Below are 54,184 nucleotides of genomic sequence, written 5' to 3'. Positions count from 1 at the left end.
AACTGGCTCACCAGCCTCGACGCCGACAACAAGCCGACCACCTTCCCCGAGCGCCTGCAACTGGCCTTCGACAAGGCCGACACCATGCGCTACGGCGAGAACCCTCACCAGCAGGCGGCGTTCTACAAGGAACCGAACCCGGTGGCCGGCAGCATCGCCAGCTACGAGCAACTGCAGGGCAAGGAACTGTCCTACAACAACATCGGCGACGCCGATGCGGCGTGGGAGTCGGTCAAGGCCTTCGACGCCACGACCTGCGTCATCGTCAAGCACGCCAACCCCTGCGGCGTGGCCGTCGGCGCGACGGCCGAGGAAGCCTACCGCCGCGCCTTCTCGACCGACCCGACCTCGGCCTTCGGCGGCATCATCGCCTTCAACTGCGCCATCGACAAGGCGACGGCCGAGGCCGTCTCGGGCCAGTTCGCGGAAGTCATCATCGCCCCCGAGATCACCCCCGACGCCCGCGCCGTGTTCGCCGCCAAGCAGAACCTGCGCGTGCTCGTCGTGCCCATGGGCACCACCTCCGGCGTCTTCGACTTCAAACGCGTCGGCGGCGGCCTGCTGGTGCAGACGGCCGACGAGGCGCGCATCGTCCAGAGCGACCTCAAGATCGTCACCAAGCGCGTGCCGAGCGAGCAGGAAATGCGGGATCTCCTGTTCGCCTGGAAGGTCGCCAAGTACGTCAAGTCCAACGCCATCGTCTACTGCAAAGACGAGATGACCGTCGGCGTCGGCGCCGGCCAGATGAGCCGCGTCGATTCCGCGCGCATCGCCGCCATCAAGGCCGAGAACAACAAGATGACCGTCAAGGGTTCGGTGGTGGCGTCGGATGCCTTCTTCCCATTCCGCGACGGCCTCGACGTGCTGGCCCAGGCCGGCGCCACGGCGGTGATCCAACCCGGCGGCTCGGTGCGCGACGCCGAGGTGATCGCGGCGGCCGACGAGCAGAATATCGCGATGGTGTTCACCGGCTTCCGGCACTTCCGACACTGAAACCTGACGCGGAGACGCAGAGGCGCGGAGAAATACAAAGTGCACTTTTCGATTTCTTCCTGGTTTGCCTCTGCGTCTCTGCGCCTCTGCGTCAAGGAATTTTCCTCATGAAATTGCTCGTCATCGGTTCCGGCGGCCGCGAACATGCCTTGGCCTGGCGGCTGGCGCAGTCGCCGCGGGTGCAGAAGGTCTATGTCGCGCCCGGCAACGCCGGCACGGCGCACGAGGACGGCCTCGAGAACCTGCCCATCACGGGTATCCGCGAACTTGTCGCCTTCGCCCGCGACAACGCCATCCACGCCACCGTCGTCGGCCCCGAGGCGCCGCTCGCCGCCGGCATCGTCGATGCCTTCCGTGAAGCCGAGCTGCGCATCTTCGGGCCGGCGCGCGAGGCCGCGCAGCTCGAAAGCTCCAAGGATTTCGCCAAGCAGTTCATGCAGCGCCACGGCATCCCTACGGCAAAGTTCCGCACCTTCAGCGATACCGCCGCCGCCCACGCCTACATCGATGCCGAGGGTGCGCCCATCGTCATCAAGGCCGACGGCCTGGCCGCCGGCAAGGGCGTGGTCGTCGCCACGCTGGCGGGCGAAGCGCATGCCGCGATCGACGACATGCTCTCCGGCAACAAGCTCGGCGAAGCCGGCAGCCGCGTCGTGATCGAGGAATTCCTCGATGGCGAGGAAGCCAGCTTCATCGTCATGGCCGACGGCCATCACGCGCTGGCGCTGGCCACCAGCCAGGACCACAAGCGCCTCAAGGACGACGACCGGGGCCCCAACACCGGCGGCATGGGCGCCTACTCGCCGGCGCCGGTGGTCACCCCCGAGATCCACGCCCGCGTCATGCGCGAAGTGATCATGCCGACGCTCGCCGGCATGGAGAAGGACGGCATCCTCTACACCGGCTTCCTCTACGCCGGCCTGATGATCAAGCCCGACGGCTCGCTCAAGGTGCTCGAGTTCAACTGCCGCATGGGCGACCCCGAGACGCAGCCGATCATGCTGCGCCTCAAGAGCGACCTCGTCGAACTGGTCGATGCCGCGATCAACGGCCACCTCGACAAGGCCGAGGCCTTGTGGGACCGCCGCGTCGCGCTCGGCGTGGTGCTGGCCGCGCATGACTATCCCGACAACCCGCGCAAGGGCGACGTGATCCACGGCCTGCCCAAGGCATCCGCCGATGCCCATGTCTTCCATGCCGGCACCGCGGAGAAGGATGGACACGTCGTCACCGCCGGCGGCCGCGTGCTCTGCGTCACCGCGCTCGGCGACAACGTCCGCGCGGCGCAGAATCGCGCCTACGAGATCACCGACGACATCCGCTTCGACGGCATGCAGTTCCGCCGCGACATCGGCCACCGCGCCATCAAGCGCTGATGGACACCGCGCCGATCCACGAGTATTTCGCGGGCCTGCAGGAACGCATCGTCGCGGAGCTCGAGGCTTTCGACGGCAAGCCCTTCCGCCGCGACGCCTGGGGCCGCGGCACTTCGATCCTGCTCGAGGACGGCGACTTCTTCGAGCGCGGCGGCGTCAATTTCTCCCACGTCACCGGCGATTCCATGCCGGCCTCGGCCACCGCCCATCGCCCCGAACTGGCAGGCCGCCGCTTCGAGGCCATGGGCGTCTCGCTGGTCATGCACCCGCGCAATCCCTGGTGCCCCACCACGCACATGAACGTGCGCTGCTTCGTCGCGACCAGGGACGGCGAGGCGCCGGTCTGGTGGTTCGGCGGCGGCATGGACCTCACGCCCTACTACGGCGTCGCCGAAGACGCGCAGCATTTCCACCGTACCTGCAAGGAAGCGCTGACCCCCTTCGGCGACGACGTCCATGCGCGCTACAAGAAATGGTGCGACGAGTACTTCTACCTCAAGCACCGCAAGGAGCCGCGCGGCATCGGCGGCATCTTCTTCGACGATTTGAACGAAGGCGGCTTCGACAGGTGCTTCGCCCTGACGCAGAGCGTCGGCGACCATTTCACCGCCGCCTACCTGCCGCTGTGCGAGCGCCGCCGCGACACGCCCTACACCGAGCGCGAGCGCGATTTCCAGGCCTATCGCCGCGGCCGCTACGTCGAATTCAATCTGGTGTGGGACCGCGGCACGCTGTTCGGCCTGCAGTCGGGCGGCCGCACCGAGTCGATCCTGATGTCGCTGCCGCCGATCGTGAAATGGCGCTACGACTGGCACCCGGAGCCCGGCAGCGCCGAAGAGAAACTCTATACGGAGTTTCTTCCGCCGCAGGACTGGATCTAGAGCACCGCCGCGGCGCGGTAGTGGCGTTCCGCCAGCGCCGACTTTTCCAGGCTGTCCAGCAGTTGCGCCAGTTCGACATGGGCGGCGCGCGTCGCCTCGACGGCGATCGATGCTTCGAGGTAGCTCTGCGCCTTGCCCCAGAGTTGCCGCTCGCGGCACAGCCGCCCGAGCGCGAGCAGCAGCTGCGCGTCGCGCGGCCGCTCGTGCAGCCACTTCTCGCAATGGGCGATGCGGCCGAGCACGTCGCCGCCGGGGCACAGCGCATAGGCGGCGATCAGCGACGAATCCCAGTGCTCGTCGAGCACGTCCTCGACCAGTTGCGCGGCGCCGGGACAGTCGCCAGCGCGCACCAGCGCGCGCGAGGCCTCGAGGGCGAGGCGCGGCTCGAGCCGGTCGTCGGCGGCGATCTCGCGCCAGTAGGCATGGATGGCCTTGGCATCGTCGGCGATGGCCTTGAACACTTCGACGTGGGCGCGGCGGCGCAGCGGCGCGGCCTGCTCGGGACTCAGCGCCTTGTGCTTTTCCAGTTGCCGCGTCAGGCGGGCGACCTCGCGCCAGTCGCCGCGGCCCTGGTGGGCGCGCAGCGCCAGGCGCAGCGCGCCGATATGGCGGCCGCCCACGGTGGCCAGGCGATCGAGCGCGGCCAGCGCCACATCGAAATCGCGCGCATCGAGCGCCAGTTCGGCCTCGGTCATCAGCACCGCGGCACGGCTGCCGTCTTCATGATCGACGGTGCGCTGCCGCCATTCGCTTTCACGCGGCGCGTCGCGCAGGGCATGCGCCGCGCGCCACGCGACGAGCGCGGCCAGGTCGCGGGCGTGGCCGGAATCGTAGACCTTCTCGGCGTTCTTCAAGGCATGCGAAAAACGTCCCTCGGCGAAATTGCGCAGTGCCTCGTGCAGGGTGTTCTCGGCGCTGCCGCGGGCACGCCGCGCACGGAACTCGCTGACCCGCCGCGGCAGGCGCAGCAGCGCGCCGAGCGAGCGAAATATCCAGTAGCCCGTGACGAAGCCCGTGGCGACGAGCAGCAGCAGAAAGTTGAGCGACAGCTCGACGCGCCACGGCGGCAGCACGAACAGCGCATAGCCGTCGTTGTAGCGCGCCGCCAGCGAGAGGCCGACAGCAAGTACGGCGAGCAGCAGCAGCCAGAGCAGCGTGCGCATCAGACCGCCCCGCCGCCGGGCCGCCCCCAAGGCGGGGCCCAAACCCGAGCGCGTGGAACGCGCGACCCCTTCGCAGCAGACAACAAGGCTCCCCGTGACATTCGAGCGGCTTTGCACTTCCTGCGGTCGCAACGAGCTTGCAGGCTCCCCCCGCGAGGGGGGCTGGAGGGGGTGGGTCATTTCTTCACGGACCTGAAGTTGCGCAGCGCGGCCAGCGTCTCGTTGAGCGTCGGCGGCTCGATCGCGACATTGGTGGTGCCGAGCGTGCGCACCACTTCGAGGGCTCCCTGCACCGGCTTGGCACGGACGTCGAAGTAGCGCTCGAGCCAGGCCTGCGCCTGCCGCATGTCATCGCGGAAACTCTTGGCGTCGCGGGCGAGCAGGGCGAGGCGGGCGTTGACCAGGCGCAGCTTGAGGTTCTCGCGCAGGAAGAAGCTCTGCTGCGGCGACAGCAGGCCGGGATCGGCATGATCTATCCGCTCGATGCGCACCATCTGGCGGAACTCAGCCCAGGCGTCGGCGAGGAAACGCTGCCACCAGGCGGGCTCCGGCGCGGCGGACTTCTTCGCCGCGTCGGCGCCCCTGGCGGCCACCGTGTTTGACATCGGCCGCTGCTCGAAGGCCAGCGGCATGGAATCGACGCTGGCGATGACGCTTTCGAGCTTCATCGCCATGCCCGGCACGTCGGCGGTCGGCAGCGCGCGCAAGCGTTCGATGTCGCGCGCGATCAACTTGCGCACGCCGAGGAATTGCGGGCTGGCGGCGCGGGCCAGCCGCGCATCGGCGCCGGTCAGCGCGATCAGCGCCGCTTCGACGTTGCCGGCGAGCTGCAGCTGCTGCGCGGCGATGGACACGGCCTGCTCGACCTCGGCGATGACGCGATCGTCGCGACCCTTCGACAGTTCCTGGTACATCGACTCGAGCGCAAGCTGCTGGCCCTGCGACTCGGCCAGCTGCGCCTCCAGCGCGCCGACCTTGGCGGCGAGCGCCTGCAGCGCTTCCTGGTTCTGGCGCGCGATGGCCCGCGCCTCCTTGCTCTGCCCGTCGCTTTCGGCCAAGCGCCTGGCCAGCTCCTCCTGCACCGCCGACAGGCGGAACCGCGTCTCCAGCCATTGCGCACCGAACAGCAGGGCGACGGCAACGACGGCGAACATCAGCTTGCGGCTGCCGGGCACGGCCCGCAGGCGGCCGGGGGCCGGCACGGATGGCGGCGCAGTCGGCGTGGACGTCGCGGTTTCGGGCGGGGCGGGATCAGGCGTCATGGCGGGAAAAATAGCTCAGAAGACCGGCGACGAGGCCGTCGTCGGCGGGGCCGGTGAGTTCGATGCGCGAAAGCCCCAGCGCGCGCGCCTGCTCGGCGATGCGCACATGCGGCACGAACACGGGCGTCTGCTTGAGCCAGCTCCGGCCGAGCCTGGGCAGCATCTCCCACAGGTTGCGCAGCCCTTCGCTGCTGGTCAGCGTCACGGCATCGAGATGGCCGTCATCCCAGAGCTTGAGCAGGGGCGACGGGTCGGTCTTCGGCTTCGAGCGGCGATAGGCGGTGACGTATTCCACTGTCGCGCCGCGCGCCTGCAGGGTGTCGAAGACGACATCGCGGCCGCCGTCGCCGCGGAAGATCAGCACCTTCCTGCCCTGCATCTCCTGCAACTCGGGCAGGGCCAGCAGGGCCTCGGAGTCGAAGCGGTCCTGCGGCGCGATCACCTCGCGGATGCCGAAGCGCTCCAGTTCGCGCTCGCTGCTCTTGCCGATGGCGGCGACGCGCACCTGCGCCGGCCACGACCGTCGCGACAGGATCACTTCGAGCGACTTGGCGATGGCATTGGGGCTGACGAAGACGGCGAGATCGATGCCGTCGAGGCGGATCGCGGCGTCCAGCAGCGGCGAGACATCGTCGAGGGCACTGATCGCCAGCACCGGGAACAGCACGGGATGGGCGCCCTGCTCGACCAGCGCCGCCGCCAGATGCTCGCACTGTTCGGCCGGCCGCGTGACGACGATGTGGCGTCCTGACAGTGCCGTCCGAGTGGATACGGCTTCGCTCAATTTCTTCAACGGCGCGTCCACGCGGTCCGGCTAGCCCAGTGCCGCGAGAATCTCGTCGGCGCCTTGCGCGCGCAATGCCTCTGCCAGCTTCAGTCCCAAAGCCTCTGCCTCGGCCGGCGCGCCGGTGAGCTCGGCGCGGGCGATGCGCGAGCCGTCGGGCAGGGCGACGAAGCCGCGCAGGAAGATCCGTCCGCCGCGCATCTCGGCGTAGGCGCCGAGCGGCACCTCGCAGCTGCCGGCCAGCGCGCGCGAGACGGCGCGCTCGGCGCGGACGCAGGCGGCCGTGGCGGCATCGTCGAGCGGGGCCAGCCATTGGGCCATCTCGGGCCGCGACGACAAGACTTCGATGCCCAGCGCACCCTGGCCCGCGGCGGGCAGCGAAGCCTCGGCCGGCAACACGGCGCGGATGCGCTCGCCGAGGCCGAGGCGGGTCAGGCCGGCGGCGGCGAGGATGATGGCGTCGTACTGGCCCTCGTCGAGCTTGCGCAGGCGCGTGTCGAGGTTGCCGCGCAGCGAGGTGACGGCCAGGTAGGGATAGTTGGCGTGGAGCTGCGACTCGCGGCGCAGGCTCGAGGTGCCGACCACCGCGCCCGGCGGCATGTCGTCGAGGCTGGCGTAGCGGCTGGAGACGAAGGCATCGAGCGGCACCTCGCGCGGGCCGGTGGCGACCAGGGCGAACTCCGGTGCCAGCTGCATCGGCACGTCCTTCATGGAATGAACCGCGAGGTCGGCGCGTCTATCCAGCAGCGCGGTCTCGAGTTCCTTGACGAACAGCCCCTTGCCGCCGACCTTGGCCAGCGGCCGGTCGAGGATCTGGTCGCCGCGCGTGGTCATGCCGAGAAGCTCGACGCTGCAGGCTGGGTATAATTGTTGCAACAAGCCGCGCACGTGTTCCGCCTGCCACAGGGCAAGGCGCGATTCGCGCGTGGCGATAACAATGCGCTCGGGGCTGGTGGCGTTCACGAACGGCGGTCCTGGGTAATCGATCAAGGAGACAGTCTGATGGCGATGGCCATGAGGCTTCGCACGCGTGCTGCCATGCGATGGCTGCGCCCGGGCCTGAGCCTAGCAGCGGCGGCGATTCTAGCATGGCCGCCCCTCGCCTTTGCCCTGCCGCCGGCACAGGATCTGGCCGCCGACGCTCGCCAGATGCGCGAACAGAAGCTGCCCATGCTGGTGCTTTACAGCCGCGAGGGCTGCGGCTGGTGCGAGCGGGCGCGCGTCCACCATCTCGATCCGATGGCGGCCGATCCGGCGACCGCCTCCCGCGTGCTGATCCGCCAGATCGACGTCGACCGCCGTACCGCCCTCGCCGACTTTTCCGGCAAGGCCGGCAATCACAAGGATTTCGCCCGCGGCCGCAAGATTCGCCTGACGCCGACGATCGAAGTGCTCGGCCCCGACGGCGAGCTGCTGGCCGAGCCCATCGTCGGCGTGCGCCTGCCCGACTTCTATGGAACCTACATCGATCGTGCGGTCGACACCGCCCGCGATCGCCTGCGCGAGAAGACCCCATGAAACATTCGACCCAATCGCCCCCCGGCGAAACCGCCCCCGACAAGGACCACCCGCTGCGCGAGGACATCCGCCTGCTCGGCCGCGTCCTCGGCGAAACGCTGCGGCAGCAGGAGGGCGACGACGCCTTCGACACGGTCGAGCGCATCCGCCAGCTGGCGATCCGCCTGCACCGCGAGGAGAGCGCCGAAGCGCGCCTCGAACTCGCCGCCATCCTCGACGGCCTCGACCGCGAGCGCGCCAACCAGGTCGTGCGCGCCTTCAGCTACTTCTCGCACCTCGCCAACATCGCCGAGGACCTGCATCACATCCGCCGCTCGCGCGCCCACCTCATCGCCGGTTCGGCGCCGCGCGAAGGCAGCCTCCAGCTCGCCCTGCAGCGCGCCCGCGACGGTGGCCACGACGAGGCCGCGCTGCGCGAGTTCTTCGACGGCGCGCTGGTATCGCCGGTACTCACCGCGCATCCGACCGAGGTCCAGCGCAAGAGCATCTTCAACGCCCAGATGAAGGTCGCCGCGCTGCTCGACGAGCGCAGCCGCATGCAGCTCACGCCCGAGGAACTCGACGACAGCGACGCCGGGCTGCGCCGCGCCGTGCTGACGCTGTGGCAGACGCGCATGCTGCGCCTGAAGCGCCTGTCGGTCGCCGACGAGGTCGCCAACGGCCTCTCCTTCTACGACTACACCTTCCTCAAGGCGCTGCCGCGGCTCTATGGCCGGCTCGAGGACGACCTCGCCACCGCCGATCCGTTCTGGGCCAAGCAGGAACTGCCCTGCTTCCTCCGCATGGGCAGCTGGATCGGCGGCGACCGCGACGGCAACCCCTTCGTCACCGCCGACGTGCTGCGCTCCGCCCTGCGCATGCAGAGCACGCGCGTCATCGACCACTACCTCGAGGAAGTGCATCGCATCGGCGCCGAAATGTCGCTCGCCTCGGGCCTGGTCGGCACCAGCGAAGATCTGATCCGCCTGGTGCAGCGCTCGCCCGACCGCTCGCCGCATCGCGAGGACGAGCCCTACCGCCGCGCGCTGGCCGGCGTCTACGCGCGACTGGCCGCCACCGCCCGCGCCCTCGACAACCACGAGGCGCTGCGCCATGCCCTGGGCGAGATGCCGCCCTACGACAGCGCCGCCGACTTCCTCGCCGAACTCGACATCGTGCGCGATTCGCTCGACGCCAACGGTTCGCACCTGATCGCGAACGGCCGCCTGCGCCGCCTGCGCCGCGCCGTCAAGGTCTTCGGCTTCCACCTGGCCGCGCTCGACCTGCGGCAGAACTCCGACGTGCATGTGCGCACCGTGCACGAACTGTTCGAGGCCGCCCGCCCCGGCGTCGACTACGCCGGCCGCGCCGAGGAGGGCCGCATCGCCCTGCTGCTCGGCGAACTGGCCACGCCGCGCCTGCTCTCCTCGCCCTTCGTCGACTACAGCGACGAGACCGGCGGCGAACTGGAGATCTTCCGCGCCGCGCGCGAGGCCCACGAGCGCTACGGCAGGGCCGCCATCGAGAACGTCATCATCTCCAAGGCCGACGGCGTCTCCGACGTGCTCGAGGTCGCGCTGCTGGCCAAGGAAGCGGGCCTGCTGCGGCCGCGCGAGGGCGAACTCGACATCAACATCGTGCCGCTGTTCGAGACCATCGACGACCTGCGCCGCGCCAGCGCCACCATGGATGCGCTGTTCGCGCTGCCGGCCTACCGCCGCCTGCTCGAATCGCGCGGCATGCGGCAGGAGGTCATGCTCGGCTACTCCGACAGCAACAAGGACGGCGGCTTCCTCACCTCGGGCTGGGAACTGTACAAGGCACAGAACGCGCTGGTCGAAGTCGCCAAGCGCCACGGCGTGCGGCTGCGGCTGTTCCACGGCCGCGGCGGCACCGTCGGCCGCGGCGGCGGCCCCAGCTACGACGCCATCCTGGCCCAGCCGCCCGGCGCCGTGCAGGGCGCCATCCGCATCACCGAGCAGGGCGAAGTCATCGCCTCCAAGTATTCCAATCCGGAAGTCGGCCGCCGCAACCTCGAAATCCTCGCCGCGGCGACGCTCGAAGCGACCCTGCTGCCGCACGCCAGCGGCATGACCCGTCCCGAATGCCTCGAGGCGATGGAGCAACTCTCGGCCCACGCCTTCAAGGCCTATCGTGATCTGGTCTACGAGACGCCGGGCTTCGTCCAGTATTTCTGGGAATCGACGGTGATCAACGAGATCGCCGAACTCAACATCGGCAGCCGCCCCTCCTCGCGCAAGAAGACGCAGGCCATCGAAGACCTGCGCGCGATTCCCTGGGTCTTCTCCTGGTCGCAGTGCCGCCTGATGCTGCCCGGCTGGTACGGCTTCGGCAGCGCGGTGCAGGCCTTCCTCGCCGAGCGCGGCGAGGCCGCCATCGAGCTGCTGCGACAGATGCACCGCGACTGGCCCTTCTTCCGCACCCTGCTCGCCAACATGGACATGGTGCTGTCAAAGAGCGACATCGGCATCGCCGCCCGCTACGCCGACCTGGTCGCCGACCCCAAACTGCGCGACGCCATCTTCCCGCGGCTCAAGGCCGAGTGGCAGGCCAGCATCGATGCCCTGCTCACCATCACCGGCCAGCGCGAACTGCTCGACGCCAACCCGCTGCTCAAGCGCTCGATCCGCAACCGCTTCCCCTATCTCGACCCGCTCAACCACATCCAGATCGAGCTGCTCAAGCGCCATCGCGCCGGAGAAACGGACGAACGGGTCAAGCGCGGCATCCACCTCACCATCAACGGCGTCGCCGCGGGCCTCAGGAACAGCGGCTGACCCGGCGGCAGAATCGTGGCAAGCTAGTCGTTTCCTCACCCCGCCGAGGTCGCAATGGAACGCACCACCGTCACCCTCAACGGCAAGCCCGTGCAGGTCGAATGGACTGCGCCCGCGGCGCGCGAGCTGGCCGCGCGCCAGGCGCCGCTGTTCGTCGAACTGGAACTCTACTTCTCCTGCCTGGTGAAGAAGTTCGTGCATTTCCGGGAGGATGCGCGCGGCTACGAGACAGCGGCCGCGCACGACAAGCTGCACCTCTACTTCCGCCCGGTGACCTCGACGTCCTGCACTTGGGAAGTCGCCGAGCAACTCGGCCGCCAGCCGGAGAAGCCGATCGACAGCGTGGCGCTGCGACACGTCGCGCCCCGCCATGTGCACATCGACCATGTCGACGGCAAGTGGGTCGGCAGCTACGACTTCCTTCCCGCCTGATCCTGCTGCGCGATGATCTCGCGCAGGCAGGCCGGGCAGTAGCAGCCGCTGCCGGCGCCGGGTATGGGCAGCGCCGGCGGCAGCTCGGCGCACCAGCAGCTCTGCGCGCCGGCCTCGTTGCCGCAGACGAAGACGGCGCCGCAGCGCGGGCAGGCGCGTTCGCCGGGCCGCCGTCCCGCCACTACCGACTTTTCACGATCCGTCATCCGATCGTCCGCCGCCTGACGAACGCATCCATCGACAACCGTCCCGGCCCTGAGAGCATCAGCGGCAGCAGCATCGCCATGAAGATCAGCGGCAGCTTGAAGTTGCCGTGGCCCTGGTCGGTGATGGCGTAGCCCTGCGCGAGGTCGGCCAGCGTCACCCATGTCGCCGGCCAATGCGCGGCGGCGGTGGCCACGACGGTGAGCACGAACAACGAGACCGCGAAGAAGCGCGTGCCCAGGCCCAGCACCAGCGCGATGCCGCCGACCAGCTCGAACCCGGTCGCGAGCTGCCAGCTGATGTCCGGCGGCACGGCGCTGAAGGGATAGGGGAACCTGCCCTGGATGTCGGCGAACCAGTTCTCGCCGCGGAACTTCTCCAGGCCTGATTCGAAGAATTCCCAACCGAGCAGCAGGCGCAGACCGAGCATGGCGAACCAGAGGCCGAGCCAGTCGACGCCGGCGAAGGCCTTGCCGAGCAGCTTCTTCATTTCTTCGCTCCGATGATGGCGCCGGCCAAGCGCAGTTCTTCCAGCAGCGCCGCACCGTGCGCGAGCACCGCTTGCGGGTCGGGATGCCCGAGCTCGACGGCGATGGCGAGGCATGTCTGCCGTCCCGTGCGACCGCCCTCCTGCAGCAAAGCGACGAGGCGCGCGCTGACCGCGTTCAGTTCGACGAAATTGACATCGTCGGCCGCGTCGCGGAACACCAGCAGCCGGGTCGCCGCCGGCTTGCGCGGGCGGAAGTCCGGGCCGATGCGCTGCACCGGCCAGGCATAGGCGAGGTTCATCAGCGCCGGCGCCGGCACGGGAATGCCGTCGAGCAGGTCGCCGGCCGGGTCGTGCGCCGGAACGTCCGCTTCCATGACGTCGACCGCCAGCTCGGCCCACTCGTAGTGCGCGAGCTCGCGCAGCCAGGGCGGCACCGCAACCGGCAGCGGATCGGTCTCGAGCAGCCAGCGCAGGAACTCGCGCGGGATCTCGCGGAAGTACGGCGTGTGGCAGCGCGCCTCGCGGAAGAAGGCGCGCATCAGCCGCGGCCAGCGCCGCTCGCCGAGGATGCGCCGCGTCAGTGGGAAGCAGGCGAGCAGGAAGCCCTCGAGGTTGTTGTAGAGCAGTTCGCCGTAGATCGCGGCGCGGCGCGCCGGCACGCCGGCCGGACGCGGGTGGCGGCGCGGGTCGCGCAGGTGGCGGCCGAAGGCGAACTGGAAGTCCTGGAACGCGGGGGTCATGCGGCCACCCGTGCCGGCGGGGCGCGATAGCACATCTGCACCGCGGCGATGCGTTCGACCTCGCCTGCCAACTTGGCCAGCGGCGGGATGTTGAAGTCGCGCTCGAGGCAGGTCGGCAGCGGACCGACGCGCGCATAGGCGGCGTCGAGCAGCGCCCACACCGGATCGATGACGTCGGCGCCGTGGGTATCGACCAGCACGCCGTCGGGCTCGACGTAATGACCGGCCATGTGCAGGTAGCAGGTGCGCTCCAGCGGCAGCGCGTCCATGAATTCCAACGGATCGAAGCCGAAGTTGCGGCTGTTCACGTAAATGTTGTTCACGTCGAGGTGGAGCAGGCAGTCGGCCTCCTCGACCACCGCGCGGATGAACTCTCCCTCGCTCATCTCGGCACCCGGCGGGGCGACGTAGTAGGAGGCGTTCTCGATGCCGATGCGCATTTCGAGGATGTCCTGGGCGCGGCGGATGCGGCTTGCCACCCATTTCACGGCGTCGCCGGTGCAGGGTATCGGCAGCAGGTCGTAGAGGTGGCCGTCGTCGCCGCACCACGACAGGTGTTCCGTGTAGAGGGGAATGCCGTGCTCTCGCATGAAGCCCCTGATTCGCCGCAGCAGCGCCTCGTCGAGCGGACGCGGCCCGCCGAGGTCGAGCGAGAGGCCGTGGCAGACGAAGGGATGCGCTTCGGTGAAGGCACGCAGGTCCTTCGCCGAACGGCCGCCCATGCCGGCCCAGTTCTCCGGAGCCAGCTCGAAAAATGAAACGGCGGCAGGCCATGCACCCAACTGCGCGGCCTTCAGGTCGGGGATGAGTTCCCGCCTGAAGCCGAGGCCCGCGCCGGAAATGCCGGCGGGTTTCATGCTGTCGCGCTTACTTCTTCGCGCCGCAGGAGCCGTCCTTGGCCTTGGCCGCGCCGCCGCAGGCACCGTCCTTCTTCTTCTCGGTTGCCATTTTCTCGGCTGTCTTCTTCTCGGCCCCGCAGGAACCGTCCTTGGCCTTGGCCGCATCGCCGCAGGCACCGTCCTTCTTCTTCTCGACGGCCTTCTTCTCGGCGCCGCACTTGCCTTCGCCGCACTTGCCGTCCTTCTTCTTGTCGTCGGCCTTGGCCTGGGCCAGCTGGTAGCCGCCGTCGAGCTTCTGCATGCCGAAGGGGTTGTCGGCGGCATGCACGGCCGGGCTGAGGGCGGCGCCGGCGACGAAGGCCGTACCGAGAGCTGTACTGAGGGCGAGGCTGATGGATTGTTTTTTCATTTTGAGTCTCCTTGCGGGGTTGAGGGTGGCGCTTCATGGTGTTGCCGCCACGCCGAGCTGGCATTGCGGAGAAAGCCCAGATGCTGTTCGGTGGCGCGGCAACCGCGGCAGATCAGCAGGTGCAGGCGCAGCCCGAAACGCTCGACGAGCGAAAGGCGGCGATCCATGCCCTGCGAAATCAGTTCCGTCGCGTCCTTGCATGAAAGCATCAGTGTTCTCCAAACCAGCGTCGGGACAGGCAGTCGCGCAGTCCCAGACGCGCCCGGTGCAGCAGCACCCAGCAATTAGACGAGCTGATTCCCAGTTCCTTACAAATTTCCTCGGACTCCATGCCGAGCAGCTCGCGCATGCCGAAAACGCGGGCCGGGCGCTCGGGCAGCGAGGAGATGCAGATCTCGAACACCTCCCAGAAGCGCTTCTGCTCCAGCGAGGCCGCCGGATCGGACCAGGCCGGGGGCGGGTCGCGCCAGTGGCCGCGCGCATCGAACTGCTCCTCGAACAGGCTCTCCAGCGCCGCCTCGCCCTCATTCCCTGCCAGGGCGACCGGGTCGCGGCCGCGGCGGCGGAATTCGTCGACCAGCTTGTTGCGAAGGATGGCGAAGACCCAGGTCGCCGCGGCCGAGGCGCCCTCGAAGCGCTCGGCATTCTCGGCGGCCGCCAACAGGGCATCCTGCACCGCGTCCTCGGCCGCCGCATCGTCGCGCAACTGCAGGCGGGCGAAACGAACGAGTCGCGGGCGAAGATCGGCAAGCTGCAGGGACAGTTCGTCAGCGGTCATGAGCTATGCAGGAAAAAGTCGGCGCTGGCGGGACGGCGGCTATCGACCCGTTGCCGCCTTTCAGACGCTGGGAAAGCAAAAGCTCAACCTCCTAGGTCGCATCGCCTTGCAATCGGTTAATTGGTGGCATCTTTATCCCAATGTGTTCAGCGCATGTCGGCTATCGCCACCTGCGAACATCTGGTCAGTTAATTGGAGTAATGAGCGGATTTTTACCCCACTGCACCTGCCACGAATTCCCCGAGACCTGGTCGAGGAGAATGAACGTATAGACGTTTTGCGTCGGATAAAGCGTAAACCGTCCTGGTTTGCCATCAGCCACGAGCGGCTTGAGATTGAGCGGTTCAGTGAATCGCTTTTCGGTCTCTATGTTCCACTGAACTTGCGTAATCTGCCCGGTTCGCGTATCGAGCAAAAGAAACATGAACATGTTTTGAGTTCGGAAAAGCCTATACAGTGCAGAAGGGTCTTGCGTCGGTTCAGGAACCGACACTTGCGCTTGCGCGACCCCTCCAAGTGCAAAAAACACCACTGAAATAATCACACACGCTTTGAGCATTTTATTAATCATGATTTCCAAACTCCATTCTGTACACAACGTCTGCTTTTCGGTGCCTCAGCCCACTTCCGCTTCTGGCCGAACTGCGACATCCCCCTCGTGCCTGTTGCTCGGCCGTACCGATACGCCAAAGCACGAAGCCAGCCCTGCGCTCAGCAGTGGGATCTGCAGAACTCTTCCATGGCGGAAGCCTCGGCCAGCAGCCAGCGGCGGAAGGCTTCGACCGCCGGTCGGGCGGAGATCGCTTCCGGGGTCACCAGGTAGTAGGCGTAGTTGTGCTGGACAGATATCTTGAAGGGGGACACGAGTCGTCCCGCCGCGACCTCGGTGGCCGCCAGCGGCCTCGACGCGAGCGCGATGCCCATGCCATCGATGGCAGCTACCAGGGCCAGGCCGGAGTCGCGGAAGTGGGGACCGGCGCTGGCGTCGACGCCAGTCACACCGGCCAGGCGCAGCCACTCTTCCCAGCTCGGGCGGGCCCGCTCGTTGGCGATGGTGTCGTCATGGATCAGGGCGTGGAAGCGGATGTCCGCGGGTTCCCGAAGGGGATGCGGACCTTCCATGAGCCTGGGGCTGCAGACGGCGAAGTAGCCGGAGGACAGGATCCGGTCGACGTGAAGGCCGGCGTAGTCCCCGGTGCCGAAGCAGATGGCGACCTGCGACTCTTCCTCGCGCAAGTCGATGCTGTCGAATATTCGTGCCGCACCTGGCTGCTCGCCGTCGATGGCATTCAGGGAACTGACCAGGTGCAGTTCCACTCCCGGCGCCGCCTGGGAGAACCCCTTCAGGCGCGGCACCAGCCAGCGCGTGGCGAAGGACGGTGGGGCGACGACGATCAGCCTTTCCTGCGCCACCTGCACGCGCGCGCTTTCCACGGCGGCCGCGAAGCATTCGAGCCCCTCGCGCACCTTCGGCAGCATGGCCTCGCCTTCCGGCGTCAGTTCCAGCGATCGCGTCAGCCGGCGAAACAGCGCCAGACCGAGGAAGTCCTCGAGCATCCTGATCTGATGGCTGATCGCGGTCGGCGTGACGGAGAGTTCCTGCGCCGCGTTCTTGAAGCTGAGATGGCGCGCGGCGACCTCGAAGGCGCGCAGGGCATTCAGCGGCGGCAGGCGATAGGTCATGGGTGAGATTTTCTTGTGCGTCGGGTGAAAATTGATCGCTTGTTGCGTCGCACCATTCTGCTTATGGTAGCACCGAGGCCTCAGTAGAGGCGCAGCTTTCCAAATGGAGCGAAGGGGAATGTCATGAAAACCGCTTTCTTCTCGATCAACCTCGTTTTCGCGGTGCTCGGATTGGTGCTCGGCATCGCCACCCTGCTGAGCGTGAGCGGCCTGGGCGCGGCCCATGGCATCGCGGCGCTGGCCGTCGGCCTGGGGGCCCTGCTGCTGGGCGGCATCTGCCTGTGCATGTGCGGCGGCTGCCTGTCCCACCGTCGGCAGCGTCAGGCCTAGATTCGCCGAAAAGTCGGCACCCCAAGGGTACATTCCCGCAAGGGGATTTGCTTCGCGGCACCTGCGGGGCGCGCTGGCGGGACGGCGCGGCGCTTCAGATGCCGAGGAGCGCCTTGACCTGGGCCCACTGGCGGCGGCTGACCACCAGGTGTTCGGGTACGCCCTCGAGCGCCAGTGTCCAATGCAGTTCGGGCGGCTCGCCCTCCGCCCCGGCAACCGGTTCGCGGGCACAGCCGATGACCGCATCGCGCGCGACCAGGCAGTTGCGGTGGATGCGGACGAGGCGCGCGGCGAATTCCTGTTCCAGTTGGGTCAGCGATTCCTCGAGCAGGTATTCGCGTTCGGCGGTGCGCGCCGTCACGTACTTCTGCTCGGCCTTGAAGTAGAGCACATCGGCCACCGGCACCAGCAGCACGCGGCCGCGCTCGGGGCAGCGCAGGTGGCGGCGTCCCTCCGGCGCCAGCTGGCGCAGGGCCGCGTACGGCAGCGACGCCGGGCCGGCTTTCTTCAGCGCGGCGGCGAGTCGCTCGGCGCGCACCGGCTTCAGCAGATAGTCGATGGCATTGAGCTCGAAGGCCTTGACGGCGTACTGGTCGTAGGCCGTGGCGAAGATCACTGCCGGCGGCTGCGGCAGGCGGGCCAGGTGCTGCGCCAGTTCGATGCCATCCATGCGCGGCATGCGGATGTCGATCAGCGCGATGTCGATGGCGCCGGGCGCAAGCGCCTCGATGCGCTCGAGCGCCGCGATGCCGTCACCGGCCTCGGCCACCACCTCGGTCGGCAGCTCGGCGGCGATGTCGCCGAGCAGGTCGCGCAGGCGGGCGCGGGCGGGTACCTCGTCATCGACGAGCAGGAGACGGAGGGGATTCATTGCCGGCGATTGGGGATGATGATGTGCACGGTGTAGCGGCCGTCGCGCTCGGCGATCTCGAGGCGCGCTTCCAGATCGTAATACAACATCAGCCGCTCGCGGATGTTGGCCAGCGCCATGCGGTTGCCGCGCTGATGGTCGCCGCCGGCGACGAGCGGATTGGATATCTCGACGATCATGCGCCCGTCCTTTCCCGGGTCGCCGGCCATGCGCACCAGCAGCTCGCCCGGATGCTCGGCCGGCTCGATGCCGTGGTAGACGGCATTCTCGAGCAGCGGCTGCAGCATCAGCGGCGGCACCAGCGTATCGACCGGACAGGAGTCGATCTCCCAGCGCACCTGCAGGCGTTCGCCGAGACGCAGCTTCTCCAGGTCGAGGTATTGCCGCGCCAGCGCCAGTTCGTCGGACAGCGGCACCAGCTCGCGGTTGTCGCGCATCAGGGCGCGGAACAGATCGGCCATTCCCTCGAGGGCACGCTCGGCGCGGCGCGGGTCGCTGCGCAGCACGCCGAGCACGGCATTGATCGAGTTGAACAGGAAGTGCGGGCGGATGCGGGAGGTCAGCGCCAGCAGCCGCGCCTCGGCCAGCGCCGGCAACTGGGCGCGGGCGCGCAGGTCGAAGTAGCCGAGCAGCAGCAGCGTGCCCAGCCCCGCCCAGGTCAGGGCACGCCAGAGCTGGCTGCCGCCGAGGGTCATGAACAGCGCGTGGAACAGCGCCGTCAGCGCCAGCACGATCGCGAGGACGACTGCCGCTGCCGCGCGCGGGTCGAGGCGCATCAGGAAGCGCTGCGCCACGCACAGCGCCAGCAGACTGGCCAGCACGACGGGTTCGAGCAGCGCCGCCAGCGCCATGAATTCCCCCAGCAGGCTGCTTGCCGCGGCGCGGGCGAAGGCGACCGCCAGCCCGCCGAGGTTGACGGCGAGCAACACCCGCAGCCAGATGCCGAGGTTGCAACAGTCAGGCAGGCGGGGGAACGGCCCGTTTTCCCGTATACTTTCGCTCACGAAGTCTCAGAAACCCACTGAATTTCCGGAATTTTCATTATGTCAGAGTCAGCCGGCACGTCCACCACGTCGACCTGGTCCGGCCGTTTCACCGAACCGGTCTCGGAGTTGGTCAAACGCTACACGGCATCGGTCTTCTTCGACCGCCGCATGGCGCTGCAGGACATCCGCGGCTCGCTCGCCCACGCCAGGATGCTGGCGCAGCAGAACATCATCGCAGCCGCCGACCTCGCCGCCATCGAGCGGGGCATGGAGCGGATCCGCGGCGAGATCGAGCGCGGTGAATTCAACTGGAACCTCGACGACGAGGATGTCCATCTAAACATCGAGAAGCGCCTGACCGCCCTGGTCGGCGATGCCGGCAAGCGCCTGCACACCGGCCGCTCGCGCAACGACCAGGTCGCCACCGACATCCGCCTGTGGCTGCGCGACACCATCGACGCCATCGACGGCCTGCTGGCCGACTTCATCCGCGCGCTCATCGACACCGCCGAGCAGCACGCCGCGACGCCACTGCCCGGCTTCACCCACCTGCAGGTGGCGCAGCCGATCACCTTCGGCCACCACCTGCTCGCCTACGTCGAGATGATGCGCCGCGACCGCGAACGCTTCGCCGACTGCCGCCGCCGCACCAATCGCCTGCCGCTGGGCGCCGCCGCGCTGGCCGGCACCACCTTCCCCATCGACCGGGAGTTCGTGGCCGAGCAGCTCGGCTTCGAAGCCGTCTGCGAGAACTCGCTCGACGCGGTGTCGGACCGCGACTTCGCCATCGAGTTCACCGCCGCCGCTTCGCTGGTGATGGTGCACCTGTCGCGGCTGTCGGAGGAACTGATCCTCTGGATGAGCCCGCGCGTCGGTTTCATCGACCTCGCCGATCGTTTCACCACCGGCTCGTCGATCATGCCGCAGAAGAAGAACCCGGACGTGCCGGAACTCGCGCGCGGCAAGAGCGGCCGCGTCTTCGGCCACCTGATGGGGCTCTTGACGCTGATGAAGGGCCAGCCGCTGGCCTACAACAAGGACAACCAGGAAGACAAGGAACCGCTATTCGACACGGCCGACACGCTGATCGACACCCTGCGCGTCTTCGCCGAGATGGTGCCGGGCATCAAGGTCAAGCCGGAGGCGATGCGCGCCGCGCTGAAGCAGGGCTACGCCACCGCCACCGACCTCGCCGACTACCTGGTAAAGAAGGGCCTGCCCTTCCGCGATGCCCACGAGGCCGTGGCGCGCGCGGTGCAGGCAGCGGAGAAGCGCGGCTGTGACCTCGCCGACCTGACGCTGGCCGAGTTGCAGGCCTTTTCAAAGCTGATCGGCGAGGAGGTCTTCGCCGTGCTCACCGTCGAGGGCTCGCTGGCCGCACGCGACCACATCGGCGGCACCGCGCCGGTGCAGGTGCGCGCCGCGATCGCACGCCTGCGCAAAAGTCTGTGATGGACAAGCTCGGCAAGTACGAGATCATCAAGAAACTCGGCGAGGGCGCCACGGCGACGGTGTTCCTCGGCCACGACCCGTTCACCGGTCGCGACGTCGCGATCAAGGCGGTGCGCGCCTCGGTGTTCGCCGACGGCGAGGGCGGCAAGATTTCCAGGAACCTGTTCATCACCGAGGCCTCGCTCGCCGGCAAGCTGGTGCATCCGCACATCGTGCAGATCTTCGATGCGGTGGCAGACTCCGACCCCAGCTACATCGTCATGGAATACGTGGCGGGCGGCACGCTCGAGCGCTTTACCAAGCCCGAGTCGCTGCTGCCGGTGCCGGACGTGGTGGAGATGATCTTCAAGTGCTCGCGCGCGCTCGACTTCGCCCACCGCCTCGGCGTCATCCACCGCGACCTCAAGCCCGCCAACATCCTTCATGCCGAGGGCACCGACGTCAAGATTTCCGACTTCGGCGCGGCGCTGACCATCTCCTCGGACCAGACCCAGGTCTCGGGCATCGGCTCGCCGGCCTACATGTCGCCGCAGCAGGTGATGGAGCATCCGCTCAACCACCAGAGCGACATCTTCTCCCTCGGCGTCGTCTTCTACCAGCTGCTGACCGGCCACCTGCCCTTCCTCGGCACCAACAACTTCAGCCTGGTCTACCAGATCACCCACGGCGACCCGATCCCGCCGACGCAGGTGCGCCCCGACCTGCCGCCCTGCCTCGACGCCATCGTCATGAAGGCGCTGGAGAAGGATCTCGAAAAGCGCTATCCGACCTGGGACGCCTTCTCCTTCGAGCTGGCCGAGGCCTTCCGCAACGAGGGCATGGCGGCGTTGCGCGACGCCCGCGTCGGCGATTCCGACAAGTTCAACCTGCTGCGCGGACTCGCCTTCTTCCGCGACTTCTCCGACGTCGCGATCTGGGAAGTGCTGCGCCTGTCGAAGTGGCGGCGGCTGAATCAGGGCGACGCCCTGATGCGCGAAGGCGAGCCCGGCGATCACTTCTGCGTGCTGGCCGAGGGCGAGGTGAAGGTCACGAAGCAGAACAAGCTGCTCAACATCCTCTCGGCCGGTGAATGTTTCGGCGAAATGGCCTACCTCAATCCCGAGCGCGGCGCCCGCTCGGCCGACGTCACCGCCATGGGCGAGGGCCTGGTCATCGTCGTCGGCACCGAAGCCCTGACGCAGGCCAACCAGGCCACCCGCCACGAGTTCGACCGCGCCTTCCTGCGCATCCTGGTCGATCGCCTCGACATGGCCAACACGCGACTGACGTCGCTGGCGATGTGAGCGACGCATGAGCATCGAACGCATCGGCAAATACGAGATCCGCGGCAAGCTGGGCGAGGGCGCGACCTCCACCGTCTACCTCGGCTACGACTCCTTCGCCAATCGCGAAGTGGCGATCAAGCTCATCTTCGCCGACGTCCTCAAGGATCGGGAGAAGGGCAAGGTCTATCGCCACCTCCTGATCAACGAGGCCTCGCTCGCCGGCAAGCTGTTCCACCCGCACATCGTGCAGATCTTCGACGCGGTGATGGCCGAGGAAGGCAGCGACGAGCACAGCTACATCGTCATGGAGTACGTCGCCGGCGGCACCCTCGAGCAGTTCTGCCGCGCCGACAACCTGCTGCCGGTGGAGCGCCTGGTCGAGATCATCTTCAAATGCACCCGCGCGCTCGACTACGCCTTCCGCATGGGCATCACCCACCGTGACATCAAGCCGGCCAACATCCTGCTCTCCGGCACGGGCGGCGACATCAAGATTTCCGATTTCGGCGCGGCGATCCAGAGCACCGGCGACGAGACGCGCACCCAGGTTTCGGGCGTCGGCTCGCCGGCCTACATGTCGCCGCAGCAGGTGCGCGAGATGCCGCTCACCCACCAGACCGACATCTATTCGCTCGGCGTGGTGATGTACCAGTTGCTCACCGGGCGGCTGCCGTTCAACGCCAACAACAACTTCGGCATGATCTACGCGATCTGTAACTCGGACGCACCGCCGCCCTCGACCTTCCGCGCCGATCTGCCGCCCAGCCTCGACGCCATCGTCGCCCGCGCCATGCAGAAGGAACTCGACGCCCGCTATGCCACCTGGGAGGAGTTCGCCCACGACCTGGCGCAGTCCTTCCGCAACCAGCAGATCGCCTCGCGCCAGAGCATGTTCCCCGACTCGGAGAAATTCGAGTCGCTGCGCGCCATCGAGTTCTTCCACGACTTCTCCGACGTCGAGATCTGGGAAGTCGTGCGTTTCTCGCGCTGGGAGGAAGTCGCGCCGGAAACGCTGGTGATGAAGGACGGCGAGCACGGCGACTCCTTCTGCTTCCTGCTCGAGGGCGAGCTGCGCGTCGTGAAGAAGGGCCGCGTCCTCAACGTGCTCTCTCCCGGCGAGGTGTTCGGCGAAATGGCGGTGGTCGGCGGCGGCCATCACGTGCGCGGCGCCGACGTCATCGCCCAGACCACCGCGCGCGTCGTCACCATCGCCGGCCAGGCACTGCGCCACGCCTCGGAGGCGACGCGCATGCACTTCTACCAGTCCTTCCTCCGGGTCATGGCATCGCGACTGTCGATCGCCAACGCACGGCTGGCCTCGAACTGAACGCCCTCCTCCAACGCGCCTTCGTCAAGACCGCCGACGCAGCGGACCTGCCGCGGTTCGAGGCCGAGGTCGCCGGGCTCGCGGCGCTGCGCGAGACCGGCACGGTCCGCGTTCCCGCAGTCGGCCGCCATGGCCACGCCGACGGCCAGGCCTTCCTCGAACTCGAATACCTCGAATTGCGTTCGCTCGATCGGACCGCCGGCGCGACGCTCGGCCGGCAGCTGGCCGCGCTGCATCGCCATGCCGGCGAACGCTTCGGCTGGCCCACCGACAACTTCATCGGCCTCGGAGCGCAACCGAACGGCTGGATGGACAGCTGGCCGCGCTTCTTCGCCGAGCGGCGGCTGCGGCCGCAGCTGGCGCTGGCGCGCAGCAAGGGCGCGGACCGACTGACGCTGCAGGACGGCGAGGAGCTTTGCGAGAAGGTCGCCGCCTTTTTCGTCGATGGCCATCCCGTGCCGAGCCTGCTCCACGGCGACTTCTGGGGCGGCAACGCCGGCATGCTGCCCGATGGCACGCCCGTGGTCTTCGACCCCGCCTGCTATCACGGTGACCGCGAGGCCGACATCGCCATGGCGGAACTGTTCGGCGGCTTCCCCGAGTCCTTCTACGCCGCCTACCGCGAGGCCTGGCCGCTGGATTCCGGCTACGAGGCGCGCAAGACGCTCTACAACCTCTACCATATCCTCAACCACTTCAACATCTTCGGCGCCGGCTACCTGGGTCAGGCCAAGCGCATGATCGCGCGGCTGCTGGCGGAACTGCGGGGGTGAAACGATGCATCTGATCGACTACCACAACGGCATCCATGCCTTCGATGCCGGCTACGTGCGGCACATGCTGGCAGCCATCCACCTCGTCGTGGACGACGGCCGCGCCGCCTTCGTCGACACCGGCAGCAACGCCAGCCTGCCGCACGCTCAGGCGGCACTCGCTGCGCTCGGCCTGACGGCGGACGCGGTCGATTACGTCATCCTCACCCACATCCACCTCGACCACGCAGGCGGCGCCGGTGCGATGATGCGGACCTTTCCCGGGGCCAGGCTGGTGGTGCATCCGCGCGGCGCACGCCACATGATCGATCCGGCCAGGTTGATGGCGGCAACGGAGGAAGTCTATGGCCGCGAGACGGCACGCGCGCTCTACGGCGAGCTGCTGCCGGTCGCGGCCGAACGGATCATCGAGGCCACCGAAGGCACGACCATCAAGCTCGGCCACCGCGAACTCGTCTGCCACGACAGCCCCGGCCATGCCAAGCATCACGTGTTCATCCACGACCGCGCCGCCAAGGGCATCTTCACCGGCGACACCTTCGGCATCAGCTACCGCGAGCTCGACGTAGACGGCCGCGCCTTCGTCTTTCCCTCGGCGACGCCGGTGCAGTTCGACCCGGTCGACATGCGCGATTCGGTCGAGCGCATGATGGCGCTCGAACCCGAGGCGGTCTACCTCACGCATTTCAGCCGCCTCGGTTCGCCGCGGCCGCTGGCCGCGCAGATGTTGCGTCGCATGGACGATTGCGTGAAGCTCACCCTGGCCGCCGTCAAGGCGGCAGCCGGCGCTGATCCGGTGCCGACGATCCGCACTGCGCTTGCTGGCTACCTGCTAGAGGAAGCGCGCGCCCACGGCGTCGCGCTGGCGGAAGAGGAGATTCTGGAATTGTGGCGCCTCGACCTCGACCTCGACGCCCAGGGGCTCGCGGTCTGGGCGACCGCGGCCGCAAAGTGATCAGCGGCTGATCAAGCGGATCAGGCCGCCTTTGCGATGCCCTCGAGCTTCTGCTGCAGTTCGCCGGCCTGGTACATCTCCATCATGATGTCGCTGCCGCCGATGAACTCGCCGTTGATGAACAGCTGCGGAATCGTCGGCCAGTTGGCGTAGTCCTTGATGCCCGTGCGGATCTCGGGCTCGGTCAGGACATTGACGGTGGCGAACTTGTCGACGCCGCAGGCCTTGAGGATCTGCACGGCCTTGGCCGAAAAGCCGCACTGCGGGAACTGCGGCGTGCCCTTCATGAACAGCACCACGGGGTTGCCGGTCACGGTCTGGTGAATCTTTTCTTTGACGTCCATCGGGGGAACTCCGAATAGTTGATTGAAATTGTCAGGTACTAGTTTAGCGCTTCCTGATATTTCGTCAAGCGCCCGCCCGATACGCGGACGATGCCGGCCAGGTCGCGATGCTGCTCGATGTCGGCGAAGCCGGCGGCGGCGAGCAGTTCGCGCATGGCGTCGGCCTGGTCGTAGCCGTGTTCGAGCAGCAGCCAGCCGCCGGCCTCGAGATGGCGCGATGCGTCGGCAACGATGCGGCGGATCGCGTCGAGGCCGTCGGCACCGCAAGCCAGCGCCGACGGCGGCTCGAAGCGCAAGTCGCCCTCGCTCAGGTGCGGATCGCCGGCGGCGACGTACGGCGGATTGGAGACGATGAGGTCGAAACGCCGGCCGCCGAAGCAGGCCAGCCAGTCGCTCTCGACGAAGCTCACATCGGCGCCGAGCAGCGTGGCGTTGGCACGGGCGACCGCCAGCGCCGCGGCGGAAATGTCGGCGGCGGAGACACGTGCTTGCGGCAGTTCCAGCGCCAGCGTGATGGCGACGCAGCCGCTGCCGGTGCCGAGATCGAGCAGACTCGCCGTATCGCCAGCGCGCCCCGCAGGAAGTACCCCTGGGGTGCCGACTATTTTCTGTCCGATTTCGACCAGCAGTTCGGTCTCGGGCCGCGGTATCAGCACGTCGGGCGTCACCGAAAACTCGCGGCCGTAGAACTCGCGGAAGCCCAGCAGGTAGGCCACCGGCTCGCCGCAGGCGCGGCGCTCGACCAGCGCGGCGAAGGCTTCCGCCGCGCTGCGCGGCAGGAGATCGTCGCGGTGCGCCTCGAGCCAAGCGGCGCTTGCGCCGAGCGCATGGCGCAGCAGCAGCCGTGCCTCGACGATGGGGATGGACTGGCGCGCGGCCGCCAGCGCGCCGGCTACGGTTGCCGCGCTCATGGCAGTCTCGCCGCCGGGCCGCCCCAAGGCGAGACGGCGTGTTCGCGAAGCGAACATCCGCTGCACCGTCGCCACGTAGCGCCCCGTAATGGTCGAGCGCAGCGAGCAAGGAGGCTCCCCGCCTTGAGGCGGGGCCGGGGGTGGTGGGCCATTACTCAGCGAGCTGCGCAAGCAGCTCGGCCTGATGCTCGGCCGTCAGCGCGCCGATCAACTCGTCGAGGTCGCCCTCCATCACCATCGCCAGCTTGTAGAGCGTGAGGTTGATGCGGTGGTCGGTGACGCGGCCCTGCGGAAAATTGTAGGTGCGGATGCGCTCGGAGCGGTCGCCGCTGCCGACCAGCGACTTGCGCGTCGAGGCGATCTTCTGCGCCTGCTCGCGCTCCTGCATGTCAGCCAGGCGCGCCGCGAGCACGCTCATGGCCTGTGCCTTGTTGCGATGCTGCGAACGGTCGTCCTGGCACTCGACGACGAGGCCCGAGGGAATGTGGGTGATGCGCACGGCCGAGTCGGTCTTGTTGATGTGCTGGCCGCCGGCGCCGGAGGCGCGGAAGGTGTCGATGCGCAGGTCGGCGGGATTGATCTGGATGGCGACGAGTTCGTCGGCCTCGGGCATCACCGCCACGGTGCAGGCGGAGGTGTGGATGCGCCCCTGCGCCTCGGTCGCCGGAACGCGCTGGACGCGATGGCCGCCCGACTCGAACTTGAGCTTCGAATAGGCGCCCTGCCCCTCGACGCGGCAGATCACCTCGCGGTAGCCGCCGAGGTCGGACTCGTTCTGCGACACCACCTCGACCTTCCAGCGCTGGCGCTCGGCGTAGCGCGAATACATGCGGAACAGGTCGCCGGCGAACAGGGCCGATTCGTCGCCGCCGGTGCCGGCGCGGATCTCGAGGAAGATGTTCTTGTCGTCGTTGGGATCCTTCGGCAGCAGCAGCTTCTGCAGCTCGAGTTCGATCGCCGGCAGGCGCTCCTGGGCGGCGGCGATCTCCTCCTGCGCCATGGCCTTCATCTCGGGGTCGGCCAGCCAGCCCTCGGCCTCGGCCAGGTCGCCCTCCGCCTGCAGGAAGCGGCGATAGAGCGCCACCACCGGCTCGACCTCCGCGCGCTCGCGCGAGAGCTTGCGGAACTTGTCCATGTCGCGCGCCGCCGACTCTTCGGCCAGCAGGCCGTCGACCTCGTCGAGGCGGGCGGCGAGTTGTTCGAGTTTGCTGCGGATGGAAGGCTTCATGGCAATGGAACAGCCGCGCGGCCGCGCCGTGGTGGCGACGGCCGCGATTGCGGTCAGCTAGTTGTCGGAATGGAGGCGGTAGATGCGGGAGAGCAGCTGCGCCACCTCGGCGCGCTCCTCGCCCTCGGCCTGGTTGAGCGCCTGGGTCGGCGGATGCACCAGCTTGTTGGTGAGTCCGTGCGACAGCGCTTCCAGCACCGCGGCCGGATCGTCGCCGCGGCGGATCATCTTGAGTGCATGCTCGACTTCGTGGCGGCGCGTGCGCTCGGCGGCATCGCGCAGCGCCCGGATGGTCGGCACCACCTCGCGCGTATCCATCCAGTGCAGGAAATTCTGCACCCGGTCGTCGATGATGGACTCGGCCTCGACCACGGCGGCCTGGCGCGATTCCATGCCCTGCTCGACGAGCTGGCCGAGGTCGTCGAGCGTGTAGAGGAAGACGTCGTCGAGGTCGCCGACCTCTGCCTCGATGTCGCGCGGAACGGCCAGGTCGACCATCACCATCGGCCGGTGGCGCCGCGCCTTGAGCGCGCGCTCGACCATGCCGAGGCCGACGATGGGCAACTGGCTCGCCGTGCAGGAGACGACGATGTCGTATTCGGCCAGGCGCTCGGAAAGCTCGTCGAGGCGCATGGCATCGCCGTTGAAGCGCTCGGCCAGCGCCTGCGCGCGCTCCAGCGTGCGGTTGGCCACCGTCAGCCGCTTGGGATTCTCGCCGGCGAAATGCGCGGCGCACAGCTCGATCATTTCGCCGGCGCCGATGAACAGCACCTTCTGCCCGGCGATGCTCTCGAAAATGCGGGCCGACAGGTGCACCGAGGCGGCGGCCATCGAGACGATGTTGGCGCCGATGGCGGTGGTCGAGCGCACTTCCTTGGCCACGGAAAAAGTGCGCTGGAACAGCTTGGACAGCAGCGTGCCGAGCGTGCCCGCTTCCTCGGCGGCGCGCGCCGCCTGCTTCATCTGGCCGAGGATCTGCGGCTCGCCCAGCACCATCGAGTCGAGGCCGGAGGCGACGCGGAACATGTGGCGCACGGCATCCTTCTGCGGATGGGTGTAGAGGTAGGGTTCGATCCGTGACGGCGGCAGGGCATGGTACTCGGCCAGCCAGTCGGCGGCGGCACAGGCCTGGTCGGCGGCGCAGTAGAGTTCGGTCCGGTTGCAGGTCGACAGGATGGCCGCCTCGCGCACCGGCTTGGCCCGCAGCAAATCATGCAATGCCTGCTGCAGCCGCACGGGGTCGAACGCCAACTGCTCGCGCATGGCGAGCGGCGCCGTGTGGTGATTGATGCCGAGGGCGAAAAGCTGCATGGGCGGTGCCGAAAACTCCTTACGGCTCAATTATATCGGCGAAGCAGGACCTGAACTTGCCTGCCGTCAAGCAGTATGCGCGCATCGCGCGGAAGGACAAAAGGAAACGGCCCTCCAGTGGAGGGCCGTTCGGATGCTGGTGGCCAGTCTCGGAATCGAACCAAGGACACGCGGATTTTCAATCCGCTGCTCTACCAACTGAGCTAACTGGCCAAAGAGGCGCGAATTATAGCCAAAGCGGCACGCTCCCCGCAAGAAAAAACCCCGGGCGGACCCGGGGTTCTTCCTGGTGTTGCGGTACGGGTACTGCTTAGTGCGCGGAGGCGGTCGAGGCGCCGACGCCGGTCTCGGACCGGGTCAGCTGGTCGCCGAACAGCGCACGTTCCTTCTGTGCCTGCGCGCTGTTGTCGAGGATCGACACCAGCCAGATGACGAAGAAGGCGGCAGTCATCGAGAAGATGGCGGCCGAAGCGTAGGGGAACATCGCGCTGCCCTTCGGGTTGCCAAGGGCGGCTTCCCACACGGCCGGCGAAACCACGGTCAGCACCACCGAGAGGATCAGGCCGACGGTACCACCCGCGACGGCGCCGCGCGTCGTGCAGTTCTTCCACAGCACCGACATGAACAACACCGGGAAGTTGGCCGAGCAGGCGACCGTGAAGGCCAGCATCACCATGAAGGCGACGTTCTGCTTCTCGAAGATCACACCCAGCGCGACCGCGACGATGCCGAGGATCACCGTGGTGATCCTGGACACGCGCAGTTCGGTGGCGGAATCGACGTTGCCATGACGCCAGACCGAGGCGTAAAGGTCATGCGACACGGCCGAGGCGCCCGACAGCGTCAGGCCCGCCACCACCGCCAGAATCGTGGCGAAGGCCACGGCTGAGATGAAGCCGAGGAACAAGTTGCCGCCGACGGCGTTGGCCAGATGCACGGCCGCCATGTTGCCGCCGCCCTTTAGGCCTTTGGCCAGTTCACCACCGACGTAGTACTCGGACGGATTCGGGATCAGGTTGACCACCGCGCCGAAGCCGATGATGAAGGTCAGGATGTAGAAGTAGCCGATCCAGGTCGTCGCCCAGGCTACCGACTTGCGGGCTTCCTTGGCGTTGGGCACGGTGAAGAAGCGCATCAGGATGTGCGGCAGACCTGCGGTGCCGAACATCAGCGCCATGCCGACCGATATGGCCGAAATCGGATCGGTGATCAGCGCGCCCGGACTCATGATGGCGTCGTGCTTGCCATGCACCTCGACCGCCTTGGCGAACAGCGCCTCGGGCGAGAAGCCGAACTGGAACAGCACGGCCAGGGCCATGAAGGTCGCGCCGCCGAGCAGCATCACCGCCTTGATGATCTGCACCCAGGTCGTCGCGGTCATGCCGCCGAACAGCACGTACATCATCATGATGACGCCGACGATCATCACAGCGTAGATGTACTCGAGGCCGAACAGCACCTTGATGAGCTGACCGGCGCCGACCATCTGGGCGATCAGGTAGAAGGCCACCACGACCAGCGTGCCGGTGGCAGCAAAGCTGCGCAGCGGGGTCTGGGCGAAGCGATAGGAGGCGACGTCGGCGAAGGTGAACTTGCCGAGGTTGCGCAGGCGCTCCGCCATCAGGAAGGTGATGACGGGCCAGCCGACCAGCCAGCCGATCGAGAAGATCAGGCCGTCAAAGCCGTTGGCGAACACCAGGCCGGAAATGCCGAGGAAGGAGGCCGCCGACATGTAGTCGCCGGCGATCGCGAGGCCGTTCTGGAAGCCGGTGATGCCGCCGCCCGCGGTGTAGAAGTCGGCCGCGGTCTTGGTCTTGGACGCCGCCCACTTGGTGATCCACAGCGTGGCGCCGACGAAAATGGCGAACATGACGATGGCCGTCCAGTTGGTGGCCTGCTTCTGGGTGGTGCCGAGGTCGGCGCCCGCGGCGAAGGCACCGCCGGCCAGGGCCAGCAGCGCAAGGCCGCCGAGAATCTGCTTGTTGGAAACGCTCACTTGGTGGCCTCCTTGATGATCTCTTCAGCATCGGCGTCGAACTCGGTGTTCGCACGGCGGACGTAGATCCAGGTCAGAATGATGGTGAAGAGAATGACGCCCACGCCCATCGGAATGCCGATCGACATGACCATGCCCGAGCCCATCTTGGTGGCCAGGAAGGACTTGTCGAAAGCGACGAGCAGGATGTAGCCGTAATAGGCGATGATCATCAGGATACTCATGACGATCGAGTAGTTGTTGCGCTTACTGACGAGTTTTTGGAACTTCGGGTTGGCCCGAATTCGTTCCCAGATTTCCTGTGCCATGGTTAGTCTCCTTTTCCTCCAAAGATGGACTTCTGCTTCTTAGCGAAGCGGAATCTACGCAAGGGGACTGACGCGGGTCTTACGTCAGCATTTTGACAGCTTAGCGGCGAACACCATAAACGACAAGAGGGGCCGCAGCCCCTCGTCGCGGCGGCGATGCGTATCGCCGCGATATTCCTGGCGGAACTTACTTCTGCTTGATCTCGAACTTGCCGTCGCCGAGGAACTTGATGGTGGCGTCGATGAAATACACCGGCAGATCCGCCTTCACCAGCTTGACCGTGTCGTAGGCCTCGCCGGAGCGGGCACCGGTACCGCAGATGAAGACCGTCGGCTTGTCCTTGGGCAGCTGGTCGATCGCCTTTTCCAGCGCATTCATCGGGATGTTCTTCGCACCCTTGATCGTCCCGCCGGCGAACTCCTTGGCGTCCCGCACGTCGACGAGGTTGATCGCGTCGGGCTGCTCCTTGAGCACCTTCTCGAACGAAGCGACGGTGACCGAGCCCTTCTCCTTGCCGGGCTCGAGCGCTGCCGCCTTGGGCGCCGCCGCCGGAGCGGCCGCGCCGGCCGGAGCCGCCGCGGGTGCCGCACCGAACAGCTTCTCCCATTCCGGATAGCCTTCGGGATAGGTCTTGACGTCCGTGTAGCCCAGCGCGCGGGCCTTGGCCGCGACCTTGTCGGAAAGCACGCACTCCAGGCCACCGCAATAAATGATCAAGGGCGTCGCCTTGTCGGCCGACAGCTTGTCGACATTCTTGTCGAATTCGCTCTCGGAAATATTGACCGCGCCGGGGATCATGCCCTTGTCGGCGGTACGCTTCGGCCGCGCATCGATCAGCATGTGCGGCGCCTTGTCGGCCTGCAGCTTCTTGATATAGGCGGCGGAAACCGACTGCCCGGTGCCGTTCTTGGCCCAGTCGGGGCTGCCCGCGGAATAGACGCGGATGTTGGTATAGCCCAGCTTCTCGGCCTTGAAGGCCGACTGGTGGCTCAGCATGCACTCGAAGCCGCCGCAATAGAAGATCAGCAGCGTGGCCTTGTCGGCGGGCAGCTTGTCGGCGAGCTTGTCGAACTGGCTGTCGGGAATGTTGATTGCCCCGGGGATGTGGCCCGGGTCATACTGCCGCGCCGCCGGACGCGAATCGATCAGCATGACGCCGGGCTTGGGCGGGATGTCGACATAGGGCTTGACGAAGTCGATATCGACGATATGGCGATACCAGCCGTCCTTCTTCACGTCCTGCTGCGCCCGGACCGGCTCGCTCAGCAGGGCCGCCGGCAAGGCGACGGGCAATGCCAGCGCGACGGCCAGCGCTATGCTCTTGAGCTTGATATTCATGGAGAGTCTCCTTCGTTAGACAACCGTGAATTTCTCGGTGGATTCGTTGTAGCGCACCCAGGCGTACCAAATCGCCAGGATGCCCAGGCTGATCGACAGCGCCCAGCCCCAGCCGCCGACCATATCCGGCAGGTAGGTCTGGATGCCGACCTTGGTGAATTCGATGCTCTCGAGGTTGACGTCGCGCGTCATCACGTCCCAGTGGTGCAGGATCCCCGAAAAGGTCGAGCCGCCCCAGGCGAAGAAGAACACCGCCACCCACAGCTTGAGGTGGCCCTCGCCGGCACGCCACAGCGCGCCCGAGGCGCAGCCGCCGGCGAAGACCATGCCGAGGCCGAAGATGAGGCCGCCGAGCAGGGAGCCGAGCCAGAAGGTCGGCGGGATCGCCAGGTAGGGGTCGATCAGCTTCTTCTCGAACAGCAGCGCCGCTGCGGGAATGCCGATCGCCAGCGAAACGATGATGGCCTTGGTCATGTCGCCCTCGGCGGTCATGAAAGGCTCGCGGAAGCAGCGGGCGAAACAGAGGCGCGAGCGGTGCATGACGAAGCCCATGAGGAAGCCGGCGATGACGATGAGGGCACGCCCGACCAGTTTTTCGTCGCCGCTCGTCGCCCAGTTCAGGGTCCACGCGATGATGATGGCGATGAGCGCCACGCCGATCCAGGGATGGATCGCGCGCCCCGGCGGCTCGATGGCGCCGGGCGCCTGCATGCCCCACTCGATATTTTCGAGAGTCCACATCAGCAGCTTGAGGCCGATCACGGCGCCGATGATCAGGCCCGCCGCCATCACCCAGCCCGCCGGCGAGGAATGCAGCGCCGGGGTGTAAAAGCCGCCGGTGGTGCAGCCGCCGGACAGCGTGGCGCCAACGCCCATCAGCGTGCCGCCCGCGGCACCCCAGATGTACTCGAGCTTCGGTGCGCGGAAGATCGAGAACTGGCGCGAGATCATCGCCGCGGCGAAGGCGCCGACGATCAGGGTGATGTTCATCAGCGACATGCGGTGCATCAGCGGGCCGTCGAGGTCGCTCTTGATGCCGAGCAGGGGGCCGAGGCCAATGCTGCTGTTGAACCAGTCGCCCCAGAGCTTGAGCCCGCCGAAGACGCCCCAGAACAGGCCGTTGACCATCAGCAGCAGGATGATCATCACCATCAGAATGGCACCGATGTGCGGCGCCCAGGGTTCGACAAGTATGCTTTCGTAGTCGGCCTTGAAGCCGGCCCGCCAGGATGCGCCTTCAGACATGAATTGCTCTCCTTGTCACACAACGAACCCGCCCCCTCGTTCGGACAGAGGGGTGCGGGGGATGGTTCGGCGGATCAGCTGCAGCTGGCCGGGGAGTCGCCGTCCTTGGCGCTCTTGATCAGGAAGGCCTTGACGTCGTCCATCAGCTCCTGATCGGGCGTATCGGCGAACTTCTCGGCCGCCTTGTTGCTGGCCTTGATGCTGGCGCGGTACTGCTTGCTGTAATACTGCTTGATCGTGTCCTTGCCCTTGTTGTGCTTGTCCGCGCTGAGGTAGGCGGTCCAGTCGGCCTTGGTGCGCTCGTTGGGGCCGAACTGCTTGTTCGCCTGCGCCATGTGGCAACTGGTGCACACCTGGCGGTAATAGACGCGGCCGCGCTTCCAGTCGGCGTCATAGGCCAGGGCACTGGTCATCGCGGTGGCGCCGAGCAGCGCCGCCAGCACGGTCATCGAAAACTTGCGTGTCATATTGATTCTCCTCTTGGGCAAAGCTGGATTGATTGTTGCAATTGCATTCAGTGCTTGACCGGCGCAGTTTCCTCGGCCTCGACCTCTTCCCAGCCGGTGATCATGGCCTTGATGTGGGCGAGCGGGGTGTGGCCGGTGGTGGTCAGATAGACGTGGGCGATCAGGAACAGCAGCATCATGAACGCGGCGATGGTGTGGAAGAACGCCACCCATTCCAGGCTCAGGTACTTGTCCCAGCCCCAGGCGTGCCACTTGTCGAAGAAGATGTAGAACCAGCCGGTGAACCAGATCAGCGGGCCGATGAACAGCATCACCCCGAGATAGGCCAGCCGCTGCAGCGGGTTGTGCTTCTTCAGCGTGGTCAGGCGGAACGGATGCGGCGCATTGACGAAGATGCCGAACAGGTAGTACTTGGCCATGGCATCGACCTTCGCCAGCGTCGGGATGTACTGCTTCCATTCGCCGGTGGTGAAGTGCCAGAAGATTGCGAACACCCACAGCCCGACCAGCGACCAGGCGGCGATGGTGTGGTAATTCACCGCCTTCTCGAAGCCGAAGTTGGCGTAGCTGCCGTGCACCTCGAAACCGGTAATGAGCAGGAAGATGATCAGTCCCGCCTGCGACCAGTGCCAGATGCGCTCGAAGATCTTGAAGACGTAGAGTTTCTGCATTGCGTGTGCGGACATGTTCTTACCCCTTCCTGCCGAGGAAAACGCGCAGCGCGCCGTGGATGATGACACCGGCCAGCGTCGCCGCAGCGAGCAGCCAGCCGATCAGGTCCAGCCAGCTCCTGGCACTGTAGGACGGCATGTAGATGCCGGGCAGGCCCGCGAGGCGGCTCTTGGCCGAATGGCACTCGGCGCAGGCCACGGCCTTGTCCTTGGGCGCGACCATGTGGGTGATCGGCCAGTACATTTCGGTCGAGAGGAAGTCGACCTTGCCCGAGAACGGCGCCCCGACATTCTTCATGCCGTCCGCAATGGCCGGTTCCCAGTTGAGGTTCTTCCAGTAGCCGATGTCGTCGTTGCCCGCCGTGTGCGGCATCACCAGCGTCTTGTTCACCGGGTCGAACGGCTGCTTGCCGCGCATGACCTTCATCGGCCAGATCAGCGACTTGCCGTCGTTCGGGCTGCCGCCGATCATGTTGATGCCGACCGGCGTTGCGCCCTTCTCGACCTTGTCGCCGAGCAGGGTGTAGGTCACCTTGCCGTTGAACCAGCGATATTCGGGCTTCACCTTCTCGCCGAGGACGAAATCGCCCTTGCGGCTCTCGTAGATGATGTGATTCTTGTCATCCTTTTTGGTTATCGGCTTGCCGTCCTTGTCCCTTTGGCCGGCCGTGGACCAGTCCCAACTCATCTTGGTCGGCACGCCGCCGCGCGCCATCGCCGGCACATGGCAGGTCTGGCAGGCGAGCTTGGTGGCGTGGCCGTTGAGGCGATCCTGCTTCTTGTGCGGCGCGTTGCCATGGCAAGAGTTGCAGGTCGCCGGGTTGCGCTTGGCGTCCTCGGCCTTGCCGCGCATCTGCGCGCCGCCCTTGTCGATCGCGGTCGGCGTGTAGCGGCTGCCGGGAACGTCGTGGCTCGAGGTCTTGTGGCAGGTGCCGCAGGTGAAGTCGAGGCCCGAGGCGTCCATATGCACGTCGAGTTCCTTGTCGGGCGCGGCCAGCGAGCTGTCCATGTCGCCGTGCTTGACGCCGTCGCCGCCGCCGCCGAAGAAATGGCAGGAACCGCAGGTGTCGCGGCTGGTCTTGCCGACCTTCTGCGCGATCTTGCTCAGGTCCGGCGGCTGGGTGAACTTGCCCGAGCCCGGGGGCGTTTCGAGCGGCTCGTACAGCGGATGTCCGGCCTTGCCAGCCGCCTTCTTGTAGTTGCCGGTGGTGTCGTGGCAGGCCAGGCAATCGACATTGACCTCGGAGGTGAAGTCGAAGTCCTTGTCCTTCCAGCCGTAGCCGACGTGGCAGGAGGTGCAGAAGGGATAGTTCTGCGAGATCGAGATGCAGAAGTTGTTGAGGACGTTCTTCTTGCCGAGGCGCTGGTTGTTCTCGGGATTGAGGAACTCCCAGGTCCAGTGCTTGGTGCGATGCACCTGTTTGGCGGCCTCGGTGTGGCAGGACAGGCAGGCCTTGGTGACCTCCGGCCCCGATTTGAAGGTCTGCTGCAGTTCCTTGAACTTGCTGTGGTCGGCCGTGGTGTTCATCTTCACCGGCGGTGGCTCATTTTTCTCTTCCGCGGCACCCGCCATGATCGGCCACCCCAGCACCAGCGCCATTGTCACGGTCGCCAGCGCCGGCCACGCAGCCAGACGCTTGATTCCCCGTACGTTCATGTTGCGCTTCCTTTCGATCGAAGGTGAAAGACAAGGCCGAAATATTAGGATGCATTGATATGTGAAATTGATGCAGTGCGTTATGACCTAGGTCAACACTGCTGCGTCGCCGGCCATGACCGCGATCAAGAAAAGTGGGGGCCGCACGCTCCATTCCGGCAAAAGATTGCGTGACGGGCTGCATTGTGATATTTGAAGAGCATGGCCGAAACCCAACCCACGGAGACCGGGCCCCAATCGCTCGCCCAACCGCAGAAATCGCTGCAAGAAGCCGAGTTGGATGCCCTGCGCGAAGCCGTCGAACGCGAAACGCGGGCGCACGAGCATACGCGCGCCACGCTCGCCCGAACCGAGGCGGCCTACAGCAAGTTCGTGCCACGCCAGTTCCTCTCGCTGCTGCGCACGCCGAGCATCATGCAAGTCGAACTCGGTACGCACGTCGAAAAGGAAATGACCATCCTTTTCTCCGACATCCGCGACTTCACCGCGCTGTCGGAAACGATGACGCCGCAGGAGAACTTCCGCTTCATCAACTCCTACCTGTCGGAGATGGAGCCGGTGATCGGCCGCAACGAAGGCATCATCGACAAGTACATCGGCGACGCCATCATGGCGTTGTTCCCCGGCAGCGCCGACGACGCACTGGCCGCCGCCATCGACATGCTGGCCCAGCTCGAGGTCTACAACCTCGGCCGCGCCCGCGCCGGCTACAGCCCGGTGAACATCGGCATCGGCCTCAATACCGGCATGGTCCTGCTCGGCACCGTCGGCGGGCTCAATCGCATGGACAGCACGGTGATCAGCGACTCGGTCAATCTCGCCTCGCGCCTAGAGGGCGTGACCAAGGACTACGCCGCCCCGCTCCTGATCAGCGAGCACACCCTTTATGCCTTGCAGGATCCCTCGCGCTACCGCATCCGCTTCATCGACCGCATTCTGGTCAAGGGCAAGAGCCACCCCCAGGCGGTCTACGAAGTGCTCGACGCCGACACGCCGCAGAATCGCGCCGGCAAACTCACGACGCTGCCGATGTTCGAGGAGGCCGTGGCCTGCTATCACATGCACGACGTCTGGCGCGCCCAACAGCTGTTCAAACGCTGTGCCGCCATCGCCCCCAACGACCAGGCGACGAAGGTCTATCTGGCCCGCTGCGATGAAGTGCTGGCCTCGGGCAAGGCCGAGGCCAGCGGCCGCGGCCTCGAGATCGCCTGGAGGGAGGAATACGCGGTCGGCGTCGCCGAGATCGACACCCAGCACCGCGAACTGCTCAAACGCATGGCGCAACTGGCCGAGGCCATTCTCGGCGAGGAGCCGGCTTCGGCCAAGCAGGCCCTGAGCTTTCTCGCCGACTACGTGCTCTCCGATTTCAAGACCGAAGAAGCCCTGATGCGCCAGCATCACTACCCCTTCGCCGAGGAGCACCAGCGCCAGCACCTGACGTTCGCGGACAACTTCACCAAACTGCGTGGCGCGATCGAGTCCGGCAAATACCATCCGCTCTACCTCACCTTCCGCGTTCAGCTGCTGCTGGTCGACTGGCTGATCAACCACACGGCCCAGACCGACCGCCACCTCGCGCGCTTCCTGCACAACCTGGAGAGACAGGGCAGCTTGGCGCCGTAGCGGCGCCTGCGCGCCGCGAAGCAAATCCGACCGAAGGAAGTGCAGGGCTCCTTGCGGGATTGCGCCCTTGGGGTGCCTCCGCTCAGCTGGCCAGAAACTGCTTGGCCCAGGCGAGGAAGATCCACAGCCAGAACAGCAGGAAGAAGGAAACGAAGGGAATATGCTTGTCGATGACGAGCTTTGGCGTGATCCAGCGCGCGGCGCGGATCGCCGGTTTGGTGACGATGCCGAAGAGGACGTAGATCGGATTGGTGGCGCGGCGGCTGCCGGCGAGCAGCGCGACCACACCCTGGCCGAGCAGTGACAGCAGCGCGACTTCGACCAACGCGCGCAGCACGCCGAGCAGCAGGAGTTCCGTTGGTGCCATGGTATCTTTCCGTATCTCGCAAACAATCAGGGTTGGGGATGAATTTCGAACATTGGCGCCATTATGCCCGCGGCTGGTTGCTGCATTTTTTCGGGCGCGAGGAAGCCGCCTTCGATGAATTCGCCACGGCCTATCGCATCCAGCCCGACGACGTGCAGGCCGCGCGCCACCTCGCCTTCATCGCGGCACAGAAAAAGCGTTTCGACGTCGCCGAGAAGTGGTTCATCGAGACCTTGCGGCTGGCTCCCGATGATGCCGACAGCCATTTCAACCTCGGCTTCGTGCGCGAGCAGATGGGCAAGCCCCTTGACGCCGTGCAATCCTTCGGCGAGGCCGTGCGCCTCAAGCCCATCCTCGACCGCGCCTGGTACGGCATGGGCCTGGCTCATGCCCGCCTCGGCCGGCACAGCGATGCGGCCGCTGCGCTCGAGCAGGCCGTCGCCCTGCAGCCGATGAACGGCGAAGCCTGGTACCAGCTCGGCATGGCGCGACATCACGCCAACGAACCCGACCAGGTCAAAGCCGTGGTCGAGCGCCTGGTCGGCTTCGAGCCCAAGCGCGCGAAACGCCTGGTGCAGGACGCCGAGCGCGCCGATCTGATGCATCTCATTCCAGAACTGCCTTTCTGATCCAAAAAGTCGGCGCTGGCGACACGCCGACGCGGCAATAGGCGAAAAAAAAACCGGCCCGGGAACGGGCCGGTTTTGCAAGGGGTTGCCCCCTCCTCCTCGGTAACTTAGGCACCGGCGGTATTGATGTCGCCTTCCAGGTTCGGATAACGCACGTGGTCGACCAGTTCCTGGATCTGCTTGCTCGGCGCAGGGGAGATCAGCGAACCGACGATCACGCCGATGATGCCGACCGGGATACCCCAGAAGCCTGCGGCGATCGGAGCGATGTCCCACCACAGCGGCGCATTGACGCCGAAGAACGGGTAGGTCATGTACATGTAGTACGAACAGAGCCCAAGGCCCGCGCTCATGCCGATGACGGCACCGAGGTAGTTGGCGCGCCGCCAGAACACGCCGAGCACCAGGGCCGGGAAGAAGCCCGAGGCGGCCAGCGAGAACGCGGCACCGACCAGGAACAGGATGTCGCCCGGTTTCAGGCTGGTCACATACGCGGCCACCAGTGCCACTACCAGCAGCAGGCCCTTGGACACCGCGAGGCGGCGCACCGTGGAGGCTTGCGGGTCGATCATCTTGTAGTAGAGGTCGTGCGACATGGCGTTGGCGATGGTCAGCAGCAGACCGTCGGCGGTAGAGAGCGCTGCCGCCAGGCCGCCGGCAGCCACCAGACCCGAGATCACGTAGGGCAGGCCCGCGATTTCCGGGGTCGCCAGCACGATCAGATCTCCGCCGATGGTGATTTCGGCCAGCTGCACGATGCCGTCCTTGTTGATGTCGGCGATCGCCATCAGCGTCTTGTCTACCGCGGCCCAGTTCGAGACCCAGGCCGGCAGCGAGGCGAAACTCGAGCCGACCAGGTTGTTATAGACCTCGAACTTGGCCAGGATGCCCAGCGCCGGCGCCGTGAAGTAGAGCAGGAAGATGAAGAACAGCGACCAGGTCACCGATGTCCGGGCATCCTTCACCGACGGCGTGGTGTAGTAGCGCATCAGGATGTGCGGCAGCGCAGCCGTGCCCACCATCAGGCAGAGGATCAGCGCCAGGAAGTTCTTCTTGGCCTTGTTGCGGTTCTTCTCAACCTCCTCCGGCGTCTTGCCGGTGGCGGCGAAGGGCTCGGCGTGGGCCTTGACCGGGGCGGCCTTGGCGGCCGCGCCGCCCTTGGCCGCGGTCCAGGCCTTCTTGGCGGCAGAAGGGTCGACCGGGAAGTCCTTGACGGCCTTCTCGGCGGCTTCGACGGCCTTGGCATCCACCGGGCTGGCGGCCTTCAGTTCCGCGACCTTGGCGGCGAGCTTGCCCTTCTCCTCGGTGAGGTAGTTGGCGCCACCGGCTTCCAGGCCCTTGAGCTTGGCATCGGCGGCGGCGGCGCGATCGCGGAAGATCGCGCGCACCGATTCCTCGGCCGCCCCCTTGGGCGTGGTCTTGTCGTTGAACTCCTTCTCCAGCGCGGTCACCTTGGGCAGAGCCGAGACGTAGGCGGCGATCTGCGGGATCGGGTTGCCGGTGTCCTTCACCGACAGCCAGACCACCGGGATCATATAGGCGAAGATCAGGATGATGTACTGCGCCACCTGCGTCCAGGTCACCGCCTTCATGCCGCCGAGGAAGGAGCAGACCAGAATGCCGGCGAGGCCGACGAACACGCCGACGCCGAACTCCAGGCCGGTGAAGCGGCTGGTGATGAGGCCGACGCCGTAGATCTGCGCGATCACGTAAGTGAAGGAACAGACGATGGCGGCGAGCACGCCGATCAGGCGTGGCAGGTTGCCGCCGTAGCGCTCGGCGAGAAAGTCCGGGATGGTGAACTGGCCGAACTTGCGCAGGTAGGGCGCGAGGAACAGGGCCACCAGGCAGTAGCCGCCGGTCCAGCCCATGACGAAGGCGAGGCCGTCGTAGCCGGTCAGGTACAGCGTGCCGGCCATGCCGATGAACGAAGCCGCCGACATCCAGTCGGCGCCGGTCGCCATGCCGTTGAACAGCGCCGGCACGCGGCGGCCCGCGACGTAGTATTCCGACACGTCCGCCGTCTTCGACATGAAGCCGATGCCGGCGTAGAGCAGGATGGTGGCGAACAGGAACATGTAGCCCAGCACCTTGTTCGGCACGCCCATCTGCTCGAGGATGCCGACGATGACGACGAAAGTGATGAAGCCGCCGGTGTAGAAGGTGTAGTACTTCTTGAGGTTCTGGTAGAACTGGGATTGAGAGACTTGGCCGCTCATTATTCGTCCTCCCCTTCGTGGACGCCGTATTCGAGGTCCAGGTTGTTCATGAAGCGGGCGTAGAACCAGATGATCGCGACGTAGATGATCAGCGCGCCCTGGGCCCCCATGTAGAAGCCCAGCGGGCCGATGAAGCTGATCTCGTTGAGTTCGCGTGCGTACCAGCCGAACACGAAGGTGACGACGAACCAGATCGCCAGCAGGATCGCAGTGATCCTGAGGTTCTTGTTCCAGTAGTCGTGGTGCTTCTGCGTCAGTTGCATGAAGGGTTCCTCCTCCTGTGGTTTGTCCCGCCCGACGCGCCCCCGGGTTTTCCCCTTTTTGTGGCCGCATCATCCGTTCGCCTTGGGGCGATCCGCATGCGCATGGACGGACCAACCACTACAGGCTGGTCCGCATTGTCCTTGCAGCTAGCTGACAACAGTCTTACAGAATCCCTTCGAACGTCAGGTTTTCTGACGAAGGTCATAGGGCATGACGTCCGAACCCTTGCGCGGGAAGACCACGGTCACCCGGGTGCCGTGGCCCCAGGCGCCCGCGCCCAGTTCCACGGTGGCGCTGTGCAGAACGGCGACCTCCTGCACGATCGGCAGGCCCAGGCCGCTGCCGTCGGTGTCGGTGCCGAGCACGCGGTAGAAGCGCTCGAAGACGCGCTCGTAATCGGCCTCGGGGATGCCGGGACCGTCGTCCTCGACCTCGAGCATGGCGAATTCATCGCCGCGGCAGCGCACGGTGACATGGCCGCCACGCTGGGTGTACTTGATGGCGTTGTCGATCAGGTTGTTGAGCATTTCGCGCAGCAGCAGCGGCACGCCGTCGATGAGCAACAGCCTCCCGGTCCCTTCGAAGCCGAGGTCGATGCCCTTGGCGATCGCGCGCTCGACCCAGTCCTGGGTGACGGCGCGGGCCAGCACCTCGAGGCCGAGCTGCTCGGCCTTGTGCACCTTTTCGTGGCTGGCTTCGGCGCGCGCCAGCTGCAGCAGCTGGTAGATCAGGTGGGCCGCCCGGTCGGTGCTCGCGGCGATGCGCTCGAGGTCGGCGCGCATCAGCGCCGGGTCGGTTTCACGCAGCGCCAGCTCGGCCTGCATCTTGAGACCGGTCAGCGGCGTCTTCATCTGGTGCGCGGCATCGGAGATGAAGCGTTGTTGCGCCTGCAGGTTCTCCTCGAGCCGCTGCATCATCTCGTTGAACGACACGACCAGGGGGCGCACCTCGTCCGGTACGCCGCGAACCGGAATCGGCGAAAGATCGCTCGGACGCCGCGCGCGGATGCGGTCGCGCAGGCGCTCGAGCGGGGCCAGCCCCTTGGACAGGCCGAGGTAGACCAGGATCACCGCCAGCGGAATGATGGCGAACTGCGGCAGCAGCACGCCCGAGATGATGCGCGAAGCCAGCGCCTCGCGCTGCTTGCGCGTCTCTGCCACCTGGATCAGCAGCGGCCGCGCGTCCCACTGCGCCGGCACCAGCTGGTAGGCGATGCGCACCTGCTCGCCCATCATCAGGCCGTCTCGCAGCTTCACCCCGCCCGGTACGCGCGGCTCGCCGACCGGCAACTGCGGCATGTCGGGATCGCCCTCGATGAGGTCGCCCCCGGCGAGGATGACCTGGTGGAACTGCCGGTCCTCTTCGTCCTCGGTCAGCGACACCCGCGCGATCGGGGGCAGGGTCACGGACACGCCATCGGGCGTGACCTTGAGCTGGCTGACGATGCTGCTGACGCGGTCTGCCAGCGCCTGGTCGTAGGGCTGGTTGGCGATGTCGTTGGCGATGTGGTGCGTCGCGGCGATGGAAATGGGCCAGACCAGCAGCAGCGGCGCCAGCATCCAGTCGAGGATCTCCCCGAACAGGGAGTTGTATTCGCTGGGATTCTGGTCGCTGAAGACGGAGCCGAACCTTTCGCCCCTCTTGCCCCTTTCAACTGCCTTTTTCAACGCTGCCTCCGCCTGGTTTTTCCAGGCAGTAGCCGAGGCCGCGCAGGGTCACGATCTTCACGCCGCCCGGCTCCAGCTTCTTGCGCAGGCGGTGCACATAGACCTCGATGGCGTTGGTGCTCACCCCCTCGTCCCAGCCACACATGTGCTCGACGAGCTGTTCCTTGCTGACCAGGCGGCCGACGCGCAGCAGCATGACCTCGAGGAGGCACAGTTCGCGCGCCGAGAGATCGACGACTTCGCCACCGAGCCGTGCGATGCGATCGGACTGGTCGTAGCTCAGCGGGCCGACCTCGATCTTGGTCGGCTGGCCGGTGCCGCGGCGCGTCAATGCCCGCACCCGCGCCTCGAGTTCGGGCAGGGCGAAGGGTTTGGTCAGGTAGTCGTCGGCCCCGGCATCGAGGCCGCGCACGCGATCCTCGATGCCGTCCTGTGCCGTCAGGATCAGCACCGGCAACGCGCTCTTGCGGCCGCGCAGGCGCTTGAGCACCTCGATGCCGGACAACTTGGGCAGGCCCAGGTCGAGGATCAGCAGATCGAACTGCTGCGTCAGCAGCCCCGCGTCGGCTTCTGCGCCGTTGGCGACATGATCTACCGCGTAGCCGGCCTTCTTCAACGACCGGATCAGTCCATCGGCAATGACGCGATCGTCTTCGGCAAGGAGGATTCTCATTGGGGCATGATCCCGCCAGAGTAAGTTGAGTGTAAGAGATCAACCCTAGAGTGCGTAGCGCTGTTCTCCTTTTTCGGTCTTCGGAGACTACCGTAACCCGCTACTGCGGTGCTACGAAAGTCTCGGGGAGCGGATCTCCCCTGCATCGATCCGCTCCCCGCCGTCTTTTTCCCTGGCAAAAAGTCTAGCACACCGAACGAGCCCGCCCGCCGTGGCGCCGGCGCCGACAACGCGCCTGCGCCAGCAGGCATTTTTCATTTGCGCAGCCTGGCTCGTTGGACGCACGCAGGGCGGCACTTTTTCGCGGCCCCCAAAAGCCAAACGCCCCGCACGGGAAACCGTGCGGGGCGCTGGTCAGAAGGAAGGTGGGCAACGGGAGGAAACCTGGGTTTCCTCCCGTTCCTGGCCTGACATGATGTAACGGCTACTCCGTTACATCATGTCCATGCCGCCCATGCCACCCATGCCGCCCATGCCGGCACCCATGCCGGCGGCGCCGGCCGGCTTGTCCTCGACCAGCTCGGCCACCATGCAGTCGGTGGTGAGCATCAGGCCGGCGACGGAAGCGGCGTTCAGCAGCGCGATGCGCTCGACCTTGGTCGGGTCCAGCACGCCCATCGCCACCAGGTCGCCGTACTCGCCGGTCGCGGCGTTGTAGCCGAAGTTGCCCTTGCCTTCCAGCACCTTGTTGACCACCACGGAGGGCTCGTCGCCGGCGTTGGCGACGATCTCGCGCATCGGCTGCTCGATGGCGCGCAGCACGATCTTGATGCCGGCGTCCTGGTCGTGGTTGTCGCCCTTGACGGTGACACCGGCGCGGGCGCGCAGCAGCGCGACGCCGCCGCCGGGGACGATGCCTTCTTCAACGGCGGCGCGGGTGGCGTGCAGCGCATCCTCGACGCGGGCCTTCTTCTCCTTCATCTCGACCTCGGTGGCGGCGCCGACCTTGATCAGCGCAACGCCGCCGGCCAGCTTGGCCACGCGCTCCTGCAGCTTTTCCTTGTCGTAGTCGGAGGTCGCTTCCTCGATCTGGGCGCGGACCTGGGTGACGCGGCCCTTGATGGCGTCCTCGGAACCGGCGCCGTCGATCAGGGTGGTGTTCTCCTTCGACACTTCGACACGCTTGGCCTGGCCGAGGTCCTTCAGCGTGGCCTTCTCCAGCGACAGGCCGACTTCCTCGGCGATCACCGTGCCGCCGGTGAGGATGGCGATGTCTTCCAGCATGGCCTTGCGGCGATCGCCGAAGCCCGGGGCCTTGACGGCGACGGTCTTGAGGATGCCGCGCAGGTTGTTAACCACCAGGGTGGCCAGCGCTTCGCCATCGACGTCTTCGGCGATGATCAGCAGCGGACGGCCGGCCTTGGCGACTTGCTCGAGCACGGGCAGCAGGTCGCGGATGTTGGAGATCTTCTTGTCGTGCAGCAGGACGAAGGGATTGTCCAGCACGGCGATCTGCTTTTCCGGGTTGTTGATGAAGTAGGGCGAGAGGTAGCCGCGGTCGAACTGCATGCCCTCGACGACTTCCAGCTCGTTCTGCAGCGACTTGCCGTCCTCGACGGTGATGACGCCTTCCTTGCCGACCTTGTCCATGGCCTGGGCGATGATCTCGCCGATGTCGGCATCGGAGTTGGCGGAAATGGAGCCGACCTGGGCGATTTCCTTCGACGTCGTGCAGGGCTTGGAGATCTTCTTCAGCTCGTCGATGATGGCGGTCACGGCTTTGTCGATGCCGCGCTTCAGGTCCATCGGGTTCATGCCGGCGGCGACGTACTTCATGCCCTCGCGGATGATCGACTGGGCCAGCACGGTGGCGGTGGTGGTGCCGTCACCGGCGATGTCGGAGGTCTTGGAAGCGACTTCCTTGACCATCTGCGCGCCCATGTTCTCGAACTTGTCCTTCAGTTCGATTTCCTTGGCGACGGACACGCCGTCCTTGGTCACGGTGGGGGCGCCGAAGGAGCGCTCGAGCACCACGTTGCGGCCTTTCGGGCCCAGGGTCACCTTGACGGCATCGGCGAGGACATTGACGCCGCGCACCATGCGCTGACGGGCGGAATCACCAAATTGAACTTCTTTAGCAGCCATTCTTTATCTCTCCAGAATTCGGTTAATTGCAGTCAACGTCGGCCATCAGGCCTCAACGACGCCCATGATGTCTTCTTCGCGCATGACCAGCAGCTCGTCGCCATCGACCTTGACGGCCTGGCCGGAATACTTGCCGAACAGCACGCGGTCGCCGGCCTTGACGGCCATCGGGCGGACCTTGCCATCGTCCATGACCTTGCCAGTGCCGACGGCGACGACTTCGCCTTGATCCGGCTTCTCGCCGGCGGTGTCGGGGATGACGATGCCGCTGGCGGTGGTGCGCTCGGCTTCGACGCGCTTGACGATCACGCGATCATGCAGGGGACGGATTTTCATTCGGGTGGCTCCTTCCAGTTAAAACAGTTGCGGCGCAGGATGATCCTGCAGCCATCATCGGTTGAGTCTTGCGGTCGGCTGTTAGCACTCGCCCGCAACGAGTGCTAATAATAGGGATAAGCATGAGGGATTTCAAGTCTTGCCGCGAATTTGAATCGGGTTGGCGAGGCCCATTCCAGCCCAAAGCGGGCACCGCCGGGCTTGCGGGGTTGCTCAATGCCCGGGAAACGTGCAGGCCAGTTCCTTGCTGCCGCCACTCAGGCGGCAGCGGGTGATGGGGAGCCCGTCGGGGTCGAGCACCGTGCCGCCCCATCCCTCGGCGTCACGCTCGAGCAGCAGGAAGCTGTAGCGGTTGAGAACCAGGCCCGTCGCTGCCGCCACACCATCGTAGAGCCGTCCGTCCGGCCGCGCCCGTTCCGTGCTGCCGGTGCCGCCCTCGCCCTCGTAGAAGGGCGAATGCGGATCGAGCGACTCGAGCTGGGTGCCGCCGCCGCCGACGATCACCTGCGCCGGCCGCCCCGCCGGATGGAAGGCGCGATCGGCGTCGGGTGAAAAATTGATGGTTTCGAATGCGTGCTGGTGGCCGGCGAAAGCCACCTGCACGTTGGCGGGCAGGCCATTGCGCAGGGCGGCCTGCAGGGCGTTGGGCTGCGACGCAGGGTCGAGCAGGTCGTACCAGACCGGGCGGTGCGAAAGGAACCACAATCGCTGCGTGGCGGGCGCCTCGCGCAGCGCGGCAAGCGTCTGCCTGAACAATTCGACATCGCGCGGCGTCTCCCGTGCCGGGCGGTAGTCCTCGTGCCCGGAATTGTCGGCGACGATCAGGCCAAGCTTGCGGTCCAGGTCGATGCGATAGGCTGCGGCGGTGAAGTTGTTGCCGAGCACGGAGCGGGTGGCGGACTTGTACGTCTGATTGCCGCAGGCCTGGTACGGCAGGGGCGATAGAAAGCGCATCCACCCCTCGCCGCCGCGGTCGCAGTTCTCATGGTTGCCGCGAACGAAAACCCACGGCGCCGCGGACAACAGCGGCGCGGCCGGGGTGAAAAAGTCGGCATTCCAGCCGGCCCAGTCGTAACCCACCACCACCCCCTGTTCGCGGAGGGGGGGGCAGAGGCGCGGGTCATCGCAGTATTCGCGGTAGTGATAGTCGCCGACGTGGATGACCAGATCGGGCCGGGCGCGCGCCGCCGCCGCAGCGATCCGGGGCCAGGGCCATGCCGCGGGGCTGGCGCAGTCCTGGATCGGATCGCCCTTGCCGCCGGCCGGCACCTTGATGCGGCAGCCGGTGTCGCCGACCACGACGATGCGTTTGATCTCGCCCCTGGGCAGCGGAATGGCACGGCCATCGATGCTCGCATCACGCGCCGCCGACGGCACCGCGAGTTCGCAGGACCTGACATCGAACTCAGGATTGAACGCCCGGTTGCCTCCTGCGCCCGCCAGTGGCTGCGCCTTGCTTGGCTCGGCCCGCGGCGTCATGGGCCGCACGGCCTGGTCGATGATGGCGGTCGGACAATCCGCCCCGGCGCCAACGATGGCGCGCAGCGAGCTGTCGCCGCCCGGCCCGAGCTGCAGCCAGCTGTTGAGCGCCCGCTGGCGATCGTCCGCCGGCGCGACAGCGCAGCCGGCAAGCAGGGAAAGCGCGGCAAGCAGGACTGCGGTTGCCCGCGTTTCGGGACTGCGCCCGGGCGTCATGGCCATCAGGCGAAGCACCGCGGGAAATGCGGGAGCGGCATTCGCTTACAGGTGCAAATAGCCCATCACGCCGGCGACCAGGCCGAGGCCGGTCGAACCATACACGCCGACCAGCAGCCACCGCTTGCGCGTCAGCAGGGTGATGGCCGAAAGCGCGATCGCGATCTGCAGCAGCGTGGTGGCCATGGCCCAGCGCTCATGCACATGCATCTCGGCCTCGCTCTTCCTGTCGGCCTCCTTGGCGGCGGCCTCGAGCTTGTCGGCATCCACCTTGATCTCTTCCTTTTCCTTCTTGTAGCGCTCGATCGCCTGCCTGAATTTCTCCTGCGCCTCGCCCGCGGTCAGCGTGACCGAGAGTTCGGCGAGGTTCTGCTTGTTGCTCTTGGCCTGATAGTAGTTCCACTGGTTGGAGGCGGAGGTCTTCTGGATCGCCGCCTCGTTCTTGTAGAGCAGCGCGGCATTTTGCGAATGGCCGCCCATGTAGCCGAAGACGGCGCCGACCGTGGACAGGACCGCCGTCAGCACGGCGAGACGGGAAGTGAACTCGTCGCCGCCATGCTGGGCGACGTGCTCGACGTGATGATCGTGGGGGCCGTGCACATGGAATCCGTGACCGGACATTTGCGTCTCTCCTCTGGGCGGTTGCGGGTATGGATCAGGGGCCGGCATTCTACCCCTGACGCAGGGGCGGCCCGAGCAGCTAATCCAGTCCGGGCTTGCCACTGGATGTCTTGTCGAGGAAAAGCAGGAGCTGGGCGGCTCCGTAGAGGATCGCGAACACGACGACGGCCACGATCGCCTTGCCCCAGCCCGGTAACTTGTTCATCAGGCAATCTCCCAAAGTTGCATTGTCCGCGTCCCACGCCTGCGGTGCCAACGATTATCGCGCCCGCGGCAAGCCGACGGACGGACCGCCCCACCAACGGAGGCGGTTTGCATGGCAATATCCGCACATGTCGAATCTGGATGACTGCGTCGCTCCGATCAATTAAAAGGCAGGCTCATGGGACTTTTCGACTGGCTGCGCCCGCCCCCCGCACTCGACGCCCAGACCGCGGCGCTGATCGGGCGTGCCGTCGCCACCGTCGATCCGCTGCTGCAAACCGTGGGAGGGCATGAGCGCATCCTCGCCGAGTCCGTGCGCCACGCGTACGACTACTGTGAACGGGTGGCCATGGCCATCCCCGGCCCGTTCGAGATCAGCCGCGCGGCCTTCGCCACCGACCCGCTGGTGCACGCGCTGTTCGGCAGCGCCGACGACGTCGAGCAGATGCTGGCGCGCAGCCAGTGCGTCCGCGACTACCTGGCGGGACACGCCGTGGTGCCCCCCGGCCAGTGCTGCGCGATGCTCGGCATGCGCCGGCACGTCACGGCCGGCTTCGGCAGCCGGGTGGCGGGCGAAATCATCGTCCACGACGAGCCGCAAAAGACCCTGAGCTTCGCCGACCACACGCTGGCCGAGCCCAGCCCCGACCTCGACGGCGCCCACCGGCGGCTGGCCGAGGCCATGTTCGACGGCCTGCTCAAGGGATTCGTCGCCCACGTCGACGAGGTGCGGGAGGAAAGGCAGGAACTGCGCGACGAGCAATCGGTCGCCCGCGCCCACGCGCGCAGCGAGGGCCCCGAGTCGCATACCCGCCGACTGGCCGAGCTGCAGGAGCGATTGCGCGAGACGGTCGACGCCCTGCAGCCGGCGCGGCTCCTGGAAACGCTGGTGGCCTACCTCGCCGCGCCCGAAGCGTCGCTGCGCCTCGATCCGGTTCAGCTGGCCGTGAATCGCTTCGGTGTCATCGTCGATGCGGACGAGCCGCAGGCCGACATCCTGCGCTTCGTCGAGCTGACCACCCGCGACCTACGACGCTGGGTGGTGATGACCGTGCGCATCGACCGGGAAGAGGCGCGCGCCGCGGTCGAGCGCTTCGACGAGCGCCGCCGCTACATCGTGATCTGAATGGCTCTCCTGCTGCGACTCCTGCTGCTGCTCCTGCCGGTCCTGCCCGCGGCCGCGCAGAACGTCGCCTACGACGAGCGCCTGCCGATACCCGTCGCCCGCGCGCTGAAGGCCGCCGGCATCCCGCAGTCCGCGGTCGGTGTGGTGGTGCAGGAAACGGGTGCGGTGTTTCCGCGCGTCGGCGTCAATGCCAATGCGGCGATGAATCCGGCCTCGGTGATGAAGCTCGTCACCACCTTCGCCGCGCTCGAGCTGCTCGGCCCCGCCTACACCTGGAAGACCAGCGCGCTGGCCGCGACACCCTTGAGCCTGCCGCCCGCCGACGGCGTGCTGCCCGGCGACCTGCACCTGGTCGGCAGCGGCGATCCCAAGCTGACCTTCGAGCAGTTCTGGCTGCTGCTCCGCCAGCTGCGCGCCCGCGGCGTGCGCGAAATCCGCGGCGACCTCGTCCTCGACCGCAGCGCCTTCGCCGCCATCCCCCACGACGAAGCGGCCTTCGACGACAAGCCGCTGCGCCCCTACAACGTCGGCCCCGACGCGCTGCTGCTGAACTTCAAGGCCGTGCGCCTCACGCTCGCGCCCGAGGGCGGGCGCATCCTCGTCCTGGCCGAGCCCGCGCCGGCCAACCTCGACATCGTCAACCTGCTCAAGACGGGCAGCGGCCCCTGCCCGCCCGGCAGCGAATGGCGCGAGGCGTTGCGCGCGGATCTCGCGAGCCACGGCAACAGCTTCCGCCTGGTGCTCACCGGCACCTACCCGACGGCCTGCGGCGAACAGAAATGGAACATCGGCCTGCTCGGCCATCCGCACTACGTTCTCGGCGTGTTCCGCCAGCTCTGGTCGGAACTCGGCGGCAGCCTCGCGGGCGGCGTGCGCGACGGCGCGCCGCCGGCCGGCGCGCGCCTGCTGGCGAGCGTCGAATCGCCGCAGCTGGCCGAGATCGTCCGCGACATCAACAAATTCTCCAACAACGTAATGGCGCGGCAGCTCTTCCTCACCCTCGGGCAAAAAGTGCCGCCTTCGGCGTCGATTTCGAACGGCGGCGCCACCACCGCCCAGGCCGACGCGGCCGTTCGCGCCTGGCTCGAAGCCAAGGCGCTGCGCATGCCCGAACTCGTGCTCGACAACGGCTCCGGCCTGTCGCGGCGCGAGCGAATTTCGGCCGAGAGCACGGCACGATTGCTGCAGGCCGCCTGGAAGAGCCCGGTCATGCCCGAGCTGATGGCCTCGCTGCCGCTGCTGGCCGTCGACGGCACCATGAAGAAGCGGCTGCGCGACGGCAGCGCCGCCGGCCAGGCCCACATCAAGACCGGCTCGCTCGAGGGCGTGAAGACCATGGCCGGATACGTGCTCGACAAGAGCGGGCGCCACCAGATCGTGGTGTTCTTCGTCAATCACCCGCACGCCGCCGCCGCGCAGCCGGCGCAGGACGCGCTGCTGCAGTGGGTGTACGAGCGGGCGCCGTAGTGGCAAAGCGACTGGCCTTTCTCGTCGTCGCCTTCGCCCTGCTGGTAGCCGGCATCGAATCGCTCAAGGTTCTCGTCGCCTGGTGGCAGGCGGGACGGCCGCCGCCCGGCATGGCCGAGATCTTGGCCTGCGCCGCGCTGGCGCTGGTCGGGTTCGCCTGGTGGCGCCACTCGGTCTTCGCCTGCGACAAGGGGGCCTGCCTGCTGCCGGAAAAGGACGCTTCGGACCGCAGCGAACCGCGCTAAGCTGCGGCCATGGATCCGGTTTTCGTCCTCGCCGTCGCGGTGGTGCTGATCGTCCTGGTCTTCGACTACACCAACGGCTTCCACGACGCCGCCAACATCATCGCCACCGTGATCGCCTCGCGGGCGATGACGCCGGTGCAGGCCGTCCTCATCGTCGCCACCTTCGAGTTTCTCGGCCCGCTGCTCGGCGGCACCGCGGTGGCCAACACCATCGGCTCCTTCGTCGTGCTCGACGGCCTCGACCGCGTCGCGGCGCTGACCATCGTTCTCTGCGGCCTGATCGGCGCCATCGCCTGGAATCTGCTGACCTGGTGGCGCGGCATCCCCTCCTCGTCATCGCACGCGCTGGTCGGCGGGCTGGCCGGCGCGGTGGTGGTTTCGGTCGGGGCCGACCACGTGCTCTGGGGTTTCGGCGAGCTGCGGCACGGCCACATCACCGGCGTGACGAAGGTGCTGGCGGCGCTGATCCTGTCGCCGCTGATCGGCTTCTGGGTCGCCTTCGGCGTGCATCGCGTCATGATGTTCTTGCTGCGCGGCGCGCGGCCGATCATGAACCGCACTCTGAGGAACGCCCAATGGCTCACCGCGGCCGGCCTCGGCTTCTCCCACGGCGCCAACGATGCGCAGAAGAGCATGGGCATTCTGACGCTGGTGCTGCTGATCGGCGGCTTCCTCGAGACCTTCGCGGTGCCGCTGTGGGTGATGCTGGCCTGCGCGGTTTCGATGACCCTCGGCATCCTCTCCGGCGGCTGGCGCATCGTGCGCACCCTCGGTTTCGCCATCTACAAGGTGCGGCCGCTGCACGCGCTCGACTCGCAGCTGACCTCGACCGCGGTGATCCTCGCCGCCTCGGCCGTCGGCGCGCCGGTATCGACGACCCACGTCGTCGCCACCTCCATCATGGGCATCGGCGCTTCCGAGCGGCCCAGGTCGGTGCGCTGGGCCAAGGCCGGCGAGATAGTCACCACCTGGGTCATCACCATCCCCGGCGCCGCCACGGTGTCCATCGTCTTCCACTTCCTTCTGCGAATGGTGCTGCCATGAACAATGAACAGGGCAAATCCCTGCTGGCCCGAATGGTCGAGCGCGTCTTCCCGAAAACGCCGAACTTCTTCGCGATGCTCCACGAGCAGAGCCGCCAGGTGGTCCATACCGTGAGCCTGCTGGTGCGCTTCATGGAAACCGGCGACGACGCCGTCGGCGAGGCGATCCGCGAAGACGAGCACGCGGCCGACCGCGTCAAGATGGGCAACATCCACATCCTCAACGAGGCCTTCTCGACACCGATCGACCGCGAGGACATCTACCGCGCGATCACCAGCCTCGACGAGGTGGTCAACGGCTGCAAGGACGCGGTCAGCGAGATGCACGCGCTGCAGCTGGCGCCCGACGCCGTTACGCTGGAGATGGCGCACCACCTGCTCGAGGGCGTGCAGGCGCTCGAGGCCGGCTTCGCCCGGCTCGGCCGCACGCCGGCAGAAGCCGCGGCCGATGCCAACCTCGCGCGCAAGGCCGAGCGCAAGGTGGAGAAGCTCTACCGCCGCGCGCTGGCCCAGCTATTCACCGGCGACGACTACATCCACATGTTCAAGCGCCGCGAGATCTACCGCCACCTCACCAACGGCGCCGAGCGCATGGCCGCGTGCGCCAACACCCTCCACGACATCGTGGTGAAGATGGTCTGACAAAAGTCGGCACCCAGCCATCCGCGGCATGGCTGCACCGGCGACGCGTGCAAGCCGGTGCGAGCGTGTGCAATGCGCGCTAGCGCACAGAGATGGTTCCGGATTCGAGGAATGATGGCCGCAATGGCTGTCGGTATCTCGCCGCTTTCGCGGGCAGTCGGGCGCAGGAATGCAGCAGAAGGCGGCGAGAAATCCAAACTTTGAAACGGGAACAACCATGAAAACCATATTCACACGGAAGCATGTCGGCACAGCGGTGATGTGTGCCTTGGCGATGGGCGCGGCGACGGCGCAGCCCAACCCGGAGAACAATGCACTGGTCCTGGACCAGCGCAGCGGGGTGGTGAAAAGCGGGTTCGGCCTTTGCTGGCACAGCGGTACCGGCCCGGCACCGGCATCGACTGCCGAATGCGGCTCGAACTATGTCGTCCCGCCCATGGCCAGGTCCGAACCTTCGCCCAAGCCCGTGGCACAACGCGTGACGCTGGATGCCGACACGCTGTTCGACTTCAACAAGGCGGACCTGCGTCCGGCAGGGCGAGCCGCACTGGATGATTTCGTCGGCAAGACGAAGGACATCACGCCGGAAGTCATCACCGCAGTCGGCCATGCCGACCGCTTCGGCTCGGAAAGCTACAACATGGCGCTCTCCGAGCAGCGCGCAGCAGCGGTAAAGACCTATCTGATGAGCAAGGGCATCGAGTCGAATCGCATCAGCACCGAAGGCAGGGGTGAAACGCAGCCCGTGACGAAGGCCGGCGATTGTCTCGGCGCCAGGAGCACAGCCGTGACCGAGTGCTTGCAGGGCGACCGCCGCGTCGATATCGAAGTGGTGGGCAGCAGGATCGTCCGGTAATCGTTGCAGCAGGGAATCGCGAGCCCGGCAGCGCTGGTCGAAGCCAGGCAAGAAGCACCTGAAGTCCAATGTTCGACAAAGAGGTAAGCCAAATGAGAACGATACGGAAATATGCAGTCAGTGCAGTTGCCGCGGCAGCGCTGTTTGGCCTCGCCGGCTGTTCCGGGATGTCCACACAGGACAAGAACACGGCCATCGGCGCCGGCGCCGGTGCCGTCGCAGGCGCTGTTCTTACGGGTGGCAGCACGGCTGGAACCGTGGGCGGTGCAGCCGTTGGCGGCATCATCGGCCACGAAGTCGGAAAGTAATGACATCCCCCTGCGCCGGCGAAAGCCGGCGGCACGGTCACCCCGGGATTCCGGGGAAGCGAAGCACAAGGAGATCCAGATGAAGAAATATCGTGAGGCGCTCGGCGTATTCCTGGCCACGGGCGCGATGCTGGCGGCACTCACCGCCTGCCAGCAACAGGAGGGGCCGGCGGAGCGCGCCGGCAAGGATGCCGACAAGGCCATCGAGAAGGTCGGCCAGCAGATCGAGAAGGCCGGCGAAAACATCCAGGACGCGGCGAAGGGCGAGAAGAAGAAGTGAGCCGCGTACGCGCGGCGACAAAAATCGGCGCTGGCGACACGGCGAGTATCTGAACAGCTTGCCGATCCA

58 protein-coding genes and 1 tRNA gene (1 of these 59 cut by a window edge) are annotated in these 54,184 nt (G+C 66.6%); 22 read left to right on the top strand and 37 right to left on the bottom strand.

Features of this window, described 5'->3' with window-relative positions; all coding sequences use genetic code 11:
• From purH to hemF, 3 genes are all read left to right on the top strand, one after another.
• Positions 1 to 993, top strand: the 3' portion of a protein-coding gene (gene purH / locus EJE94_RS05995; protein WP_121243242.1) for a bifunctional phosphoribosylaminoimidazolecarboxamide formyltransferase/IMP cyclohydrolase. Its footprint begins 579 nt before the window's first position; 993 of the gene's 1,572 nt are visible here — the last part of the coding sequence; its start codon lies beyond the left edge, outside the window; it ends in the stop codon at positions 991 to 993.
• 107 nt (positions 994 to 1,100) lie between these two features.
• Positions 1,101 to 2,369 (top strand): phosphoribosylamine--glycine ligase, encoded by a 1,269-nt coding sequence (gene purD / locus EJE94_RS05990; RefSeq protein ID WP_121243241.1) that lies wholly within the window; start codon positions 1,101 to 1,103, stop codon positions 2,367 to 2,369.
• Entirely contained in the window at positions 2,369 to 3,250 is an 882-nt protein-coding gene (gene hemF, locus EJE94_RS05985) for an oxygen-dependent coproporphyrinogen oxidase (protein ID WP_121243240.1), read from the top strand. Before purD ends, hemF begins: the two co-directional genes overlap by 1 nt.
• Here the strand turns inward: hemF and EJE94_RS05980 are convergent.
• The 4 genes from EJE94_RS05980 to hemC all read right to left on the bottom strand — a co-directional run bounded on the left by EJE94_RS05980 (position 3,247) and on the right by hemC (position 7,422).
• Positions 3,247 to 4,413, bottom strand: a complete 1,167-nt coding sequence (locus tag EJE94_RS05980) for a heme biosynthesis HemY N-terminal domain-containing protein (protein ID WP_121243239.1) — start codon at positions 4,411 to 4,413, stop codon at positions 3,247 to 3,249. The genes hemF and EJE94_RS05980 overlap by 4 nt on opposite strands.
• 176 nt (positions 4,414 to 4,589) lie before the next feature.
• Positions 4,590 to 5,675 (bottom strand): uroporphyrinogen-III C-methyltransferase, encoded by a 1,086-nt coding sequence (locus tag EJE94_RS05975; RefSeq protein ID WP_207855754.1) that lies wholly within the window; start codon positions 5,673 to 5,675, stop codon positions 4,590 to 4,592.
• On the bottom strand, positions 5,665 to 6,468 hold the full coding sequence (locus tag EJE94_RS05970; RefSeq protein WP_243642536.1) for a uroporphyrinogen-III synthase: 804 nt from the start codon (positions 6,466 to 6,468) through the stop codon (positions 5,665 to 5,667). Before EJE94_RS05970 ends, EJE94_RS05975 begins: the two co-directional genes overlap by 11 nt.
• 21 nt (positions 6,469 to 6,489) lie before the next feature.
• Positions 6,490 to 7,422 carry a hydroxymethylbilane synthase gene (gene hemC, locus EJE94_RS05965; protein ID WP_121243308.1) on the bottom strand — a complete coding sequence of 311 codons (933 nt, stop codon included), beginning with the start codon at positions 7,420 to 7,422 and terminating at the stop codon, positions 6,490 to 6,492.
• A gap of 75 nt (positions 7,423 to 7,497) precedes the next feature.
• Between hemC and EJE94_RS05960 the strand changes: the two genes are divergently transcribed.
• From EJE94_RS05960 to EJE94_RS05950, 3 genes are read left to right on the top strand one after another with little or no spacing between them, the layout of a single operon-like run.
• Positions 7,498 to 7,977 (top strand): thioredoxin fold domain-containing protein, encoded by a 480-nt coding sequence (locus EJE94_RS05960; RefSeq protein ID WP_124962402.1) that lies wholly within the window; start codon positions 7,498 to 7,500, stop codon positions 7,975 to 7,977.
• The gene (gene ppc, locus EJE94_RS05955) at positions 7,974 to 10,754 is read left to right on the top strand and encodes a phosphoenolpyruvate carboxylase (protein WP_121243236.1); all 2,781 of its coding nucleotides are present in this window, start codon (positions 7,974 to 7,976) and stop codon (positions 10,752 to 10,754) included. Before EJE94_RS05960 ends, ppc begins: the two co-directional genes overlap by 4 nt.
• 54 nt (positions 10,755 to 10,808) lie before the next feature.
• Entirely contained in the window at positions 10,809 to 11,186 is a 378-nt protein-coding gene (locus EJE94_RS05950) for a hypothetical protein (protein ID WP_121243235.1), read from the top strand.
• On the opposite strand, the gene EJE94_RS05945 is transcribed toward EJE94_RS05950, so the two are convergent.
• The 9 genes from EJE94_RS05945 to gcvA form a co-directional block, all read right to left on the bottom strand.
• A complete protein-coding gene (locus EJE94_RS05945) occupies positions 11,165 to 11,392 on the bottom strand; it encodes a cysteine-rich CWC family protein (RefSeq protein ID WP_121243234.1) in 228 nt (75 codons plus the stop codon). The two genes, EJE94_RS05950 and EJE94_RS05945, sit on opposite strands and share 22 nt — an antisense overlap.
• Positions 11,389 to 11,880, bottom strand: a complete 492-nt coding sequence (locus EJE94_RS05940; RefSeq protein ID WP_121243233.1) for an HvfX family Cu-binding RiPP maturation protein — start codon at positions 11,878 to 11,880, stop codon at positions 11,389 to 11,391. The genes EJE94_RS05945 and EJE94_RS05940 overlap by 4 nt, the downstream gene beginning before the upstream one ends.
• A complete protein-coding gene (locus EJE94_RS05935) occupies positions 11,877 to 12,620 on the bottom strand; it encodes an HvfC family RiPP maturation protein (RefSeq protein WP_121243232.1) in 744 nt (247 codons plus the stop codon). Before EJE94_RS05935 ends, EJE94_RS05940 begins: the two co-directional genes overlap by 4 nt.
• Positions 12,617 to 13,477 carry an HvfB family MNIO-type RiPP peptide maturase gene (locus EJE94_RS05930; protein WP_121243231.1) on the bottom strand — a complete coding sequence of 287 codons (861 nt, stop codon included), beginning with the start codon at positions 13,475 to 13,477 and terminating at the stop codon, positions 12,617 to 12,619. Before EJE94_RS05930 ends, EJE94_RS05935 begins: the two co-directional genes overlap by 4 nt.
• Before the next feature lie 10 nt (positions 13,478 to 13,487).
• Positions 13,488 to 13,868 (bottom strand): HvfA family oxazolone/thioamide-modified RiPP metallophore, encoded by a 381-nt coding sequence (locus tag EJE94_RS05925; RefSeq protein WP_121243230.1) that lies wholly within the window; start codon positions 13,866 to 13,868, stop codon positions 13,488 to 13,490.
• Positions 13,865 to 14,077, bottom strand: a complete 213-nt coding sequence (locus tag EJE94_RS05920; RefSeq protein WP_121243229.1) for a zf-HC2 domain-containing protein — start codon at positions 14,075 to 14,077, stop codon at positions 13,865 to 13,867. The genes EJE94_RS05925 and EJE94_RS05920 overlap by 4 nt, the downstream gene beginning before the upstream one ends.
• Entirely contained in the window at positions 14,077 to 14,646 is a 570-nt protein-coding gene (locus tag EJE94_RS05915) for a sigma-70 family RNA polymerase sigma factor (protein WP_121243228.1), read from the bottom strand. Before EJE94_RS05915 ends, EJE94_RS05920 begins: the two co-directional genes overlap by 1 nt.
• Before the next feature lie 184 nt (positions 14,647 to 14,830).
• A complete protein-coding gene (locus EJE94_RS05910) occupies positions 14,831 to 15,217 on the bottom strand; it encodes a hypothetical protein (RefSeq protein ID WP_207855751.1) in 387 nt (128 codons plus the stop codon).
• A 140-nt stretch (positions 15,218 to 15,357) separates the two neighbouring features.
• On the bottom strand, positions 15,358 to 16,329 hold the full coding sequence (gcvA, locus tag EJE94_RS05905; RefSeq protein WP_121243227.1) for a transcriptional regulator GcvA: 972 nt from the start codon (positions 16,327 to 16,329) through the stop codon (positions 15,358 to 15,360).
• 123 nt (positions 16,330 to 16,452) lie between these two features.
• Here gcvA and EJE94_RS05900 point away from each other — a divergent pair, with 123 nt between their 5' ends.
• A complete protein-coding gene (locus EJE94_RS05900; protein WP_121243226.1) occupies positions 16,453 to 16,659 on the top strand; it encodes a hypothetical protein in 207 nt (68 codons plus the stop codon).
• Between the two features lie 94 nt (positions 16,660 to 16,753).
• On the opposite strand, the gene EJE94_RS05895 is transcribed toward EJE94_RS05900, so the two are convergent.
• On the bottom strand, positions 16,754 to 17,530 hold the full coding sequence (locus EJE94_RS05895) for a LytR/AlgR family response regulator transcription factor (RefSeq protein ID WP_121243225.1): 777 nt from the start codon (positions 17,528 to 17,530) through the stop codon (positions 16,754 to 16,756).
• Positions 17,527 to 18,534: a sensor histidine kinase gene (locus tag EJE94_RS05890; protein WP_121243224.1), complete on the bottom strand. Its 1,008-nt coding sequence runs from the start codon at positions 18,532 to 18,534 to the stop codon at positions 17,527 to 17,529. Before EJE94_RS05890 ends, EJE94_RS05895 begins: the two co-directional genes overlap by 4 nt.
• Before the next feature lie 39 nt (positions 18,535 to 18,573).
• On the opposite strand from EJE94_RS05890, the gene argH reads away from it, so the two are divergent.
• The 5 genes from argH to EJE94_RS05865 are packed head-to-tail and all read left to right on the top strand — an operon-like array spanning position 18,574 to position 24,288.
• Positions 18,574 to 19,968 carry an argininosuccinate lyase gene (argH, locus tag EJE94_RS05885; RefSeq protein ID WP_121243223.1) on the top strand — a complete coding sequence of 465 codons (1,395 nt, stop codon included), beginning with the start codon at positions 18,574 to 18,576 and terminating at the stop codon, positions 19,966 to 19,968.
• Complete coding sequence (locus EJE94_RS05880; RefSeq protein WP_121243222.1) at positions 19,968 to 21,251, top strand: protein kinase domain-containing protein; 1,284 nt, start codon at positions 19,968 to 19,970, stop codon at positions 21,249 to 21,251. Before argH ends, EJE94_RS05880 begins: the two co-directional genes overlap by 1 nt.
• Positions 21,252 to 21,258: 7 nt before the next feature.
• Positions 21,259 to 22,560, top strand: coding sequence for a serine/threonine-protein kinase (locus EJE94_RS05875; RefSeq protein ID WP_121243221.1), 1,302 nt, complete (start codon positions 21,259 to 21,261; stop codon positions 22,558 to 22,560).
• Positions 22,518 to 23,333: a fructosamine kinase family protein gene (locus EJE94_RS05870; RefSeq protein WP_121243220.1), complete on the top strand. Its 816-nt coding sequence runs from the start codon at positions 22,518 to 22,520 to the stop codon at positions 23,331 to 23,333. The genes EJE94_RS05875 and EJE94_RS05870 overlap by 43 nt, the downstream gene beginning before the upstream one ends.
• Positions 23,334 to 23,337: 4 nt before the next feature.
• A complete protein-coding gene (locus tag EJE94_RS05865) occupies positions 23,338 to 24,288 on the top strand; it encodes an MBL fold metallo-hydrolase (protein WP_121243219.1) in 951 nt (316 codons plus the stop codon).
• Between the two features lie 20 nt (positions 24,289 to 24,308).
• On the opposite strand, the gene grxD is transcribed toward EJE94_RS05865, so the two are convergent.
• The 12 genes from grxD to EJE94_RS05805 all read right to left on the bottom strand — a co-directional run bounded on the left by grxD (position 24,309) and on the right by EJE94_RS05805 (position 35,765).
• Positions 24,309 to 24,632, bottom strand: coding sequence for a Grx4 family monothiol glutaredoxin (grxD, locus tag EJE94_RS05860; RefSeq protein ID WP_121243218.1), 324 nt, complete (start codon positions 24,630 to 24,632; stop codon positions 24,309 to 24,311).
• A gap of 38 nt (positions 24,633 to 24,670) precedes the next feature.
• Entirely contained in the window at positions 24,671 to 25,543 is an 873-nt protein-coding gene (gene prmC / locus EJE94_RS05855; RefSeq protein ID WP_121243217.1) for a peptide chain release factor N(5)-glutamine methyltransferase, read from the bottom strand.
• A gap of 151 nt (positions 25,544 to 25,694) precedes the next feature.
• The gene (gene prfA, locus EJE94_RS05850; protein WP_121243216.1) at positions 25,695 to 26,771 is read right to left on the bottom strand and encodes a peptide chain release factor 1; all 1,077 of its coding nucleotides are present in this window, start codon (positions 26,769 to 26,771) and stop codon (positions 25,695 to 25,697) included.
• A 57-nt stretch (positions 26,772 to 26,828) separates the two neighbouring features.
• Complete coding sequence (gene hemA, locus EJE94_RS05845; RefSeq protein ID WP_121243215.1) at positions 26,829 to 28,082, bottom strand: glutamyl-tRNA reductase; 1,254 nt, start codon at positions 28,080 to 28,082, stop codon at positions 26,829 to 26,831.
• 137 nt (positions 28,083 to 28,219) lie between these two features.
• Positions 28,220 to 28,295: transfer RNA gene (locus tag EJE94_RS05840), tRNA-Phe, on the bottom strand.
• Positions 28,296 to 28,392: 97 nt separating this feature from the next.
• Positions 28,393 to 30,078 (bottom strand): cation acetate symporter, encoded by a 1,686-nt coding sequence (locus tag EJE94_RS05835; RefSeq protein WP_121243214.1) that lies wholly within the window; start codon positions 30,076 to 30,078, stop codon positions 28,393 to 28,395.
• Entirely contained in the window at positions 30,075 to 30,386 is a 312-nt protein-coding gene (locus EJE94_RS05830; protein WP_121243213.1) for a DUF485 domain-containing protein, read from the bottom strand. Before EJE94_RS05830 ends, EJE94_RS05835 begins: the two co-directional genes overlap by 4 nt.
• Before the next feature lie 187 nt (positions 30,387 to 30,573).
• Positions 30,574 to 31,725 carry a rhodanese-like domain-containing protein gene (locus EJE94_RS05825; protein ID WP_121243212.1) on the bottom strand — a complete coding sequence of 384 codons (1,152 nt, stop codon included), beginning with the start codon at positions 31,723 to 31,725 and terminating at the stop codon, positions 30,574 to 30,576.
• A 15-nt stretch (positions 31,726 to 31,740) separates the two neighbouring features.
• The gene (locus tag EJE94_RS05820; protein ID WP_121243211.1) at positions 31,741 to 32,970 is read right to left on the bottom strand and encodes a YeeE/YedE thiosulfate transporter family protein; all 1,230 of its coding nucleotides are present in this window, start codon (positions 32,968 to 32,970) and stop codon (positions 31,741 to 31,743) included.
• A gap of 74 nt (positions 32,971 to 33,044) precedes the next feature.
• Entirely contained in the window at positions 33,045 to 33,437 is a 393-nt protein-coding gene (locus EJE94_RS05815; RefSeq protein ID WP_121243210.1) for a c-type cytochrome, read from the bottom strand.
• Between the two features lie 47 nt (positions 33,438 to 33,484).
• On the bottom strand, positions 33,485 to 34,123 hold the full coding sequence (locus tag EJE94_RS05810; RefSeq protein ID WP_124962401.1) for a cytochrome b/b6 domain-containing protein: 639 nt from the start codon (positions 34,121 to 34,123) through the stop codon (positions 33,485 to 33,487).
• Positions 34,124 to 34,127: 4 nt separating this feature from the next.
• A complete protein-coding gene (locus EJE94_RS05805; RefSeq protein WP_165904765.1) occupies positions 34,128 to 35,765 on the bottom strand; it encodes a tetrathionate reductase family octaheme c-type cytochrome in 1,638 nt (545 codons plus the stop codon).
• A 201-nt stretch (positions 35,766 to 35,966) separates the two neighbouring features.
• Here EJE94_RS05805 and EJE94_RS05800 point away from each other — a divergent pair, with 201 nt between their 5' ends.
• The gene (locus EJE94_RS05800) at positions 35,967 to 37,388 is read left to right on the top strand and encodes a bacteriohemerythrin (protein WP_121240498.1); all 1,422 of its coding nucleotides are present in this window, start codon (positions 35,967 to 35,969) and stop codon (positions 37,386 to 37,388) included.
• An 82-nt stretch (positions 37,389 to 37,470) separates the two neighbouring features.
• Here the strand turns inward: EJE94_RS05800 and EJE94_RS05795 are convergent, their stop codons facing one another.
• On the bottom strand, positions 37,471 to 37,755 hold the full coding sequence (locus tag EJE94_RS05795; RefSeq protein ID WP_121240497.1) for a hypothetical protein: 285 nt from the start codon (positions 37,753 to 37,755) through the stop codon (positions 37,471 to 37,473).
• Positions 37,756 to 37,793: 38 nt separating this feature from the next.
• On the opposite strand from EJE94_RS05795, the gene EJE94_RS05790 reads away from it, so the two are divergent.
• Positions 37,794 to 38,384: a tetratricopeptide repeat protein gene (locus EJE94_RS05790; RefSeq protein WP_121240496.1), complete on the top strand. Its 591-nt coding sequence runs from the start codon at positions 37,794 to 37,796 to the stop codon at positions 38,382 to 38,384.
• Between the two features lie 107 nt (positions 38,385 to 38,491).
• Here EJE94_RS05790 and EJE94_RS05785 read toward each other — a convergent pair whose 3' ends face one another.
• The 9 genes from EJE94_RS05785 to EJE94_RS14925 all read right to left on the bottom strand — a co-directional run bounded on the left by EJE94_RS05785 (position 38,492) and on the right by EJE94_RS14925 (position 48,149).
• Positions 38,492 to 40,603 (bottom strand): sodium:solute symporter family protein, encoded by a 2,112-nt coding sequence (locus EJE94_RS05785; RefSeq protein WP_121240495.1) that lies wholly within the window; start codon positions 40,601 to 40,603, stop codon positions 38,492 to 38,494.
• Entirely contained in the window at positions 40,603 to 40,866 is a 264-nt protein-coding gene (locus EJE94_RS05780) for a DUF4212 domain-containing protein (protein ID WP_121240494.1), read from the bottom strand. Before EJE94_RS05780 ends, EJE94_RS05785 begins: the two co-directional genes overlap by 1 nt.
• Positions 40,867 to 41,049: 183 nt before the next feature.
• On the bottom strand, positions 41,050 to 42,534 hold the full coding sequence (locus EJE94_RS05775; protein ID WP_243642535.1) for a sensor histidine kinase: 1,485 nt from the start codon (positions 42,532 to 42,534) through the stop codon (positions 41,050 to 41,052).
• Positions 42,518 to 43,207, bottom strand: coding sequence for a response regulator (locus EJE94_RS05770; protein ID WP_121240493.1), 690 nt, complete (start codon positions 43,205 to 43,207; stop codon positions 42,518 to 42,520). The genes EJE94_RS05775 and EJE94_RS05770 overlap by 17 nt, the downstream gene beginning before the upstream one ends.
• Positions 43,208 to 43,639: 432 nt before the next feature.
• The gene (groL, locus tag EJE94_RS05765) at positions 43,640 to 45,292 is read right to left on the bottom strand and encodes a chaperonin GroEL (RefSeq protein WP_121240492.1); all 1,653 of its coding nucleotides are present in this window, start codon (positions 45,290 to 45,292) and stop codon (positions 43,640 to 43,642) included.
• A 45-nt stretch (positions 45,293 to 45,337) separates the two neighbouring features.
• Entirely contained in the window at positions 45,338 to 45,628 is a 291-nt protein-coding gene (gene groES, locus EJE94_RS05760; RefSeq protein WP_121240491.1) for a co-chaperone GroES, read from the bottom strand.
• 213 nt (positions 45,629 to 45,841) lie between these two features.
• Positions 45,842 to 47,329, bottom strand: a complete 1,488-nt coding sequence (locus EJE94_RS05755) for a metallophosphoesterase (RefSeq protein ID WP_121240490.1) — start codon at positions 47,327 to 47,329, stop codon at positions 45,842 to 45,844.
• Between the two features lie 39 nt (positions 47,330 to 47,368).
• The gene (locus EJE94_RS05750; RefSeq protein WP_121240489.1) at positions 47,369 to 47,944 is read right to left on the bottom strand and encodes a DUF4337 domain-containing protein; all 576 of its coding nucleotides are present in this window, start codon (positions 47,942 to 47,944) and stop codon (positions 47,369 to 47,371) included.
• Between the two features lie 79 nt (positions 47,945 to 48,023).
• Positions 48,024 to 48,149: a hypothetical protein gene (locus EJE94_RS14925; RefSeq protein WP_275540516.1), complete on the bottom strand. Its 126-nt coding sequence runs from the start codon at positions 48,147 to 48,149 to the stop codon at positions 48,024 to 48,026.
• 177 nt (positions 48,150 to 48,326) lie between these two features.
• Here EJE94_RS14925 and EJE94_RS05745 point away from each other — a divergent pair, with 177 nt between their 5' ends.
• The 8 genes from EJE94_RS05745 to EJE94_RS05710 all read left to right on the top strand — a co-directional run bounded on the left by EJE94_RS05745 (position 48,327) and on the right by EJE94_RS05710 (position 54,115).
• Complete coding sequence (locus EJE94_RS05745) at positions 48,327 to 49,274, top strand: hypothetical protein (RefSeq protein WP_121240488.1); 948 nt, start codon at positions 48,327 to 48,329, stop codon at positions 49,272 to 49,274.
• Positions 49,275 to 50,741, top strand: coding sequence for a D-alanyl-D-alanine carboxypeptidase/D-alanyl-D-alanine endopeptidase (gene dacB / locus EJE94_RS05740; RefSeq protein WP_121240487.1), 1,467 nt, complete (start codon positions 49,275 to 49,277; stop codon positions 50,739 to 50,741).
• Entirely contained in the window at positions 50,741 to 50,986 is a 246-nt protein-coding gene (locus tag EJE94_RS05735) for a hypothetical protein (RefSeq protein WP_121240486.1), read from the top strand. The genes dacB and EJE94_RS05735 overlap by 1 nt, the downstream gene beginning before the upstream one ends.
• A 9-nt stretch (positions 50,987 to 50,995) precedes the next feature.
• On the top strand, positions 50,996 to 52,030 hold the full coding sequence (locus EJE94_RS05730; protein ID WP_121240485.1) for an inorganic phosphate transporter: 1,035 nt from the start codon (positions 50,996 to 50,998) through the stop codon (positions 52,028 to 52,030).
• The gene (locus EJE94_RS05725) at positions 52,027 to 52,671 is read left to right on the top strand and encodes a DUF47 domain-containing protein (protein ID WP_121240484.1); all 645 of its coding nucleotides are present in this window, start codon (positions 52,027 to 52,029) and stop codon (positions 52,669 to 52,671) included. The genes EJE94_RS05730 and EJE94_RS05725 overlap by 4 nt, the downstream gene beginning before the upstream one ends.
• A gap of 169 nt (positions 52,672 to 52,840) precedes the next feature.
• Positions 52,841 to 53,527 carry an OmpA family protein gene (locus tag EJE94_RS05720; protein ID WP_207855750.1) on the top strand — a complete coding sequence of 229 codons (687 nt, stop codon included), beginning with the start codon at positions 52,841 to 52,843 and terminating at the stop codon, positions 53,525 to 53,527.
• Between the two features lie 92 nt (positions 53,528 to 53,619).
• Positions 53,620 to 53,835 (top strand): YMGG-like glycine zipper-containing protein, encoded by a 216-nt coding sequence (locus EJE94_RS05715; protein WP_121240482.1) that lies wholly within the window; start codon positions 53,620 to 53,622, stop codon positions 53,833 to 53,835.
• 79 nt (positions 53,836 to 53,914) lie between these two features.
• Positions 53,915 to 54,115: a hypothetical protein gene (locus tag EJE94_RS05710; protein ID WP_121240481.1), complete on the top strand. Its 201-nt coding sequence runs from the start codon at positions 53,915 to 53,917 to the stop codon at positions 54,113 to 54,115.
• The last annotated feature ends 69 nt before the right edge of the window (positions 54,116 to 54,184 follow it).

The organism is Sulfurisoma sediminicola (genome assembly GCF_003865015.1).
Taxonomy (GTDB): Bacteria; Pseudomonadota; Gammaproteobacteria; order Burkholderiales; family Rhodocyclaceae; genus Sulfurisoma; species Sulfurisoma sediminicola.
Note: the sequence above shows the minus strand (reverse complement) of the source record. Positions and strands in the feature narration are given on the sequence as shown.

What these genes read in the sequence shown, in the direction of transcription:
- EJE94_RS05975 (WP_207855754.1), bottom strand. Translation starts at nt 5,675, where the DNA reads ATGACGCCTGATCCCGCCCCGCCCGAAACCGCGACGTCCACGCCGACT.
- EJE94_RS05940 (WP_121243233.1), bottom strand. Translation starts at nt 11,880, where the DNA reads ATGAAGAAGCTGCTCGGCAAGGCCTTCGCCGGCGTCGACTGGCTCGGC.
- prmC (WP_121243217.1), bottom strand. Translation starts at nt 25,543, where the DNA reads ATGAGCGCGGCAACCGTAGCCGGCGCGCTGGCGGCCGCGCGCCAGTCC.
- EJE94_RS05750 (WP_121240489.1), bottom strand. Translation starts at nt 47,944, where the DNA reads ATGTCCGGTCACGGATTCCATGTGCACGGCCCCCACGATCATCACGTC.
- EJE94_RS05925 (WP_121243230.1), bottom strand. Translation starts at nt 13,868, where the DNA reads ATGAAAAAACAATCCATCAGCCTCGCCCTCAGTACAGCTCTCGGTACG.
- EJE94_RS05770 (WP_121240493.1), bottom strand. Translation starts at nt 43,207, where the DNA reads ATGAGAATCCTCCTTGCCGAAGACGATCGCGTCATTGCCGATGGACTG.
- EJE94_RS05945 (WP_121243234.1), bottom strand. Translation starts at nt 11,392, where the DNA reads ATGACGGATCGTGAAAAGTCGGTAGTGGCGGGACGGCGGCCCGGCGAA.
- EJE94_RS05895 (WP_121243225.1), bottom strand. Translation starts at nt 17,530, where the DNA reads ATGAATCCCCTCCGTCTCCTGCTCGTCGATGACGAGGTACCCGCCCGC.
- EJE94_RS05790 (WP_121240496.1), top strand. Translation starts at nt 37,794, where the DNA reads ATGAATTTCGAACATTGGCGCCATTATGCCCGCGGCTGGTTGCTGCAT.
- ppc (WP_121243236.1), top strand. Translation starts at nt 7,974, where the DNA reads ATGAAACATTCGACCCAATCGCCCCCCGGCGAAACCGCCCCCGACAAG.
- gcvA (WP_121243227.1), bottom strand. Translation starts at nt 16,329, where the DNA reads ATGACCTATCGCCTGCCGCCGCTGAATGCCCTGCGCGCCTTCGAGGTC.
- EJE94_RS05825 (WP_121243212.1), bottom strand. Translation starts at nt 31,725, where the DNA reads ATGAATATCAAGCTCAAGAGCATAGCGCTGGCCGTCGCGCTGGCATTG.
- dacB (WP_121240487.1), top strand. Translation starts at nt 49,275, where the DNA reads ATGGCTCTCCTGCTGCGACTCCTGCTGCTGCTCCTGCCGGTCCTGCCC.
- EJE94_RS05805 (WP_165904765.1), bottom strand. Translation starts at nt 35,765, where the DNA reads ATGAACGTACGGGGAATCAAGCGTCTGGCTGCGTGGCCGGCGCTGGCG.
- EJE94_RS05920 (WP_121243229.1), bottom strand. Translation starts at nt 14,077, where the DNA reads ATGCTTTCATGCAAGGACGCGACGGAACTGATTTCGCAGGGCATGGAT.
- EJE94_RS05745 (WP_121240488.1), top strand. Translation starts at nt 48,327, where the DNA reads ATGGGACTTTTCGACTGGCTGCGCCCGCCCCCCGCACTCGACGCCCAG.
- grxD (WP_121243218.1), bottom strand. Translation starts at nt 24,632, where the DNA reads ATGGACGTCAAAGAAAAGATTCACCAGACCGTGACCGGCAACCCCGTG.
- EJE94_RS05960 (WP_124962402.1), top strand. Translation starts at nt 7,498, where the DNA reads ATGCGATGGCTGCGCCCGGGCCTGAGCCTAGCAGCGGCGGCGATTCTA.
- EJE94_RS05865 (WP_121243219.1), top strand. Translation starts at nt 23,338, where the DNA reads ATGCATCTGATCGACTACCACAACGGCATCCATGCCTTCGATGCCGGC.
- EJE94_RS05830 (WP_121243213.1), bottom strand. Translation starts at nt 30,386, where the DNA reads ATGGCACAGGAAATCTGGGAACGAATTCGGGCCAACCCGAAGTTCCAA.
- groES (WP_121240491.1), bottom strand. Translation starts at nt 45,628, where the DNA reads ATGAAAATCCGTCCCCTGCATGATCGCGTGATCGTCAAGCGCGTCGAA.
- EJE94_RS05795 (WP_121240497.1), bottom strand. Translation starts at nt 37,755, where the DNA reads ATGGCACCAACGGAACTCCTGCTGCTCGGCGTGCTGCGCGCGTTGGTC.
- EJE94_RS14925 (WP_275540516.1), bottom strand. Translation starts at nt 48,149, where the DNA reads ATGAACAAGTTACCGGGCTGGGGCAAGGCGATCGTGGCCGTCGTCGTG.
- EJE94_RS05810 (WP_124962401.1), bottom strand. Translation starts at nt 34,123, where the DNA reads ATGTCCGCACACGCAATGCAGAAACTCTACGTCTTCAAGATCTTCGAG.
- EJE94_RS05730 (WP_121240485.1), top strand. Translation starts at nt 50,996, where the DNA reads ATGGATCCGGTTTTCGTCCTCGCCGTCGCGGTGGTGCTGATCGTCCTG.
- EJE94_RS05820 (WP_121243211.1), bottom strand. Translation starts at nt 32,970, where the DNA reads ATGTCTGAAGGCGCATCCTGGCGGGCCGGCTTCAAGGCCGACTACGAA.
- hemF (WP_121243240.1), top strand. Translation starts at nt 2,369, where the DNA reads ATGGACACCGCGCCGATCCACGAGTATTTCGCGGGCCTGCAGGAACGC.
- EJE94_RS05715 (WP_121240482.1), top strand. Translation starts at nt 53,620, where the DNA reads ATGAGAACGATACGGAAATATGCAGTCAGTGCAGTTGCCGCGGCAGCG.
- EJE94_RS05755 (WP_121240490.1), bottom strand. Translation starts at nt 47,329, where the DNA reads ATGGCCATGACGCCCGGGCGCAGTCCCGAAACGCGGGCAACCGCAGTC.
- EJE94_RS05800 (WP_121240498.1), top strand. Translation starts at nt 35,967, where the DNA reads ATGGCCGAAACCCAACCCACGGAGACCGGGCCCCAATCGCTCGCCCAA.
- prfA (WP_121243216.1), bottom strand. Translation starts at nt 26,771, where the DNA reads ATGAAGCCTTCCATCCGCAGCAAACTCGAACAACTCGCCGCCCGCCTC.
- groL (WP_121240492.1), bottom strand. Translation starts at nt 45,292, where the DNA reads ATGGCTGCTAAAGAAGTTCAATTTGGTGATTCCGCCCGTCAGCGCATG.
- EJE94_RS05785 (WP_121240495.1), bottom strand. Translation starts at nt 40,603, where the DNA reads ATGAGCGGCCAAGTCTCTCAATCCCAGTTCTACCAGAACCTCAAGAAG.
- hemA (WP_121243215.1), bottom strand. Translation starts at nt 28,082, where the DNA reads ATGCAGCTTTTCGCCCTCGGCATCAATCACCACACGGCGCCGCTCGCC.
- EJE94_RS05725 (WP_121240484.1), top strand. Translation starts at nt 52,027, where the DNA reads ATGAACAATGAACAGGGCAAATCCCTGCTGGCCCGAATGGTCGAGCGC.
- EJE94_RS05780 (WP_121240494.1), bottom strand. Translation starts at nt 40,866, where the DNA reads ATGCAACTGACGCAGAAGCACCACGACTACTGGAACAAGAACCTCAGG.
- EJE94_RS05710 (WP_121240481.1), top strand. Translation starts at nt 53,915, where the DNA reads ATGAAGAAATATCGTGAGGCGCTCGGCGTATTCCTGGCCACGGGCGCG.
- EJE94_RS05875 (WP_121243221.1), top strand. Translation starts at nt 21,259, where the DNA reads ATGAGCATCGAACGCATCGGCAAATACGAGATCCGCGGCAAGCTGGGC.
- purD (WP_121243241.1), top strand. Translation starts at nt 1,101, where the DNA reads ATGAAATTGCTCGTCATCGGTTCCGGCGGCCGCGAACATGCCTTGGCC.
- EJE94_RS05930 (WP_121243231.1), bottom strand. Translation starts at nt 13,477, where the DNA reads ATGAAACCCGCCGGCATTTCCGGCGCGGGCCTCGGCTTCAGGCGGGAA.
- EJE94_RS05915 (WP_121243228.1), bottom strand. Translation starts at nt 14,646, where the DNA reads ATGACCGCTGACGAACTGTCCCTGCAGCTTGCCGATCTTCGCCCGCGA.
- EJE94_RS05720 (WP_207855750.1), top strand. Translation starts at nt 52,841, where the DNA reads ATGCAGCAGAAGGCGGCGAGAAATCCAAACTTTGAAACGGGAACAACC.
- EJE94_RS05900 (WP_121243226.1), top strand. Translation starts at nt 16,453, where the DNA reads ATGAAAACCGCTTTCTTCTCGATCAACCTCGTTTTCGCGGTGCTCGGA.
- EJE94_RS05935 (WP_121243232.1), bottom strand. Translation starts at nt 12,620, where the DNA reads ATGACCCCCGCGTTCCAGGACTTCCAGTTCGCCTTCGGCCGCCACCTG.
- EJE94_RS05910 (WP_207855751.1), bottom strand. Translation starts at nt 15,217, where the DNA reads ATGATTAATAAAATGCTCAAAGCGTGTGTGATTATTTCAGTGGTGTTT.
- EJE94_RS05815 (WP_121243210.1), bottom strand. Translation starts at nt 33,437, where the DNA reads ATGACACGCAAGTTTTCGATGACCGTGCTGGCGGCGCTGCTCGGCGCC.
- argH (WP_121243223.1), top strand. Translation starts at nt 18,574, where the DNA reads ATGTCAGAGTCAGCCGGCACGTCCACCACGTCGACCTGGTCCGGCCGT.
- EJE94_RS05980 (WP_121243239.1), bottom strand. Translation starts at nt 4,413, where the DNA reads ATGCGCACGCTGCTCTGGCTGCTGCTGCTCGCCGTACTTGCTGTCGGC.
- EJE94_RS05880 (WP_121243222.1), top strand. Translation starts at nt 19,968, where the DNA reads ATGGACAAGCTCGGCAAGTACGAGATCATCAAGAAACTCGGCGAGGGC.
- EJE94_RS05950 (WP_121243235.1), top strand. Translation starts at nt 10,809, where the DNA reads ATGGAACGCACCACCGTCACCCTCAACGGCAAGCCCGTGCAGGTCGAA.